Genomic DNA, 57,671 nt, shown 5'->3' on the forward strand with positions numbered 1-57,671 from the left:
TTCAGGCTTGCCGCGCAGGCGATGCAGTAACAGCGGACGGTTGGCGTCCTTGGAATCGCAGTACTGCGGGATCTTCTGGAAGGCCAGACTCTCCACGCATTTGTTGACGCCTTCGGTAATCGCGGTGGCGACCACTTCCCAACCGTTGTTGCTCGCCTCGCGGCTGGCACTGCCGCGAAACGCACGCAGCAGGCCCTGCGTGAAGATGGTCGGTTCACCAGGCTGGCCGTAGGCCAGCGAACCCAGGCCTGTCGCGAAGAACACCGGGACCGCCTTGTTCCGAATGGCCGAAAGCCCGCCACCGCCAGTGACGATTGGGATGCCCTTGTTGGCATCGCCGAACTGTCTTTCGAACGCGGTGGCCATCTCGGTCCGGCAGGCATCGAGGAAAAAGACCTGGTTCTCGGCGGCGCAACGCCGAATGAGTCCGAACCTGAAAGTGTCGAAGTCGATGGCGTGCGCCATCGGCATGAGCGGATTGCTGCCGAAATCGTCCAGCAACAGGCTCGATTCGCCGAGGCTGTAGGAAATACCATGGCCGCAGAAGAAGAACAGGAGCGTGTTGCCTGTATTGCGGCCGGCGCGTTCCATCCACGTGGCAACGGCTTCCTCGACGTTGACCATCGAGGCCCGTTGTAGCGGCGTATCCGGCCTGCCCGGCAGCACCAGCATTTGCGGCGTCGTCGAACTGGAGCCGAGCACTTCCAGCGAGCGCAGTGGGCGTGCCGTATTGAGCATTCCGGACACGGGATCGCTCAACCATGATGCCATTTCCTGAACCGAAATGGGCGGCGACGAAAGCTGCCCCATTTCCATGTGATGCACGAACAATTGCGCAGGTGCGGAGCCACCCTTGAGATAGGGGTAGTCGCCCACGCCGATGAGCAACGCATGGGTGCCGAGGTCCGTTGATTGATCATCAAAGATCAGGGTCATTACGGCTTCCTGGGAATGAATGACGACTAGTCAACCTTCGGTGCTCCCTCGACGGCTTGCCGGCGTTGCTGCAGGAGCGACTTCGCCGACTCTCCATTCGCATGAAAGGCTGCTGACTGGAGGCGCGCAGGGGGATTGATCGACCACTCGTGCTGGCCGCCCTGTAGTGTCAAAGCGAGATTGGTGCTACCGCGATCGAGCAGGAGCCAGGTAGCCATGCCTGTGATCTTGATACTTTTCGACACCAAATGGCGAGGTTGTTGAAAGTCCGTCGTAGCGTGCTTGCGCAGCGAGCGCAGGGGGCACGAGCACAAGTGCAAGCGCGTCAAGGCAAGGTCGGCACCTGCTGTTCAGATCGGTTTGTCAGGAGCGTTTCATCCGCTCGCGGAATCGAACGTCGCACCTCCGTTCAAGCGGCCACCCGAGCATGATCGCCACGTGGCACTTCGTCGTAACATGACAGGAACGAGTGAGTGATGAGTGGTTAGCTGTGCTTACCTGTCCACCAAGGGCCTCGATAGGACCTGTACTTAAGTAGCGTCGGTAAGCGGAAGTGGACCAGTTATGGTTAGATCAGGTGGCGCGTAAGGAATACTGTCAAAGGGAATCGATGCAGCTTCGCTTGTGGTGAAGAAGTACTTCCGTCATCGAGCACATCACAGCGCAAACCGGCAAACCGTATTCGATCATGTTTCGGCCATTTCACCCTTCGTCGGCTGCAACTGGAATCTGGCAATCTCCGTGGCCGACGCCCTTACGCCCACGCGTCGATCAAGCAGTTCTCCAGAATGTGGCTATGCGACCGACGTGGCGATGACGTCCTCGGCCTAAGGAAACCTGGAGCCAGGCCCACGATTGCGGTGCAACTCTCCTATTGATCACACGAGCTTGCGACCAACCCTAACTCACAATTCAATCAAGCCGAGGTCGTTGTATGTCGATTGCTGCCGATAGAGACCACCTCGAAACGTTCATCACTAAGGTCTACGATTGGCTTGAAGCGTGCTACGCCGGTTTCGACAACGGCAGCCAGTGGCCTGTCTTTCAGATTCACCCAGATCTTCGGCGATTTGGGGCCGAAGCCTGGGAGGAATTCAAGTCAGATCTAGGCCTTCCGGAGATTCTCCGGCTAGTTCACGGCGTCTCCGAACATGAGCTGAAAGCTCACGGCCTCTATGGCAACCAGCTTCGATACAAGCTTTCGGTCATTGAACACTTGGTCAGTCTAGGCAGTGCATCTGACATCGTTCTAAAGTTCATTGACGCTATTGACGTTCTACTGGACAGCGTAATTAGCGCACTCGGCCGAGGGGCGGCTCTTAAGGAATTGAAAGACATGCTTCGAGTTTCAGCTCCTGGCACAACATGAACCTTGTCAGCACGGACGTACGGGGGGAGTGGACAAGCTGCATGCATCCACAGTCACAATGGAGTTCGAAGCGACTGATGCGGGCGAAGCCGAAGGAATGGAGGCCTGCGCCGGCCGAACGATATCGACAAACCGCTGCATCGACCGGTTGAACCCGCCGACGGTAGCGGCCGTTTGAGCTACGCTGGCTCAGCGACGAGGGCGCGGGAGGACAGGAAAACTGCCGCCTGGATGTACGGCAGGCGCCCGTTCTTGAAAGCGGCTTGTCGACCCAACAGGGACTTGAGTTTCTTGGCCTTACGGTTGGCCAGCAGGAGCGGGTTCTCTTCGTATCGCTCGCGCGCAGCGGGCGAAGTGACCGCCCAATGTTTTGGTTACCGGAGATCACCCCGGCCCAGTGCTTGATCTCAACCAGGTCGACGCGGTCGGTCAACGCGATCAGGGTCCCAACTTCGTTGATACTGCCGCCTTCTGCAATGAACTCAAAATTCGACCATGCACGGGAAGGCGACGTGTAGGGCAATCGAGCACGCAACGACTCCAAGGCCTCTTGCTCGTGCGCAAAGGCCGACGGATGTACTACGTGCAAGCGAGTTGAACTAGACCGACGGCTACCTCTTTCCTTCCCCTATGCATCTCACCGGGGAAGCGCGATCGAACCCAATCAAATAAAGGGAGCCCCGGCGCCGCTACCTACTTGAATATCAAAGCGCTGGACTCTTTATCCCACCCTACCGGCGTTTTTGGCGCAGCGATGCGGGGACCGCGCCGTGGCACCTACGACGAGAGGTAGCTTCAGTTCAAAGGGCAATTGCCGCATCAAAACAAGAGTCGTGTGGCCAGGACTACCAGGCTTGAACGTGGTGGGCCCACCAGGATTCGAACCTGGAACCAAGGGATTATGAGTCCCCTGCTCTAACCGTTGAGCTATAGGCCCGTGGGCTGCGCATCTTACCAGCCCACGCTTTCAGGCGGCTCGCCGCTCGGGCGAACCCACCCCTGTCTCAGCGCCCAGCAGAACCCGACATTGAGTACGGCCGCTCCGCCGCCCCCGTCGCCCACGCCTTGTCCGCCTGCGCCTGCATCGTGAAGTGCAGCTCACCGCCCGCCATGATCTCTTCGTGGCGAATGAAAGCCCGCTCCAGCGGCTTGCCATTGAGCATCGCCCGGCCGATATACGGATGCGCCGCATCAAGCCCTTCGGCCACCACGGTGAAGCGCTTGCCATTGGGCAGGTTGAGGCTCGCACGCGGCAGGAACGGCCGGCCGATGATGTACTCGTTGCTGGCAGGCGCCACCGGGTAGAAGCCCAGCGCGGTGAACACGTACCAGGCCGACATCTGCCCCAGGTCGTCATTGCCCGCCAGCCCATCCGGCCGCGCCGCGTACTGCGTGGCCATGATCTGCCCCAGGCGTTCCTGGGTGCGCCACGGCTGGCCGGCATATGCGTACAGGTAGGCGACGTGGTGGCTCGGTTCGTTTCCGTGCGCGTACCAGCCGATCAGGCCGGTGATGTCTTCCATGTGCTCGAAGATCTTCGGGTCGACCTTGGCGTCGAACACCGCGTCCAGGCGCGCGACCAGCTTGTCCTCGCCGCCGTGCGCGGCGGCCAGGCCGGCGACGTCCTGCGGCACGTACCACGAGTACTGCCAGGCGTTGCCTTCGGTGTAGTCGCTGCCGTAGCCGCTGGCGGTGGCGTCGAACGGTTCGCGGAAGCTGCCGTCGCGCTTGCGCGCGCGCATGAAGCCGGTCTTCTCGTCGAAGGCGTGGCGCCAGTTGGCGGCGCGCTTGCCGAACTTGTCGGCGACATCCTTGTTGCCCATCGACTCGGCCATGCGCGCGATGGTCCAGTCGTCGAACGCGTACTCGAGCGTCTTCGAGGCGGCTTCGCCTTCCTCGTCGATCGGCACGTAGCCCAGCTGCATGTACTGGGCGATGCCGTCGTAGGGACCGTAGCTGGCGCTGTCGACCATGGCCTTGAGCGCCTTGTTGGTGTCATAGCCGCGGATGCCCTTCATGTAGGCATCGGCGATCACCGGCACGGCGTGGTAGCCGATCATGCACCACGTCTCCTGGCCGTGGAACGCCCACACCGGCAGCACGCCATACGGGCTGTGCTCATGCGAGGCCAGCAGCGAGTTGATGAAGTCGTTGTTGCGCTGCTCCGGCTGCACCAGCGTCAGCAGCGGATGCAGCGCGCGGTAGGTGTCCCACAGCGAGAACGTGGAGTAGTGGGTGAAGCCCTCCGCCTTGTGCACGGCGTTGTCGGGACCCCGGTAACGGCCGTCGCTGTCCATGAACAGGCTCGGGCCCATCAGCGTGTGGTACAGCGCGGTGTAGAAGCTGCGGCGCTGTGCTTCGGGTGCATCGACGTCGACGGCGCCCAGTGCCTGCATCCACTGTGCTTTCGCGGCGTTGCGCACGCCGTCGAAATCGAAGCCCGGCACTTCCGCGTCGAGGTTGGCGATCGCGCTGTCCTCGCTCACCGGCGAGATCGCGACCTTCACCACCATCGACTTGCCGGCGGCGCCGTCGAAGTCGAACGCGCCGACCAGCTGGCGGCCTTCGATCTGCGCACGCTGGCGCGGGTCCTTTTCGCCCGGCGGCGGGAAGCCCTTGTAGGGAACGTCCTGCTCGGTGTCGTTGAACTGGTGGCCGCTGACCGGCTGCGAGAAGCGCATGGCGAAGTAAAGCTGCCGGCCCGGTGCCCAGCCGCGGGTTTCGCGGAAGCCGGTGACGGTGCCGTCTGCGCGCAGACGCATGCGCGACCACTGCACCTTGCCCGGGTAGTCGTACATGCTGGTGCGCAGGTCAACCAGCACGTGCGCCGGCTTGCCCTTCGGGAACTGATAACGGTGCACGCCGACGCGGGCGCTGGCAGTGAGCTCGGCGCGGATCGCGTAATCCTGCAAAGTCACTGCGTAGTAGCCGGGCTGGGCGATCTCGCCGTCGTGGCTGAAGCGCGACATGTAGCCGCTGCCGGGCTTGCCGACGTCGCCGCGCTCGAGCTTCACCTCGCCGGCGATCGGCATCACCAGCACGTCGCCGAGGTCGGAGTGGCCGGTGCCGGAGAAGTGCGTGTGCGAGAAGCCGGTGATCGTCTTGTCGTCGTAGCGGTAGCCGGCGGCCCAGCCGTAGCCTTCCTTGCGCGACTTGATCTGGGTGTCGGGGCTCAGCTGGACCATGCCGAACGGAACCACCGCGCCGGGGAAGGTATGGCCTTCGCCGCCGGTGCCGATGAAGGGGTCGACCGAGGCGTAGGCGCGGGCCGCGGCCGCATCTGCTTTGGGCGCGGGGGCGGCGACGACCATGCCGGCCATCGCCCAGATGCACAGCGCCGACAGCAGGAACAGGCGACGTGGGACGGGTGACGGGGTGGTCTGGCGGGCAAGGCGGGGCATGGTCGCTCCTGGGGTCCGCAGCGCTGGCGGAGGGAAATTTGGATCGTTCTAAACCGCCGCAACCTAGCACGCGACCACGCCCAAGTTCATGCTGCGGTGCAGAATGCGCCATCCCGGCCCCGGGCGCAGGATGTGCACAATTTAGAACGATCCAAATTCAGCCAGATGCCCTCCGGACTTCCGCGATGACCCCACCGGTGCGTACCCGCGCCCGGGTAACCCTCGCCGACATCGCCAGCGCCTGCGACCTGTCGCGGGCGACGATCTCGCTGGTCCTGCGCGGCAGCCCGCTGGTCAATGCCGAGACGCGGGCGCGGGTCGAGGCCGAGCTCAAGCGCCAGCGCTACGTCTATCACCGCGGCGCCGCCAACCTGCGCCGCAACGTGTCCTCGACCGTGGCGCTGGTCATCAACGACCTGTCCAACCCGTTCTTCGCCGAGTTCGCGGCGGGCGTCGACGAAGCCCTGGCCGCGGCCGGCTACGTCACCCTGCTCGGCAGCACCGGCGAGTCGGCCGAGCGCCAGCAGACGGTGCTCGCCTCGCTGCTCGAACACGACCCGGCCGGCATCATCCTCTCGCCCGCCGAGGGCAGCGACGGTGCGCGACTGCGTGGACTGCTCGGCGTGCATACGCCGACGCTGGTGTTCAACCGCGAGCTTGGCGCCGACTGGGATTTCCTTTCGCTCGACAACGTGCGCGGTGCGCGCATCGCCACCGAGCACCTGCTGGCGCAGGGCCATCGCCGCATCGCCTTCTTCGGCGGGCACCAGGATTCCAGTTCGTGCCATCAGCGTCGCGAGGGCTATCGCGAGGCGCTGATCGCGGCCGGCGTCACGCCCGAGCCGCAGTGGCTGGTCGAATGTGCGCCGACGCGCCTGGAAGCGGCACGGCAGACTGGCGCGTTGTTCGTGCGCGATCCCGCGCCGACGGCGGCGGTTTGCTACAACGATGCGGTCGCGCTGGGATTGATGGCAGGACTGGCCACGCGCGGCCGTCGCGCCGGGCAGGACTTCGCCCTCACCGGCTTCGACGACATCCCCGAAGCCGCCGTCAGCGCGCCGCCGCTGACCACCATTGCCGTCGACCCGCGCGCGCGCGGGCGCCAGGCGGCCGAGCTGATCCTGCAACGATTGCGCGACCCGTCCGCCACGGCCGCCACCGTCGTCGCACCCGTGCAATTGCAGGTCCGCGCCAGCAGCACCACCACGCAACCCCAGGGCGGAACCACCGCATGATGCGAAACCATCAATCGACCTCGTCGCCCACCACCGCCATCGCGGTGCTGACCACGATCTTCTTCACCTGGGGCGCGCTGACCAGCCTCAACGACGTGCTGATCCCGCACCTGAAAGCCGTGTTCGCGATGAACTACGCGCAGACGATGCTGATCCAGTTCACCTTCTTCAGCACGTACCTGGTGATGTCGCTGCCGGCCGGCAAGGTCGTGGCACGCTTCGGCTACAAGCGCAGCATCGTGATCGGCCTGGTCGTGGCCGGCATCGGCGCGCTGGCGTTCTTCCCGGCCGCCAGGATCCCGTCGTACCCGTTGTTCCTGTTCGCGCTGTACGTGCTTGCGAGCGGCATCACGCTGCTGCAGGTCTCGGCCAATCCGTACATCGCGCTGCTCGGCGATGCGCAGAGTGCGTCGAGCCGGCTGACGCTGGCGCAGGCGTTGAATTCGTTCGGCCATGCGATCGCGCCGGCATTGATCGGTCCGCTGATCCTGTCGGTCGCGGTGATCGGCGGCGCCGAGCTGGCGCAGATGCCGGTGGCCGAACAGACCGCCTACCGCATCGCCCAGGCCGAATCGGTGCAGCTGCCCTACCTCGGGCTGGCCGTGGGCCTGTTCGCGCTGGCGGCGTTCGTGCTGCTGTTCCGCCTGCCGACGCTGAGCGAAGCGACAGAGGGCGCCGACCACAAGGTCCACACCTTCAGCGAAGCCTTGCGCCATCGCCACCTGCGCCTGGGCGTGGTCGCGATCTTCGTCTACGTCGGCGCCGAGGTCGCCATCGGCAGCTTCCTGATCAACTACATCGCCAGCCCGGGCATCGGCGCGATGGACGAGTCGGCCGCGGCCAAGTACGTGTCCTATTACTGGGGCGCGGCGATGGTCGGCCGCTTCATCGGTTCGCTGCTGCTGCGCAAGATTGAACCGCGGATCCTGTTGGGCCTGTTCGCGATCGTCGCGATGGCGCTGCTGGCGACCACCATCGCCACCGGCGGCCCGGTCGCGATGTGGAGCGTGATTGCCATCGGCCTGTTCAACTCGATCATGTTCCCGACCATCTTCACCCTCGGCATCGAAGGCCTGGGCCCGCTGACCAGCAAGGCGTCGAGCCTGCTGGTGATGGCCATCGTTGGTGGCGCGGTGGTGCCGTTGCTTCAGGGCGTGTTGGCCGATCGCATCGGCATCCAGCACGCGTTCGTGCTGCCGCTGCTGTGCTACGTCTACGTCGCCTGGTACGGCTTCCGTGGTGCGCGGCGCGAGCCGGTGCCGGTGCTGGAACCGGCAGTGAGCACGCCATGAGCGCGACGCAGGGCCGCACCGCGATCGCCTGCTTCGGCGAGGCGCTGATCGATTTCCTCGCGGTGCCGGCGGTGGCTGGGCAGCCGCGCCAGTTCGCCGAGTACGCCGGCGGTGCTCCGGCCAATGTCGCCGCCGCCGTGGCGCGGCTGGGCGGCAACGCGCGCTTCGTCGGCATGCTCGGCGCGGACATGTTCGGCGAGTTCCTGATGTCGCAGCTGCGCGCGATGGGCGTCGACACGAGTTACACCGTGCACACGTCGGCGGCGCGCACGGCCCTGGCGTTCGTATCGCTGGACGCAGACGGCGAACGCAGCTTCAGCTTCTACCGCCCGCCGGCGGCCGACCTGCTGTTCCGCGAAGAACACTTCGATCCGGCCTGCTTCGACGACGCGGCCGTGCTGCACGTGTGCTCCAACAGCCTCACCGAGGCGGACATCGCCGACACCACGCTCGCCGGCATGCGCCTGGCGCGCGAGGCCGGCGCGATGGTCAGCATGGACCTGAACCTGCGTCCGTCGCTGTGGCCGGAAGGCGTCGACCCGGCGCCACGCCTGTGGGATGCACTCGCGCAGGCAGACCTGGTGAAGCTGTGCCGCAGCGAGGCCGACTTCCTGATCCGCCGCGCCGGCGACGAGAAGGCGATGTTGCGCCGCCTGTGGCAGGGGCATGCCAAGTGCGTCCTCATCACCGACGGCAGCCAGCCGGTGCGCTGGTTCACGCGCGATGCCGATGGCGTGGCGCCGACTTTCGCCGTCACGGTGATCGACACCACGGCGGCCGGTGACGCCTTCGTCGGCGCGCTGCTGCATCGCCTGGTCGAACGCGGTGCCGGCGTCGACTCGCTGGTGACGCTGCTCGACGACCGCGTCGCACTCACCGATGCACTCCGGCACGCCGCGGCCGGCGGCGCGCTGGCGACCACGCGCCACGGCGCGTTCGCGGCGATGCCCGGCCGCGACGACCTCGATCAACTGCTGCGCCCCATTTCACGGACGGAACCATGAGCCGCATCCCCCCTTCATCGCCTGACTACCGCAGCCAGGACTTCCTGCGTTCGCACATCGCCGAGACGATGGCGTTCTACCACCCGCGCGCGATCGATCCACAGGGCGGTTTCTTCCACTACTTCCGCGACGACGGCAGCGTCTACGATGCCTCCCACCGGCATCTGGTCAGCAGCACGCGCTTCGTCTTCAACTACGCGATGGCAGCGCGCGAGTTCGGCAATGCCGAGTACCTGGACGTGGCCCGCCATGGCCTGCGCTACCTGCGCGAAGTCCACCGCGACCCGCGCAGCGGCGGTTATGCCTGGACCATCCGCGACGGCGTCGCCGAGGACCGCACCAACCACTGCTACGGCGTCGCCTTCGTGCTGCTTGCCTACTCCACCGCGCTCAAGGCCGGCATCAGCGAGGCCGCGCCGTGGATGGACGAGACCTGGGATCTGCTGGAATCGCGCTACTGGGAATCGGCGCACGGGCTCTACCTCGACGAGGCCGACGCCGACTGGAACTTCTCCGGTTACCGCGGACAGAACGCCAACATGCACATGTGCGAGGCGATGCTGGCCGCGTTCGAAGCCAGCGGCCAGTCGCGCTACCTCGAACGGGCGCTGATGCTGGCCGACCACATGACGCGTCGCCAGGCCGCGCACGCCGGCGGCCTGGTGTGGGAACACTACGACCGCGACTGGAACATCGACTGGGATTACCACCGCGACGATCCCAAGCATCTGTTCCGCCCGTGGGGATTCCAGCCCGGCCACCAGACCGAGTGGAGCAAGCTGCTGCTGATCCTCGATGGCCACCTGCGCAAGCGCGGCGTCTTCGCGCCGTGGTTGCGCGAGCGCGCGGCGCATCTGTTCGACACCGCATGCGCTGCCTCCTGGGATTCGCGCCAGGGCGGTCTGTTCTACGGTTTCTCGCCCGAGGCCGGTTACCCGGTCTGCGATCACGACAAGTACTTCTGGGTGCAGGCCGAGTCGCTCGCCGCGGCGGCGCGGTTGGCACAGGCCAGCGGCGATGCACGCTACTGGGACTGGTATCAGCGCCTGTGGGATTACTCGTGGCGCTTCTTCATCGATCACGAGCACGGCGCCTGGTACCGCATCCTCGATCGCAACAACCGCAAGTACAGCGATGAGAAGAGCCCGGCCGGCAAGACCGACTACCACACCATGGGCGCGTGCTACGACGTCCTCCACCTGCTGCGCGCGCACGCGCCGGAGCCTGTTGTCTGATGAAAGCTCGCCTGATGAACCTTCGTCCCCTGCTTCTGAGTGTCCTGTTGTTCCCCACGGTCGGCGTCGCGGCTCCTCCCTCCCCGAAGAAACCCGCGACGCCGCCCGTACTTACCCAGGCGCAGGCCGCGCAGAGCGCCGAGCGCGTCAAGGCCGAGTTCCTGCACGCATGGCGCGGCTACCGCCAGCACGCCTGGGGCCATGACGGCCTCAAGCCGCTGAGCAACGCGCCGCACGACTGGTACGGCCAGTCGCTGCTGATGACGCCGGTCGACGCGCTCGACACGATGATCCTGATGGGCCTGGACGACGAAGCCCGCGACGCACGCGAGCTGATCGCCACGCAGCTGTCGTTCGACAAGGACATCGACGTCAAGCACTTCGAGATCGTGATCCGCCTGCTCGGCGGCCTGCTCTCGGGCTACCAGCTCAGCGGCGACGAGCGCCTGCTCAAGCAGGCCGAGGACCTCGGCACGCGCCTGCTGCCGGCGTTCGATTCGCCGACCGGCCTGCCCTACGTCTACGTCAACCTGCGCACCGGCAAGGCCCACGGCAACGACAGCAACCCGGCCGAGTCGGGCACGTTGCTGCTCGAGTACGGCACGCTCAGCAAGCTCACCGGCAACCCGGTGTTCTACGAGAAGGCCAAGCGTGCGCTGGTCGCCACCTACGAGCGTCGCTCGAAGATCGGCCTGGTCGGCGAGCGCTTCGACGTCGAGAACGGCAAGTGGACGCAGCCGCGCAGCCATGTCGGCGCCCGCATCGACTCGTACTACGAGTACCTGTGGAAGTGCTGGAAGCTGTTCGGCGACCGCGACTGCCTGGCGATGTGGAAGACCAGCATCGCCGCGGCCAATCGTTACTACCCGGAAGAGGTCAACGGCGCGCTGTGGGTCGGCCACGTCGACATGAACACCGGCAAGCGCGTTGGCAGCCTGTATGGCGCACTCGATGCGTTCTACCCGGGACTTCTGGCGTACTCGGGCGACGTCGATCGCGCGCGCCGCTTGCAGGCATCGTCGTTCGCGATGTGGCGCGTGCACGGCATCGAGCCGGAGCAGTACGACTACCGCAAGGGTGAGGTCACGCACCCGCGCTACCCGCTGCGCCCGGAGATCATCGAATCGGCGTGGTACCTGCACCGCCTGACCGGCGACAAGCAGTACCAGGCGATGGGCCAAGAAATGTTCGAGGACTTCGTCCGCTACACGCGCACCGACTCCGGCTTCGCCACGCTCAAGAGCGTGGTGACCAAGGAGAAGGAAGACGACATGGAGAGCTTCGTGCTGGCCGAGACGTTCAAGTATTTCTACCTGCTGTTCGCGCCAGCGCAGACGCTCGATCCGGGCAAGGTGGTCCTCAACACCGAGGCGCATCCGCTGCGGAAGACCTGGAAGTAGCCATCCTCACGCTGCTGACACAACCTGACAGTGGCGGGGCGTAGTCTTTCGTCTCTTTCCCCCGGAGACGAACGATGAAAACCGAACAGGTGGCCGCAAGGCTGGTCGAGTTGTGCAGGGCAGGCAAGTTCGAAGAGGCCCAGAGTGAGCTTTACGCCGACGACGCGGTGAGCCTCGAGCCGGAGGGCTCCCCGCAGGGCGCCGGTGGCAACGTCAAGGGACTGGCGGCCATCCGGGCAAAGAGCCATCAGTTCCACGACAGCGTTGAAGCATTCCATGGCGTTACGTGCACCGATCCCGTTGTCGCCGGCGGTTGGTTCAGCATCGTCATGGGCGTGGATGCGACCTACAAGGGCGCGGGCCGCATCGCCATGAGCGAGATCTGCGTGTACCAGGTGCGCGACGGCAAGATCGTGCACGAGCAGTTCTTCTACGATGTGGAGGCGCCAGCAGCTTGATGCGCCTGCACCCTGAAGCGCGCACCCGATCCGGCGCCAGTCCGTAGACGCGACCCACAAAAAAGCCCCGCGAATGCGGGGCTTTTTCGTCACAGCTTACCGACAACCGATCAATCGATGTCGAGGAAGCTGCGCAGCTGTTCCGAACGGCTCGGGTGACGCAGCTTGCGCAGCGCCTTGGCTTCGATCTGGCGAATGCGCTCGCGGGTGACATCGAACTGCTTGCCGACTTCCTCGAGGGTGTGGTCGGTGTTCATGTCGATGCCGAAGCGCATGCGCAGCACCTTGGCTTCCCTCGGGGTCAGGCCGGCGAGCACGTCGCGGACCGTCTCGGTCAGGTTGATGTTGGTGGTGGCCTCGACCGGGGACTCGATGTTCGTGTCCTCGATGAAATCGCCCAGATGCGAATCCTCGTCGTCGCCGATCGGGGTTTCCATCGAGATCGGTTCCTTGGCGATCTTCATGACCTTCCGGATCTTGTCCTCCGGCATGTCCATTTCTTTCGCCAGCTCTTCCGGAGTCGCTTCGCGGCCGTACTGCTGCAGCATCTGGCGGCTGATGCGGTTGAGCTTGTTGATCGTCTCGATCATGTGCACCGGGATACGGATGGTGCGCGCCTGGTCGGCGATCGAGCGGGTGATCGCCTGGCGGATCCACCAGGTCGCATAGGTCGAGAACTTGAAGCCGCGGCGGAACTCGAACTTGTCGACCGCCTTCATCAGGCCGATGTTGCCTTCCTGGATCAGGTCGAGGAACTGCAGGCCGCGGTTGGTGTACTTCTTGGCGATCGAGATCACCAGGCGCAGGTTGGCCTCGACCATTTCCTTCTTGGCCTTGCGCGCCTTGGCTTCGCCATAGGCCATCTGGCGGGAGATGTCCTTGATGTCGGCCAGGGTCAGCAGCGATGCGGTCTCGACCGAGATCGTGGCTTCCTGCTCGGAGATGATCTGGTCCTTGACGTCACGCAGGCCCGACGACCACTTCTGCTTGCGCTTGAGCAGCTCGTCCACCCACTCCAGATTGGTCTGGTTGCCTTCCCAGGCGCGGATGAAGTCCTTGCGCGGCATCTTGGCGACGCGCGTGGACAGGTCGAGGATGCGACGCTCGTGGTCCTTGATCTTGTTGACGACCTCGCGCAGGTTGCGCACCAGCACGTCGGTCAGCGGCAGCGGCAGCTTGAAGGTGACGAACACCGCGGCCATGTCCTCGCGCAGCTTCAGCGCGGTCTTGTGGCCGGCACCGTGCTTGGCATGTGCCTTGAGGAACTTGTTGTAGTGGTCGGCCAACGCTTCCATGCGCGCGGCGACCTCGACCGGATCCGGGCCGCTGACGACCTCTTCGGCTTCCTCGGCGACGGGCGCTTCTTCCTCGTCGTCATCGACTTCGGCGTCGGGATCCACCACCACGACCGGCGCGGGCGGTTCCGGCACGTCGTCGAGGTGATCGTTGAAGCCGACGATGATCTCAGCCAGGCGCTTCTTGCCCGCCTTGTGCTGCTCGTAGTCTTCGAGAATCGAGGCGATGGTCGCCGGGAAGATACCCAGCGATGCCTGGACCTGGCCCAGGCCTTCCTCGATGCGCTTGGCGATGGCGATTTCGCCTTCGCGGGTAAGCAGTTCGACCGTACCCATTTCGCGCATGTACATGCGCACCGGGTCGGTGGTGCGACCGCCTTCGCCGTCGAGCGCGGTCAGCGCTGCGGCAGCTTCTTCGGCGGCGGTGTCGTCGACTTCACGGTTGCCCGTGCCGCCGTCTGCGAGCAGCAGGGTTTCGGCATCGGGGGCCACTTCGTGGACCTCGATACCCATGCCGTTGATCATGCCGATGATGTCTTCGATCTGCTCGGCATCGACGAGGTCGTCGGGCAGGTGATCGTTGACCTCGGCATAGGTCAGGTAGCCCTGCTCCAGGCCCTTGCTGATCAACTGCTTGATATCGGAGGAGGGGGGCTGACGTTCGTTGGCCATGTGCTGCGCCACCGCGCTATGAGAGGGTTGGGAACGTTCCAGTATATCAGGCCGGAGGGGTCGGGGCCGGACTCAGGAACGGAGAAGGAAGGTGACCGGGCCGTCGTTGACCAGGCTGATCACCATATGGGCACCGAAGCGCCCCGTTTCCAGCCCCCCTGTGTGTTTTTGCCTGCAAATTTCGACCAGCCTGCTGAACAAAGGTTCAGCCAGCCCGGGCGCGGCGGCGGTACTGAAGCCCGGACGCATGCCGCTGCGGGTATCGGCCGCCAGGGTGAACTGGCTGACCAGCAGCAACCCGCCACCGGTGTCCGCCAGACCGAGATTCATTCGGCCGGCCTCGTCGGCAAATACACGGTATCCGAGCAGACGTTCGGCCATCCGCTGCGCCTGGGCTTCGCCATCGCCCGGCTCCACGCCCACCAGGGCCAGCAGGCCGGGGCCGATCGCACCGACAGTTTCGCCTTCGACCCGGACGGCCGCCTCGGTCACGCGTTGGATCAGGGCCAGCATGCGGTTGGTCGGCTCGGTCGGAAGCGGGATTCGGGGGCTGTTGTAGCCTAATGCGCGCTCCGGGCGGAAGCTCGCGGTGCCCCCTCCTCCTCGCCGAACCTCGCCATGACCGGCTTTGCCGCCCGCCTGCTCTACGCCTCCGCCGCCCTGCTCGGCCGCCTGCCCTGGCCGTGGCTGCTGCGCCTGGGCGATGCACTGGCGGCGTGGTGGCGCTGGCGCGATGTCCGCGAAAGCCGGGTGGCGCGGATCAACCTGGAGTTGGCCTACCCGGACCTGCTGCCGGCGCAGCGCGACGAGCTGCACCGCGCGATCCTGCGCACCACCGCGCGCCAGGTGCTGGAAACCGTGCGCCTGTGGACCCGCCCGCACGCCGAGAACCTCGGCCTGCTGCGCGAGCAGCACGGCACCGGACTGATGGATGCGGCGATCGCGGCCGGCCGCGGCGTGATCATCGCCGCCCCTCATCACGGCAACTGGGAGCTGCTCAACCAGTGGCTGGCCTGGCGCACGCCGCTGGCGATCTTGTACCGGCCGCCGGAGTCGGCGGTGGTCGAGGCGTTCCTCAACCTGGTCCGTGCTGATTCAGAGCACGCCGACGCCGGGCACGACGCTGGCAACGACGGCGAGCGCGTCACCCAAGTCCGCGCCGAAGGGCCGGCGATCCGCCAGCTGTTCAAGCGCCTCAACGACGGCGGCGTGGTCGGCATCCTGCCCGACCAGCAACCCAAGGCCGGCGACGGTGAGTTCGCGCCGTTCTTCGGCGTGCAGGCGCTGACGATGACCCTGCTCGGCCGCCTCGCCGCGCGTACCGGCGCGACCGTGCTGTTCGCCTGGTGCGAGCGCGTGGACACCCACACCGGCCATCCCGGTTTCGCCCTGCACATCGAGGCGGCACCGGCGGCGATGGCCGATCCGGATCCGAAGGTCGCCGTGGCCGCGCTCAACGCCGCAGTCGAGCACATCGCCCGCCGCGACCCGGCGCAATACCAGTGGACCTACAAACGCTATACGCTGCGACCGCCGGGTTCTGGGGAAGAGAACCCGTACTGGAACCGCTGACCGGGCGACGCCGTCGAACCACGGGCATCGCTGGCGCGGCCGACGCCTGACCGCTGACGGATGCCCATGCCCGACTTGCCGCACGCCCCGCCTCAAGACGCGCCAGCCACCGGCGCCGATTCCGCCGCCGAATGGCAGCCCCTGCCCGCCCGCGCCCGCACCCTGTTCCTGCTGGGCACGGTGCCGGTGGCGATCCCGTTTGCGTTCGGCGGGTTCATCTTCACCCGGGTCTTCGACCTGTCGCCGCTGCTTGCCCCGCTGGGCCTGATCGTAGGTCTGGCGCTGGGCATCTGGCTCGGCCTGAAGCAGTACCGCCACACCTTCTGGCGCCTCGACGAGGACGGCCTGGGGCTGCGCCGCGGCCGCCTGTGGCAGCGCGAGACGCGGGTACCGGCCACGCGCGTGCAGCACCTGGACCTCAAGCGCGGTCCGCTGCAGCGCCGGCGCAACCTGGCGACGCTGGTGGTGCACACCGCCGGCACGCGCCACAGCTCGGTGTCGGTGCCGAACCTGGATGCCGGCGACGCAGAGCGCTTGCGCGACCGCCTCGGCCGCCAGATCGACCACGATGACGACCAGTAACCGTCGCCGCGCGCACGGATCGACCCCATGAACGGACCCGTGACCACCACCGAGCCCGAACGCCGCCTGCATCCGATGTCGTGGCTGTTCGTGCTGCTGCAGCAGCTCAAGCAGTTCATCGTGCCGTTGGCGGTGCTGCTGTTCTTCGGTCGCGGCAGCTCTGACAATGGTGGCAGCAACGAGCTGTGGCCGCTGATCGGCGTCGCCGTGCTGGTAGTGACCTCGCTGTGGCAGTACTTCACCTACCGCTACGGCGTTGCCGGCGATCACCTGGTGGTGCGCAGCGGCCTGCTCGAGCGCAGCCTGCGGGTGATCCCGTTCGCGCGCATCCACAACGTCGCCCTGCAACAGTCGTTGCTGCACCGCCTGTTCGGCGTGGCCGAAGTGCGCCTGGAATCGGCCGGTGGCGCCAAGCCCGAGGCGCAGATGCGCGTACTCAAGCTCGAAGATGCGCTCGCATTGGAAGCACTTGTTCGACGTCGTGGCGCCGCCCCTTCCGCCGATGCGGTCGTCGATGAGCCCGCTGCCCACACCCTGCTGACCCTGCCGCTGGGCGAAGTGCTGCGGCTGGGGCTGGTCTCCAACCGCGGCATGATCGTGGTGGGTGCGGCGTTCGCCGGCTCGGCGCAGTTCAATCCCAAGCTCATCCCGAACGTGTTCGAAGCCTTCGGCATGCGCCTGTTCGGCTACGCCGGCGAGCAAGGTTTCGGTCCGGTCGAATATGCCGCCGCCGGGCTGGCGGTGTTCGCGGTGCTGGTCGGCGCGCTGCGGCTGTTGTCGATGATGCTGTCGCTGCTGCAGTACTACGGTTTCCAGTTGAGCGAGCACGGTCGCCGGCTCACGGTCGAGCGCGGCCTGCTCGCCCGCTGGCGCACCAGCGCCTCGCGCCGGCGCATCCAGGCCTGGACGCTGCGCGAAGGCATGCTGCACCGCCTGCTCAAGCGCCGCAGCCTCGAGGTCGATACCGCGGTGGCCGAGGATGGACGGCAGCAGCGCGCACTGCGTGAGCTGGCCCCGATCGCGACGCCGGCCGCCTGCGACGGCCTGATCGAACACCTGCTGCCGCGCGCGGACTGGCTGCAGCTGACGTGGAATCCGTTGCCGGCGTCGAGCTGGTGGCGGCTGTTCCTGCCATCGGTGCCGTTCGTGCTGATCGTGTCGGCGGTGCTGTGCGTGCGCTTCGGCGCGTGGGGCCTGCTGGTCCTGCTGTGGCTGCCGTGGTCGGCGTACAAGGCGCGCCGGCGCGCGCAGCGGGCCGCGTACGCCGTCGGCGAGGACATCATCGCGGTGCGCGAAGGCTGGTGGAACCGGCATTGGCGCTTCGCCGAGATCGACAAGCTGCAGGCCCTGCAGCTGACGCGTTCGCCGATCGACCGCCGCTGCGGCACGGCCACGCTGTGGATGGACACCAGCGGCGCCGGCGCACTGGCGCCGCCGTTGCGCGTGCGCTTCCTGCCCGAGGCGCAGGCGCGGGAACTGTATGCGCGGCTGTCGCGCACGCTGGCGCAGCGGCCGCTGCGCTGGTGATCGCGGTTCGGGCGGCGGCTCAGGGTCGCCAGTAGCCCAGCTCGCGGCGGATCTGCAGCGCGCGCCACCACGATGACAGCGGCTTGCGCCGCAGCGTGCCGAGCTCGCCGTTGAGCAGCGCCTCGGTCGCGGCGATCACGCGCGTGGACGAGCGGCCGTCGCGGTAGGGATGGATCGAATCGGCGTAGGCCGACAACGCGGCGAGCAGCGACGGCTCCGGCGCGAAGGCGCGCTCGAGCATCTGCGGCAGCTGTGCCGGGTCGTCGAAGTCGAGCATGTGCGGCTTGGGCGCGCGATTGCGGAAAGTCACCACCGGCTTGCGCTGCACGACGAACTCCGACACCACCGAGGTCGTGTCGGCCAGCAGCACGTCGGCGGCGCGCTGCGCGGCGACCAGCTGCTCGGTTTCGAAGAACGCCGCATTGGCACCGGCCAGCGAGCGATAGCGCGCGAACAGTTCCGGCGGGCACTTGGGATGCAGGGTCAGCAGCCAGTAGCGGTCGCCCCTGGCCACTTCCGCGGCGATCGCGTCGAACAGGTGCGGGGCCGCGCTCAGGCGTTCGGTGAAAGTGGAGGCGAACATCACCACCGGTCGCGAACCTGCCGGCGCGCGCAGGGCCGCCGAGGCACCTTCGTCATCGCGGAACAGCGGATCGAGCTTGGGCCAGCCGGTCTCGACCACGGCGAAGTGCCCGGCCTGCGCCGCCAGCGCCCGGAACGGCGCCGTCGTCGCCGGACCCTGCGTGCAGTACAGGTCGAACAGCCCGCGCACGCGGAAATGGCCGCGCTCGTCCGAGCGCTTCTCGACATTGAAGCCATGGAACAGCTGCACCTTGGCGCCGGAAACGAAGGGCGGCACCCAGTTGGCGGCGCTGAACACCGCGCGCGGTTTCAGCGCGACCGCCTCGTGCAGGCCTATCATTCGCACCGGCGCCGGCAGTTCGGCGCCGGCGGCGCCGTCGACGAACCAGGCGTGTACGCCGTGCCCCGCTGCTTGCAGCGCCTGCGCCAGCGGTTGCAGGATGGGCAGCGCATAGCGTTCGCTCGCGAACAACAGGTAATCGGCCATCAACGCTTCCTCGAATACGCCATCGACGCAGGACACGCCGGGCAGGACGCAGCAGGCGTCACCGTCAGCATGCCCGTTGTCAGCATGCATTATCGCGTTCAACGAGGCCGACCGCATCGGCGACTGCATCGCCTCCCTGGCGTTCTGCGACGAGGTCGTCGTGGTCGACTCGCATTCCACCGACGCCACCGCGCAGATCGCCCGCGACCTCGGCGCCCGCGTGATCCAGCGCCCGTTCGACGGTTTCCGCAGCCAGAAGCAGTTCGCCATCGAGCAGGCCGCGCATGACTGGGTGCTGTGCCTGGATGCCGACGAGCGCGTCAGCGATGCCCTGCGCACCTCGATCGAGACCGAGCGCGCGACGGCGTTCGGCGATGCCGCCGGCTATCGCTTCGCCCGCCTGAGCGAGTACTTCGGCAAGTTCCTGCGCCATGGCAACGCCTACCCCGACCGGGTCCTGCGCCTGTTCGACCGCCGCCGCGGCGGCTGGCGCGGCACGCGCGAGGTGCACGAGGCCGCCAGCGTCGACGGCCCGGTGCGGACGATTGGCGGCGACCTGATCCACTACCCCTACCGCTCGCTCGAACAGCAGCTGCTCAAGACCCAGCGCTACGCGCGGATGATGGCCGAGCACGACTTCGCCCGCGGCAAGCGGGCGACGCTGACCGGCCTGGTGCTGTCGCCGGCGTGGCGGTTCTGGCGCGGCTACCTGCTGCGCGGCGGCTTCCGCGACGGCTGGCACGGCCTGGTCTACGCCTACGTCCGCGCCAACTACGTTCGACAGAAGACGATCATGCTGTGGATGCTGCAGAACGGGCAGCCGGTGAGTGGACCAGACCGATGAACGCCAATGCCCCGGCGCGCGCCAGCGTCGTCATCACCACCTACAACTGGCCGCAGGCGCTGGAACTGGCGCTTGAAGCGCTCGCACGCCAGCACACGCTGCCCTGCGAAGTCGTCGTCGCCGACGACGGTTCGCGTGACGACACCCGCGCCATGCTCGAACGCATCGCGCCCGCCTTCCCGGTGCCACTGCGGCACAGCTGGATCGAGGACCGCGGCTTCCGCGTCTCGCTCGCGCGCAACCGCGCCATCGCCGCGACCAGCGGCGACTACGTGCTGCTGCTCGACGGCGACATGCTGCCGCACCCGATGTTCGTCGCCGACCACCTGCATGCCGCCGAACGCGGCAGCTTCGTCCAGGGCATGCGCGTGCTGACCGACGAGGAAGGTCGCGACCGGCTGCTCAGGCATGAAGTTTCCCAACTGGGCTTCTTCGACAGCGGCCTCACCCGCCGCCGTCACACGCTGCGGATTCCGCCGCTGGCGGCGCTGTCACTGCGCAGCACGCGCGGCCAGAGCGAAAGCGCGATCAAGACCTGCAACCAGGGCTGGTGGCGCGACGACCTGGTGATGCTCAACGGCTTCGACGAGCGTTTCGAAGGCTGGGGCCGCGAGGACAAGGATCTGGCCGTGCGCGCATTCCATGCCGGACTGGAGCGCCGTTCGCTGCGCTTCGCCGGACTGGCCACGCACCTGTATCACCCGGAGCGGCACGAGGAAGGCGCGAGTCCCAACGACGGGCTGCTCGCCGAAACCCGCGCCACTGGCCGCGTGCGCAGCCCGCAGGGACTGGACCGGCACATCGCCGAGTTCGCCGCGCATCCCCTGCCCGACCTGCGCGCCGGCTGATCCGGCCTAGCGGCAAGCCACCGCGGCGGCACCGGGCACCAGCGTCCATCCGCGACGGTTGGCATTGCCCAGGTGCTGCGTCTTGCCACTGTCGATGCATTCGGCCAGGGCCACGTCCTGCACCAGCAGCCAGCGTGTCGCCGGCGCCTCGCGCTGCCAGGCCAGCCCGCGCTGCATCTGTTCGTCGAAGTCGACCTTGAAGCCGAACTCGGCGACACGGCGGTCGGCCATCAGCAGGTTCTGTTCGCGCCAGGCGACCAGACCCAGCTCGGCCTGCGGGCCGATGCGACGACCGACCTCGGTCATCAGCCCGCGCGCCGACGAGGAATCGTTGAGCAGCGGCGCCAATGCCAGGCCGAAACACACCCACAGGCCCGTCAGTGTCGCCAGCATCGCCGCGATCGGACGCGCGCGGCCGAACCACAGCAGACAGCCGACACAGAAGAATCCCAGTGCCGTGATGCTGGCGGCGAGCGCGGTGGATACGTCCTCGAGCGATCGCTCGGCGACGAAGCGGCGCTCGAATCCGGGATCGCCCAGCAACATCGCCAGTCCACCGGCGAGCAGGCCCACGGCCAGCACCGCGCTGAAGCCGAACGCGAGTCGGCGCACGCCCTTGCGCCGGATCAGGCCCGGCAGCAACGGTCCCAGCGCCAGCGCCATCATCGGCAAGGCCGGCAGGATGTACATGTCGCGCTTGCCGTTGGGCAGGGTGAAGAACACCAGCACCAGTGCCCACCAGGCCAGCGGCAACAGGTAGCGCGGGTCGCGCCGACGCAGGCGTCGCCACCATGCCGGGATCGCCCACGGCAGCACCAGCACCGTCGGCAACCACATCGTCGCCATCACTTCCAGGAAGTACCAGACCGGTTGGCCGTGGTCCCACGACGCGCCGTAACGCTTGGCGGTCTGGCGGATCAGGATGTCGTCGATGTAGGCGCGGTACTCGGGGCCGGAATTGCCCAGCGCCGCGATCAGCATCGGCACCAGCCACACGCACGCGGCCAGCACGAAGGCGAGCGGACCGAGCCAGAACTTCGCGCGGCCGGCATGCACCTTCACGTCCCAGCCGCGCAGCGAGGCGATGCCGGCGGGAATCAGCATCAGCAGCGCGATGAAGCCCACGCCCTTGCTGATCGTGCCCAGTGCCGCCGCGGCCCAGCCGAGCATCCACATCGGCCAGTTCGGTCCCTGGCTCCGCGATACCTGCAACACATGGCGCAGCAGTCCGTAGTTGGCCAGCGTGATCCAGAACACCACCAGCGGATCGATCTGCGCCTTCTTCGCCTGCCAGGTGAACTGCAACGCGAACAGCAGCGCGTAGCCGGCGTAGATGCCGACGCGGCGCGTCCACAGCCGGCGACCGAGATCGACCACGCACCACAGCGTGCCCAGCGCGGCCAGCAGTGACGGCAGCAGGAAGGCGATGCGCCAGTTGCCAAACACGGTGTAGGCGATCGCCTGCAACCACATGAACAACGGCGGCTTGTCGGAATACAGCTCGCTGCCGCGATGCGGGAACAGCCAGTCGCCGCTTTCGATCATGTGCCTGGCGACGAGGGTGAAGCGCGGTTCGTCCGCCGGCCACGGATCGCGAAGACCCAGGCCTGCGCCGAGGACGAGCACGGCGATGATCCAGAACAGCGTGGTGTCGTTGCGCCAGGTCGGGCGCGAGGCGAGCGGCTTGAGCATGCGGCGGATGATAACGGGCGCGCGTCGTGACGATGTCGGAACAACGTCGGTCCCGTCATCCCCGCGCGGGCGGGGATCCATGGACGTGACTCGGACCGTCGGCGATGAAGCCAGGGCCCTTGGGTCCCCGCCTTCGCGGGGATGACGGCTCTCTCAGCCTTTCCTGCGCAAACGCGCGTAGAAGAACCCATCGCAGCCCAGTTCGCCCGGCAGGCGCTGGCGACCGGCGCCGCTGGGCCGCCCGAATCGTTCGTCGAGGGGTTCGGCGACCGCGTCCGGCGTGCGCGCCAGGAACGCATCGACCTGCGCTTCGTTCTCGGCCTTGAGGATCGAACACGTCGCATAGAGCAGCACCGCGCCCGGCGCGACGGTCGCCCACAGCGCATCGAGCAGGCGCGCCTGCGTCGCCACCAGTGCGGTCAGGTCGGAGGCGCGACGGTGCTGCAGCACGTCGGGCTGGCGGCGGATGATGCCGGTGGCCGAACACGGCGCGTCCAGCAGCACCGCATTGAACGGCGTTCCGTCCCACCATGCCTGCGTGTCGGCGGCATCGGCGGCGAGCAGTTGCACGCGATCACCCAGGCGCAGGCGGGTGAAGCCCGAACGCATGCGATCCAGGCGCTGTGCGTCGATGTCGAGTGCGACCAGGCGCAGCGAGGCATCACGCTCGAGCAGGTGCGCGGTCTTGCCGCCGGGTGCGGCGCAGGCATCGAGCACGCGCCCGGAAGGCGGCGCGGCCAACGCCTCGACCACCAGCTGCGCGGAAGCGTCCTGCACGGACGCAGCGCCTTCGGCGAAGCCGGGCAGCGCCGCGACCGCGGCCGGCGTGTCCAGGCGCAATGCGTCGGGCAATCGCTCGTCGACCTGCGCCTCGATGCCGGCTTCGTGCATGCGGGCACGGTAGTCATCACGCGACTGCTGGCGACGGTTCACGCGCAGCCACATCGGCGGCTCGGCGGCGCTGGCGTCGAGGATGGCCTCGGCGTCATCGGGCCAGTCGCGGTTGATCTGATCGCGCAGCCACTTCGGCCAGTGTGCGTGCGGTTCGCCCGCCGGCAAGCCTTCGCGTTGGGCGCGGCGCAACAGCGCGTTGACCATGCCGGCCTGGTGGCGTCGACCCAGCGTGCGCGCGGCTTCGACGGTGGCCGCCACCGCGGCATGGGCCGGCAGGCCGAGCGGATCGAGCTGGGCGAAGCCGACGAACAACAGCGCTTTCAGTTCGCTGTCGCGCTTGGGCAACGGACGCGACACCCATGCCAGCAGCGCCGACTCGAAACGGGCCGGCTGGCGCAGCACGGCAAAGCAGATAGCTTCCACCAGCGCGCGGTCGCGCGGATCGGCAATGCGCGGCAAGGCCAGCGCAAGCTCGGCCTTCAGCGAGCGGCCGTGATGGAGCACCGCGTCAAGCACGCGTGCGGCGGCGGCGCGCGATGCGGCGCCGCTGTGGCTGGCGCCGGAAGTCTGGTCAGGGCGTGCCATGGCGGCCGTCAGCGCAGGTCCGGGCGGCCGTTGAGGTAATCGGCCGCGGTGATCGCCTTGCCGCCGTCACGCTGCAGCACGCGGATGCGCAGCACGCCGGCCGCGCAGGCGACATCGAGACCATCGCGCCCGGCTCGAAGCAGGGATCCGGGCTCTACTTGATGGGGGCCGGCGCCATGGGCTTCGTCCAGCGCGACCGCACCATGCAGGCGCAACCGCTCGCCGGCGACGACGGCCTCGGCCATCGGCCATGGATTGAACGCGCGCACCTTGTTGGCCAGCACCGTCGCCGGCTGCGACCAGTCGAGGCGGGCCTCGGCCTTGTCGAGTTTGTGCGCGTAGGTAACGCCTTCCTCGGGCTGCGGCTGCGGCACCGGCCGGATGTCGGCACGCAGCAGTCCCAGGCCATCGGCGAGCACCTGCGCACCGAGCGCGGAAAGACGATCGTGCAACTGGCCGCCGGTTTCCTGTGCGCCGATCTGCAGCGACTGCGAGAGCAGCACCGGCCCGGTGTCCAGGCCCTTCTCCATCTGCATCAGGCACACGCCCGATTCGCTGTCACCGGCTTCGATCGCGCGCTGGATGGGCGCAGCACCGCGCCAGCGCGGCAGCAGCGAAGCGTGGACGTTCCAGCAACCGTAAGTGGGGATGTCGAGCACCGACTGCGGCAGGATCAGGCCGTAGGCCACCACCACCATCAGGTCCGGCTTCAGCGCGCGCAGTGCGTCCTTCGACACGATCGACTTGAAGTTCTCCGGCTGGAAGACCTCGATGCCGCGCAGCAGTGCTTCGCGCTTGACCGGCGACGGCGTCAGTTCGCGACCGCGCCCGGCCGGGCGATCGGGCTGGGTATAGACGGCGACGACCTCACCACGCTGCGAGGCCGCGCGCAGGCACGGCACGGCGAAGTCGGGTGTGCCGGCGAAAACGATTCTCATCGGGGATGGGCGCCAAGTGGGGGTTGGTGTCATCCCGGCGGGCAGGCCGGGGCCTGCCTGTCACCGCGGGAAGGGGTCGCTCAGGCCGCGGCCTGGCGCTTCTGCTTGGCCAGCTTCTTGCGCACCATCTCGCGCTTGAGCGGCGAGAGGTAGTCGACGAACAGCTTGCCGGCCAGGTGGTCCATCTCGTGCTGGATGCACACCGCCAGCAGGCCTTCGGCTTCGAGGGTCTGCGCCTTGGCGTCGCGGTCGAGGAAGCTGACGGTGATGCGGTCGGCGCGGGTCACGTCGGCGAAGATGCCGGGCACCGACAGGCAGCCTTCCTGGTACACCTGCTCGCCATCGCGGGCGGTGATTTCCGGATTGATGAACACCCGCGGCTGGTCGTGCTCCTCGCTGATGTCCATGACCATGAAGCGCTGGTGCACGTCGACCTGGCTGGCGGCCAGGCCGATGCCCGGGGCCTCGTACATGGTCTCGAACATGTCATCGAGCAGCTTCTGGAATTCGGCGCTGGTGATGCGCGCAGGGTCGACCGGCGCGGCGACGGTGCGCAGGCGCGGGTCGGGGAATTCAAGAATGGGTAGCAGGGCCATGGCGAATGGGGACAGTGTTCTGACAGCGAATTAAATGGGGGCGTGTGTCACAACCACAACAAGTAGTGCGATTGTAACCCCGTTGGGGGGCTGCCACGCTTGCAACCGTGCGGTTCTTCTGGGCTATATTGCCGCGGGGCCCCGCCTTTACCGGCGGATGGGGAAGCTGCCTTGGGGCAGCACGTCACGGGGCCGTCGAACCAGGCTCATTTAGGGGAAAACCAGATGGTCACCATTTTCAAACCGTTGCGCACGGTGCTGACCGCTGCGTTGCTGACGGTCGCCACCTACGGCGTGGCCGCCGAGGTCGCGGGCAACCATCCTGACACCTACGTGGTCAAGAAGGGCGACACCCTCTGGGACATCGCCGGCAAGTTCCTGCAGAAGCCCTGGCTGTGGCCGGAGATCTGGCAGGCCAACCCGCAGGTCAAGAATCCGCACCTGATCTACCCCGGCGACGTGCTCTCGCTGGCCTACCTGGACCGCGTCGCGGTGCAGGAGGGTCCGCGTGAAGAGGCGCCGATCAATGCCATTCCGCTGTCCGAGGTCGAAGCCTTCCTCAAGGACATGCGCGTGGTCGAGGAATTCGAGAGCCTGCCCTACGTGGTCGGCCTGGAAGAAGACCGCCTCGCCGGCAGCCTCGACCAGGTGGCCTACATCAAGGGCCTGGCCGACGCCCAGCCGGGCCAGCGCTACGCCATCGTCCGCCCGTCGCACCGCTACGTGACGATGGATCCGGAGCGTTGCTGCGACAACTCCGGTCGCCGCGCCGCCGACCTCGACTTCCGCGGCAAGCGCAACATCGGCCTGGAGTCGCTGTGGAACTACCAGATGCCGGCCGGCGGTGGCGAGTTCCTGGGCTACGAGCTGACCAAGCAGACCACCGGCACCATCAGCCGCGGCATCACCGGTGACGCCGAGGCTGCCACCCTGGTAATCGACGGCAACGGCCGCGAAGTCCGCGTCGGCGATCGCCTGATCCCGGTTGAGGCCCAGGCCTACGACCTGCAGTTCATGCCGCACGCTCCCAGCCAGGAGCTGGCGATCGACAAGGCCCGCGTCATCGCCGTGGCCGACATGCTCACCAGCGGCGGCAGCCGCGATGTCGTGGCGCTGTCGGTCGGCACCGCCGACGGCATCGACAACGGCACCGTGCTGTCGACCTGGCGCCAGGGCAGCGTGGAAGTGGACCGCGTCAAGGTCGGCATCGACCGCAGCTACGACGCCACCGGCGGCGGCAGCCAAGTCAAGCTGCCGGACGAGTTCGCCAGCCACGTCATGGTCTTCCGCACCTTCGAGAAGGTCAGCTACGCGCTGGTCATGGACGGCATCCGTCCGACCCGCCTGGGCTATCGCCTGAAGCATCCGGACGCGACCAACTGATTGCCGGTTGATCCTACGAACCAAGCCGACGGCGCCCTAGGGCGCCGTCGTCGTTTGCGGCCCAGGCTGGGGTGATGCCGCCCCCCACGCCAGCGCCCCCTGCCATCGCCGCCGACGAAGATGCCCTGCTACTGCTTGTCGCCGCCGGTGGCGCGGTCGATCCGCGGCGGCGATTGCTCGAACGATCTGGCGGCGCTGCACAGGCGCTCGCAGCGGGCCCTGCGGTCTGGCGCGAATGCGGCCTGACGGCGGCACAGGTGCAAAAGCTCGCCAGGCCAGATGCGCCGCGGCTGGCCAATGCCGGGAAGTGGCTGCGTCAGCCCGGGCACCATCTGCTCGGCTGCCATCACCCGGACTATCCGGCGCTGCTGTTGCGCGCACCGAACCCGCCCCTGGCGCTGTTCGTCGCCGGCGATCCGACCCGGCTCTGGCATCCCTCGGTCGCCATCGTTGGCACGCGCGGACCCACGCCGGCGGGAACCGCGCATGCTTCCGAGTTCGCCCGCGCACTGGCGCGGTCGGGGCTGGCGGTGACCAGCGGACTGGCCGCAGGCATCGACACCGCCGCCCATGAAGCCACGCTCGCAAGCGGCGGCATCACCGTGGCCGTGCTGGGGACCGGGCCCGACGTCGCCTACCCGCGCGGCAACGCCCGCCTGTTGGCGCGGATCGCATCCGAAGGCGCGGTGGTCAGCGAGCACCTCCCCGGCACGCGTCCGTTGGCATCCCATTTCCCCAGCCGCAACCGGATCATTGCCGGCTTGTCGCTGGCGACCCTGGTGATCGAGGCGGCCTGGAAGTCCGGCGCGCTGATCACCGCCCGCCTCGCCGCCGAAGCCGGGCGCGATGTCTTCGCCCTGCCCGGCTCGATCCGCAACCCGATGGCGCGCGGCTGCCACCGGCTGATCCGCGAAGGCGCCGGACTGGTCGAGGACCCGGCCGAAGTCATTGCCGCCCTGGCCCCGCAGGCGCAGGTGCTGGCGCGGGACTTGAGGACGCGCCTGGACGCCCCAATTCATCGCGGTGAGGAAATCGTTGGCCGGGCGGCGAGTGATTCAGCCGCCGATGACCCCGACTACCAGCAGTTGTGGCTGGCGCTGGGTCACGACCCCACCAATATGGATGAACTTGTCACACGGACTGGATTGACGGCCGCAGCAGTGTCCTCCATGCTGCTGCTCATGGAGCTTGATGGTCGTGTTCAGGCACAACACGGCCGGTACTTCCGCAATCGCTGAATGCGTCTTCGTCAGCGACCCGCGGGTCACCCGCAAGTTTCTGCCCACCGCGCCGCATGCGGCGCAGGCCGAGGGAAATGAAAGAGAGCATTCTGGACGTCCTGCTGTACCTGTTCGAGCACTACTTCACTGAAGACGCGGACCTTGTCCGCGACCACGATTCGCTCCGCAGCGGTCCTCTCTTTGACGAGCTCGGCAAAGCCGGGTTCAGCCCCGCCGAGATCAACAAAGCCTTCGAATGGCTCGATGCGCTGGCCCAGCAACGGCCCAGTGCCAGTGCCCCGCGCGCCGACGGCCCGACCCGCATCTATTTCGGCCCCGAGCTCGACCGGCTCGACGTCGAATGCCGCGGCTTCCTGATGTTCCTGGAGCAGCACGGCGTGCTCGATGCCGGCCAGCGCGAGCTGGTGCTCGACCGCGCCATGGCCCTGGACCAGGACGAACTCGACCTGGACGACCTGAAGTGGGTCGTGCTGATGGTCCTGTTCAACCAGCCCGGCTCCGAGGCGGCCTACGCCTGGATGGAAACCCAGATGTTCGAGGACGAGCCCGAGCCGGTGCACTGAGCCGGCCCGCGCCTGCCCGAACCGACAGTCGCCCCCTCCGGGGGCCTCGCCAGAGCGCCTCGCGGTGCTGACTCGGTGGAACGACCGCCGCGATTTCCTGGCTGAACCTAGCGCCGCCGCATGCGCTCGCTATCCCGACTTCACGCAGCCGCGCTTGACAGCCGTGGCAGGCGCATGCCCTCAATAAATAAAAGGAAGCCCCCCTGCGCCCGCCCAGATTGCCGGCCCAGCCTTCCTCAGACCTCAACCGTTACAACCGCCAGCAGCACCGGAACAGGTCCTGCGGAGCCCCCATGGCCAAGAATCTCCTAATCGTCGAGTCGCCTGCCAAGGCCAAGACGATCAACAAGTACCTAGGCAAGGACTTCACCGTCCTGGCCTCCTATGGCCACGTCCGCGATCTGGTGCCCAAGGAGGGCGCGGTCGACCCCGATCGCGGCTTCGCGATGCGCTACGACCTGATCGAGAAGAACGAGAAGCACGTCGACGCCATCGCCAAGGCCGCCAAGAGCGCCGACGCGCTCTATCTGGCGACCGACCCGGACCGCGAGGGCGAGGCGATCAGCTGGCACATCGCCGAGATCCTGCGTGAGCGCGGCCTGCTCGAAGGCAAGACGCTGCAGCGTGTTGTCTTCACCGAGATCACCCCGCGCGCCATCAAGGAAGCGATGACGCAGCCGCGGCAGATCGCCACCGACCTGGTCGATGCGCAGCAGGCACGCCGCGCGCTCGACTACCTGGTCGGCTTCAACCTGTCGCCGGTGCTGTGGCGCAAGGTCCAGCGCGGCCTGTCCGCCGGCCGCGTGCAGTCGCCGGCCCTGCGCATGATCGTCGAGCGCGAGGAAGAGATCGAAGCCTTCATCGCCCGCGAGTACTGGTCGATCGAAGCCGAGTGCGCGCACCCGACCCAGACCTTCACCGCCAAGCTCAACAAGCTCGACGGCAAGAAGTTCGAGCAGTTCACCGTCACCGACGGCGACACCGCCGAGTCCGCGCGCCAGCGCATCGTCAAGGCCGCCAACGGCGCCCTGCATGTCACCGACGTCGCCAGCAAGGAACGCAAGCGCCGCCCGTCGCCGCCGTTCACCACCTCGACGCTGCAGCAGGAAGGTTCGCGCAAGCTCGGCTTCACCACGCGCAAGACCATGCAGGTCGCGCAGAAGCTGTACGAAGGCGTGACCCTCGGCGACGAGGGCACCGTCGGCCTGATCAGCTACATGCGTACCGACTCGGTCAGCCTGTCGGAAGAAGCACTGGGCGAGATCCGCGACGTGATCGCCCGCGACTACGGCACGCGCGCGCTGCCGGACAAGCCCAACACCTACCAGACCAAGTCCAAGAACGCGCAGGAAGCGCACGAAGCGGTTCGCCCGACTTCGGCGCTGCGCACGCCGGCGCAGGTGTCGCGCTTCCTCAGCGACGACGAGCGCCGCCTGTACGAGCTGATCTGGAAGCGCGCCGTCGCTTCGCAGATGGTGCCGGCCACGCTCAACACCGTCTCGGTCGACCTGGCCGCCGGCAGCGAACACAGCTTCCGCGCCTCGGGCACGACCGTGGTCGACCCGGGCTTCCTCGCCGTCTACGAGGAAGGCAAGGACACCAAGACCAGCGAGGACGAGGACGAGGGCCGCAAGCTGCCGGCGATGAAGATCGGCGACCGCGTGCCGCTCGAACGCATCCACGCCGACCAGCATTTCACCCAGCCGCCGCCGCGCTTCACCGAAGCGGCGCTGGTGAAGGCGCTCGAGGAATACGGCATCGGCCGTCCCTCGACCTACGCCTCGATCATCCAGACCCTGCTGTTCCGCAAGTACGTCGAGATGGAAGGCCGCAGCTTCCGTCCGTCCGACGTTGGCCGCGCGGTCAGCAAGTTCCTCTCCAGCCACTTCACCCAGTACGTCGACTACGACTTCACCGCCAAGCTGGAGGACGAGCTCGATGCGGTGTCGCGCGGCGAAGAGGAGTGGGTGCCGCTGATGGAGAAGTTCTGGGGCCCGTTCAAGGAACTGGTGCTCGACAAGACCGAGTCGGTCGATCGCAGCGAAGCCACCGGCGCGCGCGAACTGGGCACCGACCCCAAGAGCGGCAAGCCGGTCAGCGTGCGCCTGGGCCGTTATGGACCGTATGCACAGATCGGCACGGTCGAGGACGAGGAGAAGCCTGAATTCGCTTCGCTGCGTCCGGGCCAGAGCATGCACACCATCGAACTGGCCGACGCGCTGGAGCTGTTCAAGCTGCCGCGCAAGCTGGGCCAGAGCAACGGCCATGAAGTCAGCGTCGGCATCGGCCGCTTCGGTCCGTTCGCCAAGCGCGGCACCGTGTACGCCTCGCTGCCGAAGGAAGACGACCCGCACACCATCGATTTCGAGCGCGCGGTGTTCCTGATCGAAGAGAAGGAAGAGATCGCCCGCAACCGCATCATCAAGCAGTGGGACGACAGCGACATCCAGGTCCTCAACGGCCGCTTCGGTCCGTACATCAGCGACGGCAAGCTCAACGGCAAGATTCCCAAGGACCGTGAGCCGGCGTCGCTGACGCTGGAGGAAGTCACCCAGCTGCTGGCCGATACCGGCAAGCCGGTGCGTGGCCGCTTCGGCAAGAAGAAGGCGGCGGCGAAGAAGGAACCGGCGGTCAAGAAAGCCGTGGTGAAGAAGGCCGCCGCGAAGAAGGCGCCGGCCAAGAAGGCCGCCAAGAAGGCCACCAAGAAGACCGCTGCCAAGAAAGCACCGGCGAAGAAGGCCGTGGCCAAGAAGGCGCCTGCGAAGAAAGTGGTGAAGAAGGTCGCCAAGGCCTGAGTTCTGCCAGCAGCCTGGCCCGGGCGCATTGCGCTCGGGCTATGCTTCTTCCATGTCGCTGCTGACCCCCAACGAAGCCGCCAGCACGCTCCATCGGGGCGCCGTCATCGCCTACCCGACCGAAGCGGTCTGGGGCCTGGGCTGTGATCCTTTCGACGAGTCCGCGGTCATGCGACTGCTCGCGATCAAGCAGCGCCCGGTCGAAAAAGGCCTGATCCTGATCGCCGGTTCGCTGGATCAGACCGACGGTCTGCTCGACTGGCAGGCACTCTCGCCGCCGCGCCGCGAGGCCGTCCTGGCGACCTGGCCGGGCCCCAACACCTGGATCGTGCCGACCACCGCGCGCGTACCGCGCTGGATCACCGGTGCCCATGACGGCGTCGCCGTTCGCGTCAGCGCCCATCCCACGGTGATTGCCATTTGCGCCGCGTTCGGCGGGCCGCTGGTGTCCACCAGCGCCAATCTCAGCGGCGAGCCGCCCGTGCACGCCCTTGGCGAGCTGGATCCGCGCCTGCTCGTGCAGCTCGACGGTGTGACCGAGGGAGAAACCGGCGGACTGGCGTCGCCCACCACCATCCGCGACGCCCGCAGCGGCGCCCAGCTGCGCGCGTAGTCGTCTCGGGCACCGGCACGCCGGCTTAACGGCCAAGGTCGTAGCGTCCCGGCGCCGGGCGTTGATCGGCAACGCCGCGCGACCAGGCCCACCAGGAGGCCGTCATGAAGATCTCGCAGATCTCGCTGCTGACGCTGGCGTTGCTCGCCGCGCTTCCGCTGGCGGCACAGGACAAGCCGGCCAAACTCACGCCCGAGCAGCAGGCGATGATGCAGGCCTGGGAAGCGGCGGCGAAGCCGGGCGAACAGCACAAGCAGCTGGCCGCGATGGTCGGCAAATGGACCACCAAGCAGACGATGTGGATGGATCCGACCGCGCCGCCGTTGACCGAGACCGGCTCGGCGACCAACACGCTGGTGCTGGGCGACCGCCACATCCGCCAGGACTTCCGCAGCAAGTGGATGGGCCAGCCGTTCGAAGGCGTCGGCTTCATCGGTTACGACAACGTCATCGGCAAGTACTACAGCACCTGGATGGACAGCGGCTCGACCGGCATCTTCGTCTCGCACGGCGATTACGATCCGGCGACGAAGACCTATACCTACCTGGGCGAGATGGCCGACCCGGCCTCCAAGGGCGTGAAGATCCCGGTGCGCCAGGTCGTGCGCGTGGTCGACAACGATCACCAGGTGTTCGAGATGTTCGAGACACGTGGCGGCAAGGAAGCCAAGACGATGCAGATCGACTACACGCGACAGAAATGACGGAGCAGCGACCATGATCGCCCACTCGCACCTATCGCCGATGCCGTCGACGGCGCATGCTGCACGCATGTCGCGCCGTGCCATCCCGTCCGCATTCCTGCTCGCTTCGCTGCTGGCCGCGCCGGTGATCGCGAGCGCTGCCGACATCACCATCTACCGCTGCACGGGCGCCGACGGCAAGCTGACCCTTCGCGACACGCCGTGCCTCAAGGGCGAGACCCAGCAGGCCAAGGAAATGCAGAGGCCCAAGGATCCACCCAAGCGCGCCAAGGCCAAGGCCACGACGACGCGCACTCCTTCGCGTGCGGTGGCCGCCACGGCGGCCACGGCGGCAGCGCCGGTCGCCACCACGCGCTACATCGTGATGACGCCGCCCAAGCCCATGTACGAATGCACCACGCCCGACGGCACCAGCTACATGAGCGACACCGCCGAGGGCAACCCGCGCTGGATGCCGCTGTGGGCGCTGGGCTATCCGGTGGTGGATTCGCGCACCTCGCTCGGCGACAACATCGGCGGACGTCCCGGCCGGCCTTCGGGCACGCAGCCCGGACCACCGATGGGTGGCCAGTTCGTCTATGACCCCTATGGCCCCGGTTCCTGGGTGCGCGACGCCTGCAGCGAACTGCCGCAGCAGGAAGTCTGTGCGCGCCTGCGCGATCGCCGCTGGGAGCTCGGGCGCGCCTACAACAGTGCCCTGCAGAGCGAGCGTCAGCAGATCGACGTGGAGCAGCGCGGCATCGATGCACGTCTTGCCAATGATTGCGGTGATGCCTGATGCGGTTGACCGGGGGGGGCGTCGCGCGTCGACGACTGATGTGTTTGCTGCTGTTGCTTGCCGTGGCGCCGTTTGCGCAGGCGCAGGTGGTGATCTATCGCTGCACCGATGCCAGCGGCGCGGTGACAATGCAAAACGGCACGCCATGTCCGAAGGGCAGCACGGAGGTCAAGCGCGCGGTCGAGGCGGCGCCGTCGCAGTCGCGCGCGCAGTTCCTCTCCGGCAGCACCACGCCGGCACCGGTCGCACCGGTCGCACCGCCGCCAGCTGCAGCGCCTGCAGCCGCCACGCCGGTTGCGGCGGCTCCCGCGCCGGCCGCGCCGGCAGTGCCCGCCACTGACCGCGGCCTGCGGACACCACCGCCGCCGCTGTTCGAATGCCGCACCTGGGAAGGCCACCGCTACCTCGGCGACGACGCCCAGCCGCCGCCGCGCTGCATACCCGTGGCGGTGACCGGCCTCGGCGGAACCAATGCGACCGCTGCCGCCGGCTCGGCCTGCCAGATGGTCGACGACCAGTGCCAGGCGGTGCCCGATGCCCTGCTGTGCCAGGGTTGGACGCAGCGGCTGAACGACGTCGAATCGCAGTCGGTTGGTGGCGGCGACAATCGCGCGTACGCTCAGGCCGAGGCCAGGCGCCTGCGCGCGATCATCGACGGGAGCAGTTGCGCGGCTCCGTGAGCACGCGACGCTGGCCTGTTCACGCTGGCCTGAATCAGCGGTTCAATACGTTTCCCGAAGCGTCGCGCGCGCTGTCCGGCGACTGTCCCGACTACCGCGTGTGCCGCAAGGAACGCCGACTTGGAGATGGATTTGTCCGCGGTGCGACCCGCTTCCTTCTGGTGGCTGCTGATCATCACGAGCCTGATGGTCGCCTCGGTGGCCGCCGCCCTGGTCTACACGCTGCGCGGTTACATCCCGGCGCATTGGCAGGTTCCTGCGCGGGCGTTGCTGTTCAACGTGCGCATAGACGACCGCGTGTGGATCACGATGCCCGACGGCGCCCGCCTGGCCGGCACGCTGTACCGGCCGCGCGGCGCGAGCGGCCCGCTGGCCACCGTCTTCATCCGGCTGCCCTACGACCGCACGCGTTACGGTGAGGCGCTGGGCGACGCGATGTTCTTCGCACGCCATGGTTATGCCGTGCTGGTGCAGGACGTGCGCGGCAAGTTCGAATCAGAGGGCGAAGGCTTCGTGCCGTGGCGCCATGCCACCGGCGATGGCGTCGCGACGCTGGAATGGATCACGCAGCAGTCGTGGTCGAACGGCAAGGTCGGCACGATCGGCTGCTCGGCGTTGGGTGAGCTGCAGTACTCGCTGGGCCGGGCGAACCATCCTGCGCATGCGGCGATGATCCCCGGCGCGGCGGGTGGCGCCGCCGGATTGCTCGCCGGCAACGCCGAGTACTTTGGTGCGTTCGAGGGCGGTGTGCTGCAGCTGGCCGGCGCCACGGGCTGGTTCTCCCGCCATGGCGGCAAGTTGCCGCACTCGGGATCTCCGGACGTTCCCGGCATGGCCGGCCTGCTGCCACAGCTGCCGGTGCAGGAACTGGTGCGGCGCGCGCGGCCCGGGCCGAATGCCTTCGACGACTTCGTGCGGACACCGCTGGGTGACGCCGGCTGGAATGACCTGGACTACGTCACCGATGCCGACCGCATCACCACGCCGGCGCTGGTGATCAACACCTGGGGCGACCCCACGATCGCAGGCACGCTGGCGATCAGCGAGGCGGTGCGCCGCTCATCGCCGCAGGCGGCAGCCCACCAGCACGTCATCATCGCCCCGGGCAATCATTGCGAGCATGAGCTCATCGCCGACCTGGGCCGCTTCGGCGAACTGCCGGTGCGCAATGCCGGGCAGCCGTACCGCGAGTGGTACCTGCAATGGTTCGACTACTGGCTGCGCGGCAAGGGCGACGGCCTGGCCAGCCTGCCGCCGTATCTCTACTTCGTCATCGGCGAGCAGCGCTGGCTGAGTTCGACCACCTGGCCGCCGGTGCAGGCCCGGCACCAGCGCTGGTACCTGCACAGTGGCGGCAAGGCCAACGGCCGCGACGGCGATGACACGCTGGGCCCGCAGCCCGACAGCAATGAGCACTCTGACGGCTATCTCTACGATCCGCTCGATCCGGCACCCTCGCGCGGCGGGCCGCTGTGCTGCAGCGCCGATCCGCACGCGTTGTCCGGGCCGGTCGACCAGCGCGATGTCGAAACCCGCAACGACGTGCTGGTCTACACCTCGGCGCCGCTGGAGGCGCCGATGCGCATCGTCGGACCGTTGCGCGCGCACCTGACGGTCTCGTCCTCGGCGCCCGACACCGACTTCGTCGCACGCCTGGTGCACGTATGGCCCGACGGGCGCGCCACCAACATCCAGGAAGGCGCGCTACGCGCACGCTATCGCGACGGCATCTTCTGCCCGACCCGGATGGAGCCCGGACAGACCTACCAGTTGACCGTCGACATGCGTTCGATCGCCTACCTCTGGTGCCGCGCGGACACCGCATCCGCCTCGATGTCACCAGCAGCAGCTTTCCGCGACTGGAGCGCAACCTCAACACCGGCGGCCTCAACTTCGACGAGTCCGTGCCGGCGCGGGCGCTCAATCGCGTCCACGTCGGTGGCGAAAGTGGCTCCTACCTCGAGCTTCCCGTGCTGGCGACTCCGGAGCCGCAGGAGTAGCGGTGACGTCACCCCGGCGCGGGAAGGTATGCTCGGCATCCCGAAGCGCTGGCGGCGCGGACGCCCCAGCCGACAACCTGTGGAGACCGTCATGCCGAACCCTCCTCGCCTGAAGGCCACTGACTTCGATCCCGAAGTTCTTCGTCTGTTCGACCAGTACGTCCACGGCGCGATTGACCGAAGGGGTTTCCTCGCCGGTGCGGCGCGATTCGCCGCCGGCGCAGCCGGTGCGGCCGGGCTGCTCGCCGCGCTGAGTCCGCAGTTCGCGGCGGCGCAGCAGGTCAAGCCCGACGACAAGCGCCTGATCGCCAAGCATGTCGAGTTCCCGTCGCCCAAGGGCTACGGCACCGGTCGTGGCTACCTGGTGCGTCCGGCCAAGGCGCGCGGCCCGCTGCCGCTGGTGCTGGTGGCGCACGAGAACCGCGGCCTCAACCCGCACATCGAAGACATCACGCGGCGACTGGCACTGGCCGACTTCATCGCCTTCGCACCCGACGCGTTGTTCCCGCTGGGCGGTTATCCGGGCGATGAGGATTCGGCGCGCACGCTGTTCGGCCAGCTCGACCAGGCCAAGACGCGCGAGGACTTCATCGCCGCGGCCGGCATGCTGGCCGGTATCGACGGTGGCAACGGAAAGCTGGGCGCGGTCGGCTTCTGCTATGGCGGCGGCATCGCCAATTTCCTTGCGACTCGCTTGCCCAACCTTGCTGCCGCCGCTCCGTTCTACGGCGCGGCCGCGCCGCTTGAAGACGTACCGAAGATCAAGGCCGAGCTGCTGGTCGTGCTCGCGGCCAACGATGAACGCATCAACGCCGCCTGGCCCGCATACGAGGCGGCCCTGAAGGAAGCCAAGGTGCGCTACACGTTGTTCCAGCCGCCCGGCACGCAGCACGGCTTCAACAACGACACCACACCGCGCTACGACGAAGCCGCGGCGAAGCAGGCCTGGGAGCGCACGCTGGCGTTGTTCAACCGGACGCTGCGCGAAGGCGGCTGACGGGCGCGGTCGCCCGGGACCACCGCGTTCCCTGCGTGACGACAAGGCGTCCCGTATGCTTTGCGCGTTCCCACGGGATACAGCGCCATGGCTACCGACCGCTTTGCGTCCGCCGTGTTCGACGAATACCTGGAGAAGGCGGCCGGGCACGCCTCGGCCTACCTGCGCACGCTGCCCGACCGTCACGTCGGCGCGCGCGCGAGCCGCGAGGAATTGCTGCAGGCACTGAGCGTGCCACTGCCCCTGAAGGGCGGCGAGGGCGGTGAGGTAATCGACCTGCTCGCCGCACAGGTCGCGCGCGGCGCGGTCGCCTGCAACTCGCCGCGCTACTTCGGCTTCGTCATCGGCGGCGCCTACCCGGTCGCACTCGCCGCCGACTGCCTGGTGTCGACCTGGGACCAGAACGCCGGCATCTACGCGATCTCGCCGCTGGTGGCGGTGGTCGAGGAAGTCGCTGCGCAGTGGTTGCTGGAGCTGTTCGACCTGCCACGCGAATCAGGCGTGGGCTTCGTCACCGGCTGCCAGATGGCCAACTTCACCTGCCTCGCCGCGGCGCGCCATGGCGTGCTGCGTCGTGTCGGCTGGGATGTCGAGGCCGACGGCCTGGCCGGCGCGCCACGCATCAACGTCATCGCCTCGGCCGAGTCGCACATCACCATCGACGTGGCGATGCGTTATCTCGGCCTTGGGACGCGTGCCTTGCAGCGGGTCGAAAGCGACGGACAAGGGCGCATGCGCGTCGATGCGCTGCGCGAGAAGATCGCATCGCTGCAGGGCCCGACCATCATCTGCGCGCAGGCCGGCAACGTGAACACCGGCGCCTGCGACCCGCTGCGCGAGATCGGCCGCATCGCCAACGATGCCGGCGCGTGGCTGCATGTCGACGGTGCATTCGGCCTGTGGGCGCGTGCGAGCGATGCGCAGCGTCATCTCGCCGACGGCATCGAGCTGGCCGACTCGTGGGCGACCGACGCGCACAAATGGCTGAACGTGCCCTACGACAGCGGCGTGGCCATGGTCCGCCATGCCCAGGACCATCGCGCCGCGATGACGTCGGCCGCCGCCTACCTGATCCAGACCCAGGGCGCCGAACGCGACGCCGTCGACTGGGTGCCCGAGTTCTCGCGCCGCGCCCGCGGCGTGCCGGTCTACGCCACCCTGCGTGCGCTCGGACGCGAGGGCATCGCCGACCTGGTCGCGCGCAGCTGCGCGCGGGCAAGGCAGATGGCCGAGTTGCTTGCGCGCGAACCTGGCGTGCGCATCCTCAACGAGGTGGCGCTCAACCAGGTGCTGGTCCGCTTCGATGATGACGACGACACGACCCGTGAGGTCATCGCCGGCGTGCAGGCCGACGGCACCTGCTGGCTGGGCGGCACCAACTGGCAGGGCCAGGCGGCGATGCGGATATCGGTGTCCAACTGGGCCACGACCGAGGACGACGCGGAGCGCAGCGTTGCGGCGATAGCGCGCGTATTCCGGTCATTGCGCAAACGCCCGTAGCAATCGTGAGAAGTACGACTAGGCCGTGGCGGCCTGCTGCCTTCGCGTCCACCGCACCAGCACCACGATGCTGGCCAGCACCACCACCGCGGTGATGATCGACGTCTCCGGCCCGAACTCGCCTCCGGTCAGCCAGGTCGGGCCGTGGTAGATGCTTTCCAGCGGCGCCTTCGCGCGCCAGTCTTCCATGCCCGACAACGGGATGCCGGTGGCGAAGATCGCGAAGTTCCAGGCGGCGTGGTGCAGACCGACGACCCACAGGTTGCGCGAGGCGATGAAGACGCAGGTCCAGAACGCGCCGATCAGCGTCAAGGCCAGCACCATCGTCACGTCGGCACCGGCGTTGAACCAGTGCATGATCGCGAACACCAGCGATTGCACCAGCACCGCCGCCACCGTTCCCAGCGCACCTTCGAGGGCGCGGAACACGATGCCGCGGAACACGATCTCCTCGATCACCGCCGCCACCAGGATCGCGCCCGCGATCGGCGGCACACCCTGCATCCCGCGGACCGCGACCACTTCGTAGTTGCCCAGTGCGAACAGCGACAGCGTGGTGATCGAGATCAGCAGCGCGCCTGACAGCGCGCCAAGGCCGATGCCCAGCGGAACGATGCGCAGCTCCGTGGCCGCGCGCTTCTCGTGGAAGCGGACGAAGAGCCAGTAGCCGAGCAGGGCGAACGCCAGGATGCCGCTGCGCCTGAGCACGGCCGTCGCCGGCTCGGCCAGGTGGAATACCGCCACCAGCGCGGGCAGCAGCAGTGAACGGAACAGCAGCATCGACAGGGTGACGGCGGCCAGTCCCAGCACCAGCTTCAGCAACGCCTGCCAGGCCCGCTGCGAAATTGAAGGTGCCTCTGTCATGGCGATGCGACGCCGCGTGCCCGGTCGCGGCTGACCAGCCAGCCGAAGACCGCGGCGGTGAAGAACATGATCAGGCTGTAGATCGCCGCGGGAATTGCCATCGTCGGATTATCGAGCAGGCTCGGGCTCAAGGCGACGGCAATGGCGAGCGTGCCGTTGTGGATGCCGATCTCCATGCCGATGGCGATTGCCTGGCGCTTGTCCATGCCGATGAGACGTGGCACCCAGTAACCGACCAGCAGGCTGGCCACGTTGAAGGCGAGCGCGGCCATGCCGATGACCGGCGCGTAGGTGACCAGGGTCGTCCAGTCGCGTGCCACGGCCACGGCGATGATCGCGACCAGCACCACGACCGATGCGATCCGCACCGGACGGGTCATGCGCTGCGCGAATGCGGACCTGCGCGCACGCACGGCCATGCCGATCGCCACCGGCACCAGCACGATCGCGAACACCTGCATCACCTTGTCGAACTGCAGCGGCAACACATGGCTGTCGCCCATGAAGTACTGCAGCGACAGGTTCACCAGCAACGGCAGCGTCACCACGGCCAGTACCGAGTTGACCGCGGTCAGGCTGATGTTCAGCGCGACATCGCCGTGCGCCAGGTGGCTGTAGAGGTTGGCCGTGGTACCGCCCGGCGAGGCGGCCAGCAGCATCAGGCCCACGGCGAGCGCCGGGGCGAGACCGAACGCCTTCACCAGCGCGAAGCACAGCAGCGGCAACAGCACGGTCTGGCAAAGCAGGGCGACCAGGATCGGACCGGGCTGGCGGGCGACGCGACGGAAGTCATCCAGGGTCAACGACAACCCCAGCCCGAGCATGATCACACCCAGGGCCAGCGGCAGCAGCACGGTCAGCAACGATCCGGATGTCACGGTGGAACTCCCCTTCCTGGCCGGCGAGTGGACAGTAGGGGGAATCGGCCGGGGCCGCAATCCATCTGCGGGTTGTACGGCTCAGTCCGGTCCGCGAAGGCACAGCTGGCGCGCGGGTGATGCGACGCCGGTGACGTACTCGATCACCGAGCGCAGGCCGTCCTTGAGGCCGCGGTAGTGGACCAGCGCCAGCGCCTCCTCCGCCGTGACCCAGCGATGCTCGCCATGCTCGTCCGGATTGAGTCGGACGTCATCGGTCTCGACCTGCACGGCGAACACGCTGAACAACTGCATCTCGTCGAAGCGACGGTTGTAGATGGTGTACGTGTGCTCGGCGGCCCAGATCGCCAGCGCTGCCAGGCCATACGACGCAAGCACGCGGTCGATGGCCTGCGTCATCGACTCGTCGTCACCGCGCGGGTTGCTGGGGATCTGCCAGAAACGGCCGCCGTTGAAGTACCGGTCGGCCTTCAGCTGCGAGCTGTGCAGCAGCAGGTAGCGGACCGCATCCGCATCACGCCGGAAGACCCACAGGTCGAAGACGCCGGGGTTGAATTTCATGGCCGGTTACCTCGTGCGCGCCGCGGGGACGCGCCGACTCTAGCATCGTACCCGCGCTCTATTCCTGGCCGGTAACCAGCTTCGATGTCGCCTGCGCGGCGCGTGCGCGCGGGTCCGCCCAGACACTGTTGGCCTCGCCATCGCGGGCGCGTCTCGCGGTGGCGCGCGCCAGCCAGCCGAAGCCGAAGGCCATGGCCAGTGCGCCTGCATCGATGGCGAACAGCGACCATTCGCCCTTCATCGCCGCCATCCAAAGCCAGGCCCCGGTCACAAGGCCGTGCGCGATCGGCACGAAGGCGGTGGTGACCGCCGCCGCCCACAACAGTTCCTGCGCCGCCCGCACCGGCGGGCGTAGCGCTGCCCACAGCGCGCACAGCGCCCAGGTCACGAAGCAGGCGGTCTTGATCGTCAGCTCGATGTCGCCGGCAATGCGCAGAGCCGGCCACTGCGCCAGCTGGGTGGCGATGAACGCCACCGAGATCGCCACACACACGCCGATGCACACGCCGACCGTGGCGCGGGCCATGCCGAGCTGCGCCGCGCCCTGCTCGAGCTGACGGCGCTTGCGGCGCGACTCGACCCACAGCAGGTTGCCGGAATAGAACAGGAACGCACCGCCGATACCGAGCACGAAGTACAGCACGCGCACCCAGGTGTTGCCGTACTCGCCGAAGTGCAGTGCGTAGGCCGAGGCCAGCGTGGCGTGGTTGGCGTCGCGGCTGCCGGGCAGCTGCGTTGCCAGCAGCGCGCCGGTGTTGGCGTTCATCGCCACCGCGCCGATCGGGCCGAGCGAGCCGGGCGATTCGCCCGAGATCTCGATGGTGGCATTGGCATCGCCGGCATGCGCCAGCTTGAAGTAGGCCGGCTCGAACGAAACCAGGCCCTGCGCGCGCGCGACCTCTATCGAGCGCGAATGCAGCATCGCCAGCGAACCCATCGGCTGTTCGCGTCCGGCGGCCGTGGCCACTGGTGCGGTGTCCATCGCCGGTCCCAGTGCCGCCATCAGGCCGCCGCGATAGATCAGCGGATTGAGCGCCATCATCACGACCATCACCAGGCACAGCAGCGCGCCGGTGACCGCGAACATCACGTGCATCGGCAGGCTGAGCACGCCGATGACGTTGTGCGCGTCCTGCCAGAAGCGCTTGAGGTTGCGGCCCGGGCGCAGCGCGAACAGGTCGTCGGCGAGCTTGGGCAGGTGGATCACCACGCCGGAGATCAGCGCCAGCCCGTACAGCAGGCTGACGATGCCCATCAGGTACTGGCCGGCGACGGGAATGCCGAGCGAGTAGTGCAGCGCGTTGACCAGCTCCGACAGCGCGCCGCCGGGCATCTTGTCGCTGCCGTCGAGGTTGTCGAGCGTGGCGTAGCGCCAGGTGCCGCTTGCGTCCTGCCAGTAGCTGGCCGCCTGCGGGTACTCGCCACCGGGGAAGACCATGCCGACGTGTTCGCGCGCCTTGGGATGGCGGGCCAGCGTCTCGTCGAGCAGCCGCTGCGCATCATTCAGGCCCTGCTCCGTCGACATCGGCGCATGCGGCGTCTGCCAGGCCTGCAGGTCGTGGTGGAACACGGTGATCGCGCCGGCGTAGAACGCGACGAACAGTGCGAAGCCGGCGACCAGGCCGACCCAGGTGTGCACGCTGGTGAAGGTGCGCAGGGTGTTGGATTTGAGCTTGATCACGTCAGCGCACCCACTGCAGTGTCTGCAGGAGCCACAGCGTGGCGAGGCTGACCACCGCGCCACCACTGAACCACGCCCACGCGCGCTTGCCACTGCGGAACTGGAAGGCCAGCGCCATCGCCGCCATCCACACCGCCAGGAAGGAAACGATGCCGGCGACCAGCGTCGACTGCCACGGACCCGGCAACAGCCAGCACACCAGGCCGGTCACGCCGGCCGACAGCAGGAAACCGGGAATCGCCGCGGCGGTGGCACGGCCCCACATCAGCGCGACTCCTTCTCTCGAGCCGGCGAGCGCAGCGCGAGGTACGGCAAAGCCATCATTCCCAGCATCCACGTGCCGAGCATTGCGCACAGACCGGCGCCGCCGCCGAGCAGGCGCATCCACAGCACCAGCCCGACCACTGCCAGCGCCAGGCCAATGCGCGTGGAGCGATGCGGGTGCCTGGGCTTCGGCGACCAGCGGCAGTTGCGCGAACCGGCATACAGCGCCAGCGCCGACAGCAGCGTGCTGATCAGTGCCGACAATGCCAATGCCGTTTCCATGCCTCGGCGCTTACCAGTTGAAGCGAGCGGTCGCGGCGACCGTGCGCGGGTAGCCGTAGTAGCACCAGGCCGCGCTGTTGCAGGCGCTGATGTATTCCTTGTCGGTCAGGTTGTTGGCGTTGAGCTGCAGGCGCCACTGGCCGACGTCGTAGTGCACGGCGGCGTCGAACAGCGTGTACGACGGCGTCTGCCACAGGTTGTAGGCGTCGCCGTAGTGATCGCCGGTGTAGCGCACGCCGCCGCCGAAGCCCAGGCCCGAGAGCGCGCCTGAGGTGATCGTGTAATCGGCGCCGAGCGAAGCCACCTGCTCGGGCTGCAATGCGATTTCCTTGCCCAGCGACAGCGGGTCGGTGCTCTTCGTCACTTCCGAGTCGGTGTAGGTGTAGGCGCCGTAGACGCTGAAGCCGTTGCCGACGTTCCAGCGGCCTTCCAGTTCGATGCCATTGACCTCGGTCTCGCCCTGCTGGACCGAGAACAGGGTGTGGTTGGGATCGACGGTCAGCGTGTTTTCCTGCACCAGGCGATAGACCGCCAGGGTGGCGAGGACGCGGTTGTGCGCGGGCTGGTACTTCACGCCGGCCTCGATCTGCTCGCCGGTGGTCGGCACGAACGCGTTGCCGTTGAAGTCGGTGCCCACCGTCGGCTGGAACGATTGCGAATAGCCGATGTACGGCGCCAGGCCGTTGTCGAACAGGTAATTGACGCCGACGCGACCGGAGAACTCGTCGTCGCTCTGGTGGCCGCGGGTGCCGCCGATCAGCTCACGCGTGTCGGTGCCGACCCAGTCCTGGCGCCCGCCGAGGGTGACGACCCAGCGATCGAGCTTGATCTGGTCCTGGATGTACAGGCCGGTCTGGTCCTGGTCCTGCACGGTGCGCGAAGTGTAGTCCGGCGGCACTATCTGGCTGCCGTAGACCGGGTTGAAGATGTCCAGCGTCGGCGCGGTGAACGCAAACGCCTGCGCGTACTCGTTGCGCGAATCGCGGTAGTCCAGGCCGGCGAGCAGCGTGTGCTCGGCGCGACCGGTATTGAAGGCGAAGGTCAGCTGGTTGTCGATGCCGGTGTTCTTCGACTCTTCCTCGGTCGCCCACAGGTAGCGGAACAGCGTGCGCTGGTCGGCGAGCAGGCCGAAGGCGCCGACCGCGACCGCCGGGTCGATGTCGGTGGTGCCGTAGCGCACGTTCTGCTTGAACACGGTGCCGCCGCCGAAGTCGTGGCTGTACTCCCAGCCCAGCGACTTCATCGTCTTGTCGTAGGTGTTGTAGCCCGGCTCGCCGGTGAAGCGGTTCATCGGGATCTTGCCGTTCGGGTTCGGCAGCAGCGTGCCTTGCGACGGCAGGAAGCCGGCACCGGCGACGGTGTCGTTGCGCTGGTAGCGCGCGAGCAGGGTCAGGGTGTTGGCTTCGTCCGGCTTCCAGGTCAGCGCCGGTGCGATGTAGTAGCGGTCGTCATGGACGTAGTCGACGACGTCGTCGCTGTTGCGGGCCAGGCCGGTGAGGCGGTAGGACCATTCGCCGCTGCCACCCAGCGCACCGCCGAAGTCGAACGCGGCCTGCGCTATGTCGTAGCTGCCAACCTGCAGTTCGACTTCATGCAGCGCTTCGGTCACCGGGCGCTTGCTGACGTAGTTGATCAGGCCGCCGGGCGGCATCGCGCCGTAGGTGACCGAGGCCGGCCCCTTCAGCACTTCGATGCGCTCCAGGCCGAACGGCTCGATGCGGGTGATGCTGGTGCCCGATCCATCGGCCAGGGCGAGGCCGTCGAGGTAGCGCGCCGGGGTGAAGCCGCGCACCAGCAGCCAGTCGCTGCGGGGATCCGGGCCGTAGCCGCCGCCCTGGGCGCCGGCCGTGTACCACACCGCTTCCTCGGCGCCGTGCACGGCGCGGTCGCGAAGCTGCTGGTCGGTGATCACCGACACCGAGGCCGGGATCTCGCGCAGCGGGGTATCGGTCTTGGTCGCGCTGCCGCTGCTGCGGGCCAGGGGCGCATGCACCTCGACCGAGTCCAGCTCGGTGGCCGACGGCGAGGCCGTCTGGGCATTGGCGGCGACCGGTGCGGTCACTGCGGCGGCGAGGGCCAGTGCGAGGGCATGGCGGGAGACAAGGGCGGAGCGCGCAGGGGACATGTAGGGACCAGGCAAGGAGGCGGGCACCCCGTCCATGGGGTGTTGCGGCGAACACCGGGTGAACCGGTGGACATTCCGCTCGGCGAGAGATGGGAATGATTCGCATTCTAAAGGCCGGGCTGGCCCGAGGGCAACGGCCGCCCGTCGTTCCCACGCAGGCGGGAATCCAAGGACCATCGCGGGAATGACGCAGTGAGGGGCAACGTCCATGGTTCCCGCCTACGCGGGAACGACGAGGCCTCAGAACCCGTAGCGCAGGAACCCGCCGTCAACCGCGATGCACTCGCCGGTGACATACCCGGCGGCCGGCAGGCACAGGAACGCCACCGCGGCCGCCACTTCCTCCGGCTCGCCGATGCGCCCCAGCGGCGTGCGCAGCAGTACCTCGTCGAGGTAATCCGGATCGGCGAGCTTGTCGGAGGTGCGGCGCGTGCGGATGTACCACGGCGCCACCGCATTGACGCGGATGCCGTCCTCGGCCCACTCCACCGCGAGGTTGCGCGTCATCTGGTGCATCGCCGCCTTGCTCATGCCGTACGGCGCGCCGGTGCGCACGTGGGTCATGCCCGAGACGCTGCCGACGTTGACGATGCTCGACGCGGCATGCCGGGTCAGCAACGGATGCGCATAGCGTGAGAGCTCGAACGCGGAAAACACGTTCACCTCGAACACCTGCCGCCACTCGTCCTCGGTGTAATCTGTGGCGACCTTGCTGATGTTGCCGCCGGCGTTGTTGACCAGGATATGCAGGCCTTCGCCGAAATCCTCGACCCAGTCGAGCAGTTCGCGGCGCTGTTCCTCGTCGGCGACGTCGGCGACGAAGCCCTGGATGTCGCGCTCGGGGAAGTCCTCGACCAGCTCGCTGCGTGCGGCGTCGAGCGCGGTCGAGTCGCGTGCGGCCAGCAGCACGTCGGCACCGAAGCCGAGCAGTTCGCGCGCGATCGCGCGCCCGATGCCGGCGCTGCCACCGGTGACCAGGGCCAGTTGTCCGTCCAGGCGCCAACGCTTCGGGTCCATGCCGCTCTCCGTATCGCACTGCGTGAAGGTGGTCGCGGCTGGGCACGTTGCCGCCGCTGTAGCATAGCCGGCAGACCAATCGAGGGTGCCCGGATGTCGCGATCGCTGCTGTGCGCGTTGATGGCGTTGGCCTTGCTGGCCGGGTGCTCCAAGCCGAAGCCGCCGGACAAGGACCGGCCGCCGGAGCCGCAGGCGACGCAGTTGCGCGACGCGATGCAGGCACCGCTCGAGCAGGCCAGGCAGGCCCAGGATGAAGCCAGGAAGGCCGCGGAGGAGCAGCGCGCGGCGATCGATGCGGCCACGGACGCGAGTTCGAACTGAGCGGCGACCCTCACTCATTGCAATGAAAAACGCCCGGCCAGGCCGGGCGTTTCTTTTTACCGCTGCAGCATCACAAGCCGCAGAAGCAGTACGCCAGCGCCTTGACCGGCACGCCCCGCGTCGGCTGGATCGCGCCTTCGAGGAAGCGCAGGTCGGCCGCGGCCTGCGGCGAGGCCTTCGCCAACAGGCTGCGTGCAATGTCGGACTCACGCAGCCAGGCACCGCCGGCGCGACTGCCGATGAAGCCGGTGAAGAGGCGCTCGAACGGCGTCGCCGCCTTCTCGATGTAGCGCACGTGGTAGCTGTCCTTGTCGAGCTTGGCCTTGCTGGCGGCGAAATCGATTGCCTGTTGCAGGCCGCCCAGCTCGTCGACCAGACCGCGCTCCTTGGCCTGCTCGCCGCTCCAGACGCGGCCGCGGGCGATCGAGTCGACCTGCTCGACCGGCTTGTTGCGGGCCGTGGCAACGCGACCGGTGAAGTCGCGGTAACCCTTGTCGATCACCGACTGGATCACCTGGCCGACTTCCGGCTGCAGCGGACGGGTGATGTCGAAGGCACCGGCGAAGCGCGTGGTGCCGACGCCATCGGAATGCACGCCGATCTTGTCGAGTGCGCGCGGAATGGTCGGGATGAGACCAAAGATGCCGATCGAACCGGTGATGGTCGAGGCATCGGCGTAGATGCGGTCGGCATCCATCGAGATCCAGTAACCACCCGAAGCGGCCAGGTCGCCCATCGACACCGACACCGGCTTGCCGGCCTTCTTCAGCGCGACCACTTCGCGGCGGATCTGCTCGGAGGCGAACACTTCACCGCCCGGCGAATCCACGCGCAGCACCACCGCCTTCACGTTGTCGTCGTCGCGGGCTTCGCGCAGCAGGGCCGCGGTGGACTCGCCACCGACCGTGCCCGGCGGCTGCTCGCCGCCGCGGATCTCGCCTTCGGCCACGATCACCGCGACCTGCGGGCGACGCAGGTCGACCGCGTCCAGGCCACTGTCGAGCTGCGCCAGGTACTCGTCGAGCGAGGCCTGGCGGAAACCGCCTTCGGCGTCGTCGTCGGCGATGCCACGCTGCAACAGCAGGTCATCGACCTCTTCACGCGTCTTCAGGCCGTCGACCAGCTTGGTCTGCAGCGCGAACTTCGCCAGGTCGCCCTGGGCGCTGGCGATGCCGACCGGCATCTGCTCGATGCCCTGCGCCAGCTGCGCGGCGTCGAGCTTGCGCGCCTTGGCGACGTCGCCGAGGTAGCGTTGCCAGACGTCGCTCATCCAGAACAGGTCGGCTTCCTTCGCTTCCGGCGATGCCGCGTCGAGCACGTAAGGTTCCGCCGCCGACTTGTACTCGCCGACCTTGAACAGATGCACGTCGACGCCGAGCTTGTCCTGCAGGCCCTGGCGGTAATAGGTGCGGTAGCGGCCGAGGCCTTCCAGCAGCATCCCACCCATCGGGTCGAGGTAGACCTCGTTCGCCTGCGCGGCGAGCAGGTACTGCTTCTGATCCATCATCTCGGCGAAGGCGACGACCTGCTTGCCGCTGGCCTTGACCCGCGCCACGGCCTGCGCGACTTCGCGCAGCGAGGCGAAGCCACCGGCCTGCAGTTCGTCGAGGTCGAGCACGACGCGCTCGATCCGCTTGTCCTGGCGCGCCGCATCGAGTGCGCGCACCAGATCGCGCAATTGCACTTCGCCACCACGCTCGCCCAGGGCCTTGCCCAGCGCGCGCGTCAGCGGGTCGCTGCTGTACTGCTCGACCAGCGTGCCTTCCGGGGCGATGACCAGCGTCGTGCGGTCGAGCAGCGGCTTGGTCCGCGGGCCGGAAAAGACGATCGCCAGGAACAGGAACAACAGGAAGAAGAACACCAGGTTGAAGACCAACCGGCGGGTGAAGTTCATCGCATCCCACAGCCCGACGAAGAACCGGGTGATCGGGCCACGACGGGCAGTGTCATTCATTGCAAAGGCTCCTGGCGTACGTTTCCAGCCTAATGGCAGGTGGCTTGGAATTCACCCGCCATTCGTAACACGGCCCACCGGCCCTCGGCGTGAGGCGTCCATGAGCGGCGCGAAACGGCGCGTGAAGCGATGGAGAAGAAATGGCGGCGGGCGCGGAAAAGCTCAAGGGCCGCGCATGACCAGCCGGTCGGGCTGGCTCGAGCGCAGGAACCGGGTGCACAGCAGCAGCGCGGCCACGGTGAGTCCGGCAATCAGGCCGATCCACATGCCCTTGGGCCCCCAGCCCAGGCCCAGCCCGAGGCCGGCGCCGAGCGGCATGCCGATGCCCCAGTAGGCCATCGCCGCGAGCAGCATCGGCACCCGCGTGTCCTTGAGGCCACGCAGTGCCCCGGCGGACAGGACCTGCACACCGTCGGGGAACTGGAACGCCGCCGCATACAGCAGCAGGGACGCGGCCAGCGTCGCCACCGCGGCGTCGCCGGTGTAGAAGCTGACCAGCAGGTCGTTGCCGGTCAGCAGCACCAGTCCGGAGAACAGCTGGGTGCCAATCACGATCGTGTAGCCGGCATAGGCGGCACGGCGCACCCCGGCGAAATCGCCGCGGCCCAGCGCATGGCCGACACGCACGGTGGTCGCCTCGGCCAGGCCCATCGGCACCATGAAGCACAGCGTCGCCAGGTTGATCGCGATCTGGTGCGCGGCCGCCGGCACCTCGCCCAGGCGGCCCATCAACAGCGCGGTGGCTATGAACAGGCCGCCTTCCATCAACACCGTCACGCCGATCGGCAAGCCGGTGGCGAGCAGGCCGCGGATGATCGACCACTCGGGCAGGTCGAAGCGCTCGAACAGCTTGAGGTCGGCGAAACGCTTGGACCGCCACAGCACGACCGCGAAGCCAATCGCCTGCATCCACAGCATGATCGCCGAGGCCACGCCAAGGCCGCCGGCACCCATCTCCGGCAAGCCGAACTTGCCGAAGGTGAGCACGTAGCCGACCGGCAACAGCACCAGCAGGCCGCCGGCGCTCAACACCAGAGTCGGCAAAGTCCAGTGCAGGCCTTCGCTGAGATAGCGCATGCAGAAGAACAGCGTCAGCGCCACCACGCCCCAGCGGATGCCGTGAAGGAATGCGGTCGCGCCGGGAATGATCTCGGCGGTGATGCCCATCGGCGCCAGCGCCAGCGGGATGAAGGTCAGGAACGCGAACAGCACCAGCCCCAGCCCGAGAGCCAGCCACAGCGCCTGCCGGAACAGCGCACCGATCTGCTCGCGCTGGCCGGCGCCGTCGAGCTGCGAGACCGACGGCGGCACCGACAGCAGCGTGCCGATCGGCACCATCATCGGCAGCCACCACAGCGCGGTGCCGATGGTGACCGACGCCAGCGTGGTGGTGCTGTGGTGGCCGGCCAGGACGTTGTCGACGAAGGCGATCAGGCCGGTCGAAACGTGCCCGCCCACCAGCGGCGCGGCGAGGATGGCGGTGGTGCGGACTTCGCCGAGCAGCCCCTTGCGGGCGGGAATGGCGAGGGAAGAAGGCGGGGACATCGTTACAACCAGACGCACGACTGCGGCCGCGCGACCGAATCCGATGTCGGGCGCTGGCGCCGGGTCGCGGCGGGCCGCTATCTTAGCGGCTTGATCTGAACAGCTCGTTGCCATGGCGTGCACATGCCTTGGCGCCCAGGGGAGAGGGAAGTAACGAATGAGCGCGAAAGGACACGAAGTTCCCAGCCATTGCGAGAACTGCAATGCGCCCCTTGCTGGCCACTACTGCCATGACTGCGGGCAGTCGGTGGTCAATCCGGTACGCGATGCGGGGCATGCGCTGGAGGAAGTGTTCGAGTCGTTCTGGCACCTCGACGGCCGCATCTTCCGCACCCTGCGCGACCTGATCTTCCCGGGCCGCGTCGCCAACAACTACCTCGCCGGGCAGCGCGCGCGCTACGTCGCGCCGCTGCGCCTGTTCCTGGTGCTGAGCGTGGTGACGTTCTTCTTCGCGCAGATGGTCATCCACGTGGACAGCGGCGACAAGGCCAATCCGATGGTGCAGCTCGAGGATGGTGTCTCGAACAACAACAAGAATTCCGCCAAGCAGTCCAAGGCGTTTGCCAAGGCGAGCAGCATCGCCGACGTCGAACAGATCCGGCGCAAGAACCTGGCCGACCTGGCCGAGGCACGCGAGGCGATCCCGGCGGTGCTGCTGCACGCGCGCAAGGCGATCGATGTTGCCGTTGACGACGTCAACCGCGCCGCCGACGGTCGCATCGAGGCGATCGGCCGCGAGCAGGGCATGAGCGCCGAACAGGTCACGGCGGCCAAGGTCGACGGCGCGCGCCGTGCCGCCGCCGCGATGGAGACGGCGAAGCAGAACCTGGAAAAGGCGGCCGACCTGGCGACGCTGCAACGCCTGCGCGAAGAGCGCCTGGCACCGCACCACGTCAAGCTGGCGACGTTGCCGGCGAATGCCGCGGCCGCTCGCCGCCATGAGCTCAACGAGATCCGCGACATCAACATCGCCGCCGGTTGCCGCGCCGCGCAGTTGCAGATCGCCGACGCGACCAGCACCGAAGGCGACCGCGTGCGCAAGGAATCGGAGGACGCGCGCATCTACGGCGACCCTGACTGCTATGACCGCCTGACCCTGTTCGGCAGCGAGGAACCCTGGGACGAGGAAACCAACCCGCTGGTCATCGGCTGGGCGCCGGCGTTCTTCAATCACTGGATCAACCGCCAGATCGCGCACGGCCGTGAAAACGTCTCTCGCGCACAGAAGGAACCGGGCCTGTGGGTGCGCGCGCTGCTCGCCGCGGTGCCTTCGGCGCTGTTCCTGCTGGTGCCGGTGTTCGCCCTGCTGCTGAAGCTGGCCTACCTGGGTTCGGGTCGCCTGTACCTGGAGCACCTGGTCATCGCCCTCTACAGCCATGCCTACATGTGCCTGACGATGCTGGCGTTCTTCATCGTGATCGCGCTCGACAACGCGATCTCCCCGCACTGGGCCGGCTTCAGCTGGATCGGCGGCACGCTCGGCACGCTGCTGTGGCTGTGGCTGCCGGTCTACCTGCTGCTGATGCAGAAGCGCGTGTACCGCAACGGCTGGCCGGTGACCGTGCTGCGCTACCTGGTGATCGGCAACCTGTACTTCGTGCTGCTCGCCTTCGCCGCCACTTTCCTCGCCCTGGCGAGCCTGGTGCGGATGTGAGCACGGGCGGCGGCGAGGTCACATACGAGGTCAACCTCGACCTCGATGCCGCGATCGCCGACGACTACCGCGCCTGGCTGCAGGCGCACATCGTCGAGATCCTCGCCCTGCCCGGCTTCCTCGCTGCGACCCTGTCGCAGCCGACGGAGCCGGCGGCGCCCCCGGGACGCGTGCTGCTGTGCGTGCAGTACACGCTGCAGGACGCCAGTTCGCTCGAGGCCTACCTGCGCGACCACGCGCCACGGATGCGCAGCGAAGGCACGGCGCGGTTCGGTGATTCGTTCCGCGCGCAATGGCGGGTGCTGGATGTGCTGGAGCGCTTCGCTCCGCGCTTGTAGGGTTTGAAGCGCTTCGCTCCGCCTTTCCAGGTTTCGATCGTCAGTGCTGCATCTGCTGCCAGAGCCAGTCGCCGCGGCCATCGGCACCGGCGGCCAGCAGGCCGCGACGCAATGCTTCGCGCCGGGTCGGCGGGGTTCGTTGCGCGAGCACGCCCAGATCCTTGCGCTGCTGCGGCGTCATCGTCCGCAGCGCCTGCATCAGCGCCGCGTGTTCCTGCTCCGGCACCTGCGCCAGCAGCGGCTGCAACATGGCGTAGTCACCGCCAAGCGCGGGGCCGAGCAACCAGCCACGACGTTCGCTGCGATCGAGCGCGTCGAACTGCGCCCGCCAGGCGCGCTGCTGCTCGGCTGGCATCGTCGCCAGCTGCGTGGCGGCCGCCTGGATGCGGACCTGGTCCTGCGCCGGTAGCGCACGCCAGGCCTGGTAACGCTCGCGAATCGCATCGCGTTCGCTTCGCGGCAGGGCATCCCATTGCGCCGCGCGTCGGGAATAGTCCGCGCGCTGCTGCGGCGACCAGGACGCCCACTGCTGCGTTTGCCGCTGCAATTGCGCGTGCGCTTTCGGTGGCAGCCTGGCCAGGACGTCGCGCAGCTCCGGCGGGGTCGACCCGGCCGAAGTGATGGCCAGCAACAGCGCCAAGGGAAGGAGCCGACGGTTACGGCGCATCGGAGGACTCCGTCTCGGTCTCGCTGCCCGCCGGCGGTCCGGCCGCCGGAGACGGTGCGATCGCGTCGACTGGCGGCACGTCGGTGGGTGGCGTCGGCTCGGTCACGCCCGCGTCCTGTTGCGCGGCGTACCAGCTGTGGAACTCGAGGTCGCGGGCGTCTGCCTGCGCCTGCGGATCGGCCAGCAGGTCGAAGTCGCGGTGGGCGATCAGGGCGGTTTCGGGGGAATAGCGCGCGGCCGGCTCGTCGCCTTCCGGCAACGGTTCCACGCGAACGCGTTTCACGCCCGGCTCCAGGCCCAGCGCGCGCTGCCAGGGCGTCACCAGGTCGGGCCAGACGAAGCTGGCCGCCAGCGCCAGCACGCACGTCACCAGCAGCACCCACAGCGAGGCCATCAGCCAGCGCGGCCGTGGTCGCGCCACAGGCGTCGCGGCAGACGCCGATGCCGGTGCCGGACCGCGCATGACCGCGTCGCGGGCAGCGCTGAGCCGCACCAGGCGGTCGGTCGGCAGGGTCTTGATGCGGCGATGGATCTGCTCGCGCAGTCGCTGCCACGCCTCCGGATCGGCGCGGCCATCCTCGTGGTGCGGCAGCGCCCGCTGCAGCGCCAGGCGGAAGCTGGGCTGGGACACGCCCAGCACGGCCGCGCCCTCGTCTTCCGACAGCCCGGCGGCCACCCGCAGCAGCAAGGCCGCACGCGGGCCGCTGCCGAGCTCGCCAAGGCGGTCGGTCACATCGATCGGCAAGGCCACCGCAGTGCGGCTGCGCAGCTGCGGCTGGGCCAGCAGCAGGCTCCAGAACCGGGTCGGCCAGGCTGGCATTGCCAGCGACTCGGCCTCGCCCCGGAACTGCGCCATCGCCGCCGCCAGGGCGGCATCGCCCAGGCCGGCATCACCAGCCTGGAGCTCGGCCAGGACCGCGCCACGACGCTCCACGCCGCGCAGGAACGCGGACAGTGCGGGGGGCGGAGTCGGGTTGTGGGAGGGGGAAGAAACGCTCATCGGGACTGCATCACCATGCCCCGCATCATAGCGATGACGACATGCCACAAAACCGCTTGACAACGCGCTAACACGTGCTCCGCAAAGCAGGACGCGGCCCGCACCCGAAAAGCGGTTGTGCACAGCAGTAATGGAATCGTCACGCCGGGACGCCTGACCCCGCCCCGTGACCGCATGACAGCGATGTTTCACAGCTAACTAATTGATTGAAAACAGAATAACCGCGTTGGCACTTTTTTCACCAACGTGGCCGCAAGGCCTGTTTTTCTGTAGTCGGACCAATCTGCCGACACACCATGCACAGATTTATCCACAGGCGATGTGGATAAGGCCCAATTGTCTTTTACTTCCACCACTTGCGTGACTTTTGTCACAGAGCGGGGAGCAATGCCCCGCAACTTTCCCCGGGCACCATGCCTGCCCTCGTGCCTCGGTAGACTGCGCCGATGCCCGATGCCCCGATGCCTGATTCGCCAGTCTGGCGACTGGCCCTGCCGCTGCCATTGCCCCGCCTGTTCGACTACTTGCCACCCGTGGGCGAGGCAGCGAGCGCGGGCGATATCGGCAGCCGGGTGCGGGTGCCGTTCGGCAGCCGCGAACTGGTCGGCGTCATCGCCGAGGTCGGCCCCGCGGGCGACGACACGCCGCAGCTCAAGCACGCCCTGGCCCGGTTGGATCCACAGCCGGTGTTCCACGGCGAGCTGCTCGAGTCGCTGCGCTGGCTGGCGCGCTACACCCACGCTCCGCTCGGCGAAGTACTGGCGACCGCTCTGCCGGCGACCCTGCGCCGCGGCGAGGCCCTGGCCGATACCCACGCCTGGGCCTGGCAACTGACCGAAGCCGGGCGGACGGCGCGCGAGCGACTGCGCGCCGGCAAGCCGCGACGCCTCGCGGACCGCCTGCAGGACGGCGCCTGCGACGAAGACACTCTCGACGACGACCTCGGCGACTGGCGCAGCGCCGCCCGCGCCCTGGCCAAGCGCGAGCTGGCCGAACGGATCGCGGTGCCCGTATCGACCAGAGCACCCGCGCCCCGCCCTGGCCCGACCCTCAACGCCGAGCAGCAGGCCGCCGTCGACGCGATTCTGGCCAGCCGCGACGGCTTCGCCGCCCACCTGCTCGACGGCGTCACCGGCAGCGGCAAGACCGAGGTCTACCTCCACGCGATCGCCGACTGCCTCGCGCGCGGCCGCCAGGCGCTGGTGCTGGTGCCGGAGATCGGCCTGACGCCGCAGACGCTGGCGCGGTTCCGCGCCCGCCTCGGCGTGCCGGTGCACGCCCTGCACTCCGGGCTGGGCGACGCCGAACGCGCCCGCACCTGGGCCGCCTTCGCCCGCGGCGAAGCGAGGGTCGTGGTCGGCACGCGCTCGGCGGTGTTCCTGCCGATGCCCGATGCCGGCCTGATCGTCATCGACGAAGAACACGACGGCAGCTTCAAGCAGCTCGACGGCATCCGCTACCACGCGCGCGACTTCGCCCTTGTGCGCGGCAAGACCCTCGGTATCCCGGTGGTGATGGGCAGCGCGACGCCGTCGCTGGAGACCCTGCGCAACGCCCAGACCGGACGCTACACACACCTGCGCCTGCGCGAACGCGCCGGCGATGCGCAGCCACCGACCGTGCGCGTGTGCGACGTGCGCAAGCGCCCGCTGGAAGCCGGCCTGTCGCAGGAACTGCTCGACACGATCGGCCGCGCCCTCGATGCCGACGGCCAGGTGCTGGTGTTCAAGAACCGCCGCGGCTATGCGCCCGTGCTGCTGTGCCACGACTGCGGCTGGAGCGCGCAATGCCAGCGTTGTGATTCGCCAATGACCGTGCATGCCGGCGGACGTCGCCTGCAATGCCACCACTGCGGCGCGCGGCGGCCGGTGCCCAATGCCTGCCCCGATTGCGGCGGCCTGGCGCTGCAGGCGCAAGGCGCCGGCACCGAACGCATCGAGGAGGCCCTGGCAGCACGCTTCCCCGACGTCCCGGTGTTGCGCATCGATCGCGGCACCACCCAGCACCGAGACGCACTGGAACAGCACCTGGCCCGCTTCGGCACGCAGCGCGGCATCCTGGTCGGCACGCAGATGCTGGCCAAAGGACACGACCTGCCGCAGCTGACGCTGGTGGCGGTGGTCGGCATCGACGAGGGCCTGTTCTCGGCCGACTTCCGCGCACCGGAGAAGCTGGCGCAACTGCTGATCCAGGTCGCCGGTCGCGCCGGCCGCGCCGAACGCCGCGGTGAAGTGCTGCTGCAGACGCATCACCCGGGCCATCCGTTGCTGGCCACGTTGCTGACCGGTGGCTATTCCGCCTTCGCCGAAGAGGAACTGGCGCAGCGCGAGGCCGCCGGCTTCCCGCCGTTCGCGCACCTGGCCATGCTGCGCGCGGAAGCCAAGCACACCGAGGCCTGCGAAGGCTTCCTGCGTTCGGCGCGTGCGATCGTGCACGACACCGGCGCCGCCCTCGACCTGCACGGCCCGCTGCCGGCACCGATGCCGCGCCGTGCCGGTTACCAGCGCGCGCAGTTGCTGCTGTCGTCTGCCGACCGTCGCACGTTGCACTCGGCGCTGGATGCCGCGATGCCGGCAATCCATGCGCTGCCTGATGCACGCAAGGTGCGCTGGTCGCTGGATGTCGACCCGGTCGACCTTTACTGATCGCTCGCCTTCACCGGCCAGACCCAGGCCGCGAACACGTACAGCACCAGCGCGATCAGCAACGTCGCACGCAGCCCGAAAGCCATCGCCAGCAGCAGCGCGAGGATCGCCGCCAGCACCGACGCGCAACCGTTGAGGCCCCACGCCCACGGTACGAATCCCGGCGCCGTTCGTGCCAGCCTTGCCAGCCCGAGCGGGAACGGCATGCCCATCGCGAACGCCATCGGTGCGATCCCGACCAGCCCCAGCAGCGCGCGTGCCATGGGTGACCACGACGCGGCGTATTCCATGGCGATGGCGAACATCGCCACCTGCCACAGCAGCCCCAACGCGATCGCCCGAACCGCCCAGCGGATGTGCAGCGTGATGGCCAGCGGCGTGGCGTCACGGCGGGCCAGCCAGCGCTGCGCCTGCAGGCTCCCCGCGCCGGCGAACAGCAACACGCCGGCGAGCCCCGCGGTCGCTGCCAGCAACGGGTGCCCCACCAGCAGCGTCAAGCGCGACAACGTCGCGATCTCGATCAGCAGGAACGCCAGCCCAAGTGCGGTGAAGTAGGCAGCAGCGCGAGTGCGAGAGATCCCGGCCGATTGCGCCGCATCGCCTTGCCCCAGCGCCCGCAGCGGCAGCAACACCAGCAGCACCGCCAACGGCAAGGCCTGTACCAGCGCCGCCACGAGCAGCAGATACCCGGAGTCGAGCAGCACGGCACTACCCTCCCCGCGCAACTTCCACAGCTCCGGCAGGCTGCGCCAGCGGAAGTAGTGACCGAAGTACGGGCGGTCATCGCTGGCGGGCTCGATCATGAACTTGTAGTCGTCGGCAAACCGGTTCGCACGCGGCGACAGCAACGCCTGCGCGCCATTGAAAAGGTACGGCGGGTCGAGCACGTGCAGATTGTTTGCCGGATCGAGCCGGACGCCCGGAAGCAGTACCGCATCGAAGCCGCGTTGTTCCGCGAAGCGCGCCATCGCCGTGACTTCGGCCGGCGTGAAGGGGCGCCGCGACAACAGCCATGTGCTCGCGTCCCAGTTGCGGATCGCCGCGACGTGCCGGGCGGGCATTGCAACGCCATGCAACCGCAACGTCCCGGCCATCGTCGCCGCCAGCTTGAGTTCGTCGCGCGGCGGCTGCTTGCTCCAGCGCGTGATGGCGATCATTCCCGTCGGCGACAGGCGCT

The 57,671-nt window shown here is 67.9% G+C and carries 49 protein-coding genes, 1 tRNA gene and 1 pseudogene (2 of these 51 only partly in view); 28 read left to right on the top strand and 23 right to left on the bottom strand.

The window, feature by feature from the left end; genetic code table 11:
- Positions 1-936 carry the 5' portion of a caspase family protein gene (locus HIV01_RS12355; protein ID WP_200607522.1) on the bottom strand. The gene continues 237 nt to the left of window position 1, outside the view, so only the first 936 of its 1,173 coding nucleotides appear in the window; its start codon is at positions 934-936; its stop codon lies beyond the left edge, outside the window.
- Positions 937-1,870: 934 nt separating this feature from the next.
- Between HIV01_RS12355 and HIV01_RS12360 the strand changes: the two genes are divergently transcribed.
- Complete coding sequence (locus tag HIV01_RS12360; protein ID WP_200607524.1) at positions 1,871-2,305, top strand: hypothetical protein; 435 nt, start codon at positions 1,871-1,873, stop codon at positions 2,303-2,305.
- Between the two features lie 861 nt (positions 2,306-3,166).
- On the opposite strand, the gene HIV01_RS12365 is transcribed toward HIV01_RS12360, so the two are convergent.
- Positions 3,167-3,242 (bottom strand) — tRNA-Ile (locus tag HIV01_RS12365).
- A 67-nt stretch (positions 3,243-3,309) separates the two neighbouring features.
- Entirely contained in the window at positions 3,310-5,706 is a 2,397-nt protein-coding gene (locus HIV01_RS12370; protein ID WP_200607526.1) for a GH92 family glycosyl hydrolase, read from the bottom strand.
- A 185-nt stretch (positions 5,707-5,891) separates the two neighbouring features.
- On the opposite strand from HIV01_RS12370, the gene HIV01_RS12375 reads away from it, so the two are divergent.
- The 6 genes from HIV01_RS12375 (at position 5,892) to HIV01_RS12400 (ending at position 12,330) form a co-directional block, all read left to right on the top strand.
- Positions 5,892-6,941: a LacI family DNA-binding transcriptional regulator gene (locus HIV01_RS12375; protein WP_200607528.1), complete on the top strand. Its 1,050-nt coding sequence runs from the start codon at positions 5,892-5,894 to the stop codon at positions 6,939-6,941.
- Positions 6,938-8,233, top strand: coding sequence for a sugar MFS transporter (locus tag HIV01_RS12380; protein ID WP_200607530.1), 1,296 nt, complete (start codon positions 6,938-6,940; stop codon positions 8,231-8,233). Before HIV01_RS12375 ends, HIV01_RS12380 begins: the two co-directional genes overlap by 4 nt.
- Positions 8,230-9,237, top strand: coding sequence for a carbohydrate kinase family protein (locus tag HIV01_RS12385; RefSeq protein ID WP_200607532.1), 1,008 nt, complete (start codon positions 8,230-8,232; stop codon positions 9,235-9,237). Before HIV01_RS12380 ends, HIV01_RS12385 begins: the two co-directional genes overlap by 4 nt.
- The gene (locus HIV01_RS12390) at positions 9,234-10,472 is read left to right on the top strand and encodes an AGE family epimerase/isomerase (protein ID WP_200607534.1); all 1,239 of its coding nucleotides are present in this window, start codon (positions 9,234-9,236) and stop codon (positions 10,470-10,472) included. The genes HIV01_RS12385 and HIV01_RS12390 overlap by 4 nt, the downstream gene beginning before the upstream one ends.
- 14 nt (positions 10,473-10,486) lie before the next feature.
- Positions 10,487-11,872 carry a glycoside hydrolase family 47 protein gene (locus tag HIV01_RS12395; protein WP_200607536.1) on the top strand — a complete coding sequence of 462 codons (1,386 nt, stop codon included), beginning with the start codon at positions 10,487-10,489 and terminating at the stop codon, positions 11,870-11,872.
- Positions 11,873-11,946: 74 nt separating this feature from the next.
- Positions 11,947-12,330, top strand: a complete 384-nt coding sequence (locus HIV01_RS12400) for a nuclear transport factor 2 family protein (RefSeq protein ID WP_200607538.1) — start codon at positions 11,947-11,949, stop codon at positions 12,328-12,330.
- 110 nt (positions 12,331-12,440) lie between these two features.
- Here HIV01_RS12400 and rpoD read toward each other — a convergent pair whose 3' ends face one another.
- Positions 12,441-14,297: an RNA polymerase sigma factor RpoD gene (gene rpoD / locus HIV01_RS12405; RefSeq protein ID WP_200607540.1), complete on the bottom strand. Its 1,857-nt coding sequence runs from the start codon at positions 14,295-14,297 to the stop codon at positions 12,441-12,443.
- Between the two features lie 72 nt (positions 14,298-14,369).
- Positions 14,370-14,810 carry a D-aminoacyl-tRNA deacylase gene (gene dtd, locus HIV01_RS12410; protein WP_200607542.1) on the bottom strand — a complete coding sequence of 147 codons (441 nt, stop codon included), beginning with the start codon at positions 14,808-14,810 and terminating at the stop codon, positions 14,370-14,372.
- Positions 14,811-14,915: 105 nt separating this feature from the next.
- On the opposite strand from dtd, the gene HIV01_RS12415 reads away from it, so the two are divergent.
- From HIV01_RS12415 to HIV01_RS12425, 3 genes are all read left to right on the top strand, one after another.
- Entirely contained in the window at positions 14,916-15,869 is a 954-nt protein-coding gene (locus HIV01_RS12415; RefSeq protein WP_200607543.1) for a lauroyl acyltransferase, read from the top strand.
- 66 nt (positions 15,870-15,935) lie between these two features.
- Entirely contained in the window at positions 15,936-16,451 is a 516-nt protein-coding gene (locus HIV01_RS12420; protein WP_200607545.1) for a PH domain-containing protein, read from the top strand.
- 27 nt (positions 16,452-16,478) lie between these two features.
- A complete protein-coding gene (locus HIV01_RS12425; protein ID WP_200607546.1) occupies positions 16,479-17,978 on the top strand; it encodes a PH domain-containing protein in 1,500 nt (499 codons plus the stop codon).
- A gap of 19 nt (positions 17,979-17,997) precedes the next feature.
- On the opposite strand, the gene HIV01_RS12430 is transcribed toward HIV01_RS12425, so the two are convergent.
- Positions 17,998-19,050, bottom strand: a complete 1,053-nt coding sequence (locus tag HIV01_RS12430; protein ID WP_200608511.1) for a CDP-glycerol glycerophosphotransferase family protein — start codon at positions 19,048-19,050, stop codon at positions 17,998-18,000.
- 73 nt (positions 19,051-19,123) lie between these two features.
- Between HIV01_RS12430 and HIV01_RS12435 the strand changes: the two genes are divergently transcribed.
- Together HIV01_RS12435 and HIV01_RS12440 are read left to right on the top strand one after the other, a co-directional pair.
- Positions 19,124-19,891 (top strand): glycosyltransferase family 2 protein, encoded by a 768-nt coding sequence (locus HIV01_RS12435; protein WP_245156796.1) that lies wholly within the window; start codon positions 19,124-19,126, stop codon positions 19,889-19,891.
- Positions 19,888-20,739, top strand: a complete 852-nt coding sequence (locus HIV01_RS12440; RefSeq protein WP_200607548.1) for a glycosyltransferase family 2 protein — start codon at positions 19,888-19,890, stop codon at positions 20,737-20,739. Before HIV01_RS12435 ends, HIV01_RS12440 begins: the two co-directional genes overlap by 4 nt.
- Positions 20,740-20,745: 6 nt before the next feature.
- Here the strand turns inward: HIV01_RS12440 and HIV01_RS12445 are convergent, their stop codons facing one another.
- The 4 genes from HIV01_RS12445 to def all read right to left on the bottom strand — a co-directional run bounded on the left by HIV01_RS12445 (position 20,746) and on the right by def (position 25,444).
- Positions 20,746-22,431 (bottom strand): ArnT family glycosyltransferase, encoded by a 1,686-nt coding sequence (locus HIV01_RS12445; protein WP_200607550.1) that lies wholly within the window; start codon positions 22,429-22,431, stop codon positions 20,746-20,748.
- Between the two features lie 153 nt (positions 22,432-22,584).
- The gene (gene rsmB, locus HIV01_RS12450; RefSeq protein ID WP_200607552.1) at positions 22,585-23,910 is read right to left on the bottom strand and encodes a 16S rRNA (cytosine(967)-C(5))-methyltransferase RsmB; all 1,326 of its coding nucleotides are present in this window, start codon (positions 23,908-23,910) and stop codon (positions 22,585-22,587) included.
- An 8-nt stretch (positions 23,911-23,918) separates the two neighbouring features.
- Entirely contained in the window at positions 23,919-24,848 is a 930-nt protein-coding gene (fmt, locus tag HIV01_RS12455; RefSeq protein WP_200607554.1) for a methionyl-tRNA formyltransferase, read from the bottom strand.
- 80 nt (positions 24,849-24,928) lie between these two features.
- A complete protein-coding gene (def, locus tag HIV01_RS12460; RefSeq protein ID WP_200607555.1) occupies positions 24,929-25,444 on the bottom strand; it encodes a peptide deformylase in 516 nt (171 codons plus the stop codon).
- Positions 25,445-25,678: 234 nt separating this feature from the next.
- Between def and HIV01_RS12465 the strand changes: the two genes are divergently transcribed.
- The 12 genes and pseudogenes from HIV01_RS12465 to HIV01_RS12510 all read left to right on the top strand — a co-directional run bounded on the left by HIV01_RS12465 (position 25,679) and on the right by HIV01_RS12510 (position 38,698).
- Entirely contained in the window at positions 25,679-26,827 is a 1,149-nt protein-coding gene (locus HIV01_RS12465) for a LysM peptidoglycan-binding domain-containing protein (protein ID WP_200608513.1), read from the top strand.
- A gap of 74 nt (positions 26,828-26,901) precedes the next feature.
- Positions 26,902-28,065: a DNA-processing protein DprA gene (dprA, locus tag HIV01_RS12470; RefSeq protein ID WP_200607557.1), complete on the top strand. Its 1,164-nt coding sequence runs from the start codon at positions 26,902-26,904 to the stop codon at positions 28,063-28,065.
- A 77-nt stretch (positions 28,066-28,142) separates the two neighbouring features.
- Positions 28,143-28,631 carry a DUF494 family protein gene (locus HIV01_RS12475; RefSeq protein WP_200607559.1) on the top strand — a complete coding sequence of 163 codons (489 nt, stop codon included), beginning with the start codon at positions 28,143-28,145 and terminating at the stop codon, positions 28,629-28,631.
- A 293-nt stretch (positions 28,632-28,924) separates the two neighbouring features.
- The gene (locus tag HIV01_RS12480) at positions 28,925-31,426 is read left to right on the top strand and encodes a DNA topoisomerase I (RefSeq protein WP_200607561.1); all 2,502 of its coding nucleotides are present in this window, start codon (positions 28,925-28,927) and stop codon (positions 31,424-31,426) included.
- Between the two features lie 52 nt (positions 31,427-31,478).
- The gene (gene tsaC / locus HIV01_RS12485; protein WP_200607563.1) at positions 31,479-32,039 is read left to right on the top strand and encodes an L-threonylcarbamoyladenylate synthase type 1 TsaC; all 561 of its coding nucleotides are present in this window, start codon (positions 31,479-31,481) and stop codon (positions 32,037-32,039) included.
- Between the two features lie 104 nt (positions 32,040-32,143).
- Complete coding sequence (locus tag HIV01_RS12490) at positions 32,144-32,743, top strand: DUF1579 domain-containing protein (protein WP_200607565.1); 600 nt, start codon at positions 32,144-32,146, stop codon at positions 32,741-32,743.
- A 13-nt stretch (positions 32,744-32,756) separates the two neighbouring features.
- Positions 32,757-33,521, top strand: a complete 765-nt coding sequence (locus HIV01_RS12495) for a DUF4124 domain-containing protein (RefSeq protein ID WP_245156797.1) — start codon at positions 32,757-32,759, stop codon at positions 33,519-33,521.
- A 38-nt stretch (positions 33,522-33,559) separates the two neighbouring features.
- Positions 33,560-34,201, top strand: coding sequence for a DUF4124 domain-containing protein (locus HIV01_RS12500; RefSeq protein WP_200607569.1), 642 nt, complete (start codon positions 33,560-33,562; stop codon positions 34,199-34,201).
- A gap of 309 nt (positions 34,202-34,510) precedes the next feature.
- Positions 34,511-35,995, top strand: a pseudogene (locus HIV01_RS18395) (CocE/NonD family hydrolase); the annotation flags it as partial.
- Positions 35,996-36,006: 11 nt separating this feature from the next.
- Positions 36,007-36,201, top strand: coding sequence for a CocE/NonD family hydrolase C-terminal non-catalytic domain-containing protein (locus tag HIV01_RS18400; RefSeq protein ID WP_425600279.1), 195 nt, complete (start codon positions 36,007-36,009; stop codon positions 36,199-36,201).
- Between the two features lie 91 nt (positions 36,202-36,292).
- Complete coding sequence (locus tag HIV01_RS18405) at positions 36,293-37,198, top strand: dienelactone hydrolase family protein (RefSeq protein WP_200607573.1); 906 nt, start codon at positions 36,293-36,295, stop codon at positions 37,196-37,198.
- An 87-nt stretch (positions 37,199-37,285) separates the two neighbouring features.
- Positions 37,286-38,698: a pyridoxal phosphate-dependent decarboxylase family protein gene (locus HIV01_RS12510; RefSeq protein ID WP_200607575.1), complete on the top strand. Its 1,413-nt coding sequence runs from the start codon at positions 37,286-37,288 to the stop codon at positions 38,696-38,698.
- An 18-nt stretch (positions 38,699-38,716) separates the two neighbouring features.
- On the opposite strand, the gene HIV01_RS12515 is transcribed toward HIV01_RS12510, so the two are convergent.
- From HIV01_RS12515 to HIV01_RS12550, 8 genes are all read right to left on the bottom strand, one after another.
- Positions 38,717-39,562, bottom strand: a complete 846-nt coding sequence (locus HIV01_RS12515) for a CPBP family intramembrane glutamic endopeptidase (RefSeq protein WP_200607577.1) — start codon at positions 39,560-39,562, stop codon at positions 38,717-38,719.
- Positions 39,559-40,440 (bottom strand): bile acid:sodium symporter family protein, encoded by an 882-nt coding sequence (locus tag HIV01_RS12520; protein ID WP_200607579.1) that lies wholly within the window; start codon positions 40,438-40,440, stop codon positions 39,559-39,561. The genes HIV01_RS12515 and HIV01_RS12520 overlap by 4 nt, the downstream gene beginning before the upstream one ends.
- An 81-nt stretch (positions 40,441-40,521) precedes the next feature.
- Positions 40,522-41,001 (bottom strand): NUDIX hydrolase, encoded by a 480-nt coding sequence (locus tag HIV01_RS12525; RefSeq protein ID WP_200607581.1) that lies wholly within the window; start codon positions 40,999-41,001, stop codon positions 40,522-40,524.
- A 58-nt stretch (positions 41,002-41,059) separates the two neighbouring features.
- Complete coding sequence (locus HIV01_RS12530) at positions 41,060-42,679, bottom strand: PepSY-associated TM helix domain-containing protein (protein WP_200608515.1); 1,620 nt, start codon at positions 42,677-42,679, stop codon at positions 41,060-41,062.
- Between the two features lie 4 nt (positions 42,680-42,683).
- Complete coding sequence (locus HIV01_RS12535; RefSeq protein ID WP_200607583.1) at positions 42,684-42,947, bottom strand: hypothetical protein; 264 nt, start codon at positions 42,945-42,947, stop codon at positions 42,684-42,686.
- Positions 42,947-43,228 (bottom strand): hypothetical protein, encoded by a 282-nt coding sequence (locus tag HIV01_RS12540; protein WP_200607585.1) that lies wholly within the window; start codon positions 43,226-43,228, stop codon positions 42,947-42,949. The genes HIV01_RS12535 and HIV01_RS12540 overlap by 1 nt, the downstream gene beginning before the upstream one ends.
- Positions 43,229-43,238: 10 nt before the next feature.
- Positions 43,239-45,353, bottom strand: coding sequence for a TonB-dependent siderophore receptor (locus HIV01_RS12545; RefSeq protein WP_245156798.1), 2,115 nt, complete (start codon positions 45,351-45,353; stop codon positions 43,239-43,241).
- A gap of 240 nt (positions 45,354-45,593) precedes the next feature.
- Entirely contained in the window at positions 45,594-46,370 is a 777-nt protein-coding gene (locus HIV01_RS12550) for an SDR family oxidoreductase (protein WP_200607589.1), read from the bottom strand.
- 93 nt (positions 46,371-46,463) lie between these two features.
- On the opposite strand from HIV01_RS12550, the gene HIV01_RS12555 reads away from it, so the two are divergent.
- Positions 46,464-46,691 carry a hypothetical protein gene (locus HIV01_RS12555; RefSeq protein ID WP_200607591.1) on the top strand — a complete coding sequence of 76 codons (228 nt, stop codon included), beginning with the start codon at positions 46,464-46,466 and terminating at the stop codon, positions 46,689-46,691.
- A gap of 70 nt (positions 46,692-46,761) precedes the next feature.
- On the opposite strand, the gene sppA is transcribed toward HIV01_RS12555, so the two are convergent.
- On the bottom strand, positions 46,762-48,645 hold the full coding sequence (gene sppA / locus HIV01_RS12560) for a signal peptide peptidase SppA (RefSeq protein ID WP_200607593.1): 1,884 nt from the start codon (positions 48,643-48,645) through the stop codon (positions 46,762-46,764).
- Between the two features lie 162 nt (positions 48,646-48,807).
- Positions 48,808-50,190: an MATE family efflux transporter gene (locus HIV01_RS12565; RefSeq protein ID WP_200607595.1), complete on the bottom strand. Its 1,383-nt coding sequence runs from the start codon at positions 50,188-50,190 to the stop codon at positions 48,808-48,810.
- 157 nt (positions 50,191-50,347) lie between these two features.
- Between HIV01_RS12565 and HIV01_RS12570 the strand changes: the two genes are divergently transcribed.
- Positions 50,348-51,844: a DUF3667 domain-containing protein gene (locus tag HIV01_RS12570; RefSeq protein ID WP_200607597.1), complete on the top strand. Its 1,497-nt coding sequence runs from the start codon at positions 50,348-50,350 to the stop codon at positions 51,842-51,844.
- Positions 51,841-52,182 (top strand): DUF4286 family protein, encoded by a 342-nt coding sequence (locus tag HIV01_RS12575; protein ID WP_200607599.1) that lies wholly within the window; start codon positions 51,841-51,843, stop codon positions 52,180-52,182. Before HIV01_RS12570 ends, HIV01_RS12575 begins: the two co-directional genes overlap by 4 nt.
- A 40-nt stretch (positions 52,183-52,222) precedes the next feature.
- Here the strand turns inward: HIV01_RS12575 and HIV01_RS12580 are convergent, their stop codons facing one another.
- A complete protein-coding gene (locus HIV01_RS12580; RefSeq protein WP_200607601.1) occupies positions 52,223-52,849 on the bottom strand; it encodes a DUF3106 domain-containing protein in 627 nt (208 codons plus the stop codon).
- A complete protein-coding gene (locus HIV01_RS12585) occupies positions 52,839-53,849 on the bottom strand; it encodes a sigma factor-like helix-turn-helix DNA-binding protein (protein WP_200607603.1) in 1,011 nt (336 codons plus the stop codon). The genes HIV01_RS12580 and HIV01_RS12585 overlap by 11 nt, the downstream gene beginning before the upstream one ends.
- A 461-nt stretch (positions 53,850-54,310) precedes the next feature.
- Here HIV01_RS12585 and HIV01_RS12590 point away from each other — a divergent pair, with 461 nt between their 5' ends.
- Positions 54,311-56,494 (top strand): primosomal protein N', encoded by a 2,184-nt coding sequence (locus tag HIV01_RS12590; RefSeq protein ID WP_200607605.1) that lies wholly within the window; start codon positions 54,311-54,313, stop codon positions 56,492-56,494.
- Here the strand turns inward: HIV01_RS12590 and HIV01_RS12595 are convergent.
- On the bottom strand, positions 56,488-57,671 hold the end of the coding sequence (locus HIV01_RS12595; RefSeq protein WP_200607607.1) for a class I SAM-dependent methyltransferase. Its footprint extends 1,303 nt past the window's final position; only the last 1,184 of its 2,487 coding nucleotides appear in the window; its start codon lies beyond the right edge, outside the window; the stop codon is at positions 56,488-56,490. The genes HIV01_RS12590 and HIV01_RS12595 overlap by 7 nt on opposite strands.

Source organism: Lysobacter arenosi (assembly GCF_016613475.2).
GTDB lineage: Bacteria > Pseudomonadota > Gammaproteobacteria > Xanthomonadales > Xanthomonadaceae > Lysobacter_J > Lysobacter_J arenosi.

Coding starts and splice junctions, on each gene's coding strand:
- sppA (WP_200607593.1), bottom strand. CDS start 48,645: ATGAATGACACTGCCCGTCGTGGCCCGATCACCCGGTTCTTCGTCGGG.
- HIV01_RS12480 (WP_200607561.1), top strand. CDS start 28,925: ATGGCCAAGAATCTCCTAATCGTCGAGTCGCCTGCCAAGGCCAAGACG.
- HIV01_RS12585 (WP_200607603.1), bottom strand. CDS start 53,849: ATGAGCGTTTCTTCCCCCTCCCACAACCCGACTCCGCCCCCCGCACTG.
- HIV01_RS12395 (WP_200607536.1), top strand. CDS start 10,487: ATGAACCTTCGTCCCCTGCTTCTGAGTGTCCTGTTGTTCCCCACGGTC.
- HIV01_RS12425 (WP_200607546.1), top strand. CDS start 16,479: ATGAACGGACCCGTGACCACCACCGAGCCCGAACGCCGCCTGCATCCG.
- HIV01_RS12445 (WP_200607550.1), bottom strand. CDS start 22,431: ATGCTCAAGCCGCTCGCCTCGCGCCCGACCTGGCGCAACGACACCACG.
- dtd (WP_200607542.1), bottom strand. CDS start 14,810: ATGCTGGCCCTGATCCAACGCGTGACCGAGGCGGCCGTCCGGGTCGAA.
- HIV01_RS12380 (WP_200607530.1), top strand. CDS start 6,938: ATGATGCGAAACCATCAATCGACCTCGTCGCCCACCACCGCCATCGCG.
- HIV01_RS12500 (WP_200607569.1), top strand. CDS start 33,560: ATGTGTTTGCTGCTGTTGCTTGCCGTGGCGCCGTTTGCGCAGGCGCAG.
- HIV01_RS12420 (WP_200607545.1), top strand. CDS start 15,936: ATGCCCGACTTGCCGCACGCCCCGCCTCAAGACGCGCCAGCCACCGGC.
- HIV01_RS12570 (WP_200607597.1), top strand. CDS start 50,348: ATGAGCGCGAAAGGACACGAAGTTCCCAGCCATTGCGAGAACTGCAAT.
- HIV01_RS12475 (WP_200607559.1), top strand. CDS start 28,143: ATGAAAGAGAGCATTCTGGACGTCCTGCTGTACCTGTTCGAGCACTAC.
- HIV01_RS12535 (WP_200607583.1), bottom strand. CDS start 42,947: ATGTGGGGCCGTGCCACCGCCGCGGCGATTCCCGGTTTCCTGCTGTCG.
- HIV01_RS12370 (WP_200607526.1), bottom strand. CDS start 5,706: ATGCCCCGCCTTGCCCGCCAGACCACCCCGTCACCCGTCCCACGTCGC.
- tsaC (WP_200607563.1), top strand. CDS start 31,479: ATGTCGCTGCTGACCCCCAACGAAGCCGCCAGCACGCTCCATCGGGGC.
- HIV01_RS12545 (WP_245156798.1), bottom strand. CDS start 45,353: ATGTCCCCTGCGCGCTCCGCCCTTGTCTCCCGCCATGCCCTCGCACTG.
- HIV01_RS12580 (WP_200607601.1), bottom strand. CDS start 52,849: ATGCGCCGTAACCGTCGGCTCCTTCCCTTGGCGCTGTTGCTGGCCATC.
- HIV01_RS12515 (WP_200607577.1), bottom strand. CDS start 39,562: ATGACAGAGGCACCTTCAATTTCGCAGCGGGCCTGGCAGGCGTTGCTG.
- fmt (WP_200607554.1), bottom strand. CDS start 24,848: ATGAGAATCGTTTTCGCCGGCACACCCGACTTCGCCGTGCCGTGCCTG.
- rsmB (WP_200607552.1), bottom strand. CDS start 23,910: ATGGCACGCCCTGACCAGACTTCCGGCGCCAGCCACAGCGGCGCCGCA.
- HIV01_RS12555 (WP_200607591.1), top strand. CDS start 46,464: ATGTCGCGATCGCTGCTGTGCGCGTTGATGGCGTTGGCCTTGCTGGCC.
- HIV01_RS12385 (WP_200607532.1), top strand. CDS start 8,230: ATGAGCGCGACGCAGGGCCGCACCGCGATCGCCTGCTTCGGCGAGGCG.
- HIV01_RS12490 (WP_200607565.1), top strand. CDS start 32,144: ATGAAGATCTCGCAGATCTCGCTGCTGACGCTGGCGTTGCTCGCCGCG.
- HIV01_RS12590 (WP_200607605.1), top strand. CDS start 54,311: ATGCCTGATTCGCCAGTCTGGCGACTGGCCCTGCCGCTGCCATTGCCC.
- HIV01_RS12525 (WP_200607581.1), bottom strand. CDS start 41,001: ATGAAATTCAACCCCGGCGTCTTCGACCTGTGGGTCTTCCGGCGTGAT.
- rpoD (WP_200607540.1), bottom strand. CDS start 14,297: ATGGCCAACGAACGTCAGCCCCCCTCCTCCGATATCAAGCAGTTGATC.
- HIV01_RS12495 (WP_245156797.1), top strand. CDS start 32,757: ATGATCGCCCACTCGCACCTATCGCCGATGCCGTCGACGGCGCATGCT.
- HIV01_RS12510 (WP_200607575.1), top strand. CDS start 37,286: ATGGCTACCGACCGCTTTGCGTCCGCCGTGTTCGACGAATACCTGGAG.
- HIV01_RS12400 (WP_200607538.1), top strand. CDS start 11,947: ATGAAAACCGAACAGGTGGCCGCAAGGCTGGTCGAGTTGTGCAGGGCA.
- HIV01_RS12540 (WP_200607585.1), bottom strand. CDS start 43,228: ATGGAAACGGCATTGGCATTGTCGGCACTGATCAGCACGCTGCTGTCG.
- dprA (WP_200607557.1), top strand. CDS start 26,902: ATGCCGCCCCCCACGCCAGCGCCCCCTGCCATCGCCGCCGACGAAGAT.
- HIV01_RS12390 (WP_200607534.1), top strand. CDS start 9,234: ATGAGCCGCATCCCCCCTTCATCGCCTGACTACCGCAGCCAGGACTTC.
- def (WP_200607555.1), bottom strand. CDS start 25,444: ATGGCCCTGCTACCCATTCTTGAATTCCCCGACCCGCGCCTGCGCACC.
- HIV01_RS12375 (WP_200607528.1), top strand. CDS start 5,892: ATGACCCCACCGGTGCGTACCCGCGCCCGGGTAACCCTCGCCGACATC.
- HIV01_RS12565 (WP_200607595.1), bottom strand. CDS start 50,190: ATGTCCCCGCCTTCTTCCCTCGCCATTCCCGCCCGCAAGGGGCTGCTC.
- HIV01_RS18405 (WP_200607573.1), top strand. CDS start 36,293: ATGCCGAACCCTCCTCGCCTGAAGGCCACTGACTTCGATCCCGAAGTT.
- HIV01_RS12415 (WP_200607543.1), top strand. CDS start 14,916: ATGACCGGCTTTGCCGCCCGCCTGCTCTACGCCTCCGCCGCCCTGCTC.
- HIV01_RS12440 (WP_200607548.1), top strand. CDS start 19,888: ATGAACGCCAATGCCCCGGCGCGCGCCAGCGTCGTCATCACCACCTAC.
- HIV01_RS12550 (WP_200607589.1), bottom strand. CDS start 46,370: ATGGACCCGAAGCGTTGGCGCCTGGACGGACAACTGGCCCTGGTCACC.
- HIV01_RS12360 (WP_200607524.1), top strand. CDS start 1,871: ATGTCGATTGCTGCCGATAGAGACCACCTCGAAACGTTCATCACTAAG.